The sequence below is a fragment of the Streptococcus sp. Marseille-Q5619 genome, assembly GCF_946901205.1.
GTDB lineage: Bacteria > Bacillota > Bacilli > Lactobacillales > Streptococcaceae > Streptococcus.
Map to the genome: position 1 here is coordinate 172382 of NZ_CAMPPO010000004.1, position 57671 is coordinate 230052.

A 57671-nucleotide genomic window follows, 5' to 3' on the forward strand; every position below is an offset into this window, starting at 1 on the left:
TATGAAATTAGCATAGATTTGCATAAGATTACCAACAAGGAAATTGCTGCCCGCATGCAAGTCTCTCCCCCTGCCGTAACTGAAATGATTAAACGGATGAAGAGCGAAAATCTCATCCTCAAGGACAAGGAATGTGGCTATCTACTGACTGACCTCGGCCTCAAATTGGTCTCTGAGCTCTATCGTAAACACCGCTTGATTGAAGTTTTTCTGGTTCATCATTTAAACTATACGAGTGACCAGATTCACGAGGAAGCTGAGGTATTGGAACATACTGTCTCTGACCTCTTCGTGGAAAGACTGGATAAATTGCTTGGATTTCCCAAGACCTGCCCTCACGGAGGAACCATTCCTGCCAAGGGAGAACTCCTAGTTGAAATCAATAACCTCCCACTAGCTGACATCAAGGAAGCTGGCTCCTACCGCCTGACTCGGGTGCATGATAGTTTTGACATTCTCCATTATCTGGACAAGCACTCACTTCACATCGGTGATCAGCTCCAAGTCAAGCAGTTTGATGGCTTCAGCAACACCTTCACTATCCTTAGTAAAGACGAGGACTTACAAGTAAGTATGGACATTGCAAAACAACTCTATGTCGAGAAAATCAACTAATTTCTCCAATCCCCTACCAACCCTGAAAGTTTGATTTTCAGGGTTTTATTTCTATCATTTGATTTTGCTTTCATTTAGTTGTAGAATGTTTGTAAAAAACAAGAAAGATAGTTTAACCTATGAAAAAATCACTAAAAATTTTTGCTACATCCAAATGGTTTGACCTCTTTGGAGTTGCTCTGGTCGTTGGGAGCGCGATTGCATCTGGTTACCTCAACTCACGCCTCGATAAATTTGTAGACTGGGGACCATGGACAGCTCTTGTTCCCTTTGGATTGATTTCCGTAACCAATGTTGGGATTTCCATGTTGTCCACTCGTTTCACGGGAAAATTAAGCAAATGGGGAAATTACTTTGGTATTGTTAATACCATTTTGTCCGGTGCTATTGATTATATCCTTGGAAATAAGGCGGCTATTATCACCTATCCCGTCACCTTCCTCATTTATACCTTTGCTATTAAGAAATGGGAAGCTTCGCAAGAAGGCAGACCCAACCAAATGAGTCAGAAACAGCTAAAATTGGCGGCCATTATCATCTCCATCATCGCCTTCCTCTTTGCCTTTGTGACCAACTATATCGGCTATGGAGGAAAGATGAATCTCCTTGCCTACGTAACAACTATTGCCTTTGCACTGTCCCTCATTGCCAATGCTTTGAACGCATTGAAACTAACAACTCAGTGGGGCTTTTGGTTGATTTATAATTTCGTTCAGCTGACAAAGGCTGGCATTCAAGGAAACTTTGCCAATATCGGAAAATACATCTTTTATATCCTCAATGCAATCGGAGCTTTATTTGTCTGGAATGATGAAGAGGTGGAACAATAAGAGGGAAATCAAATAAAGAAATCTAACAGAATCTCCTTACTAAAATTTTTTATCATTTTTCTTGTAACTTCCATTCTTTTGGAGTAGAATGAAGATAGATAAAAGAGGGAGGTCTTGTCATGAAAAAACTCTTTAGAATCCATTTTACAGCAATTGCAGTCATCGATTTGCTACTACTTGCATTTTTTAGCACTAGACCCGAGACAGCTTTCGACTGGCTCTTGCTCACTGGTTTTATTTTCCTCCTTACTCAAGGACTCCTGTTATTTCGCTTGGTTGTCCGACTCAAACATCAATTCGCTGAGATTTATCCTCAAATCAATAAAAAGATTTGCTTCTACTATTTAGGGGTTCTCTCCATTGATTTTCTATTTTTTGTCCTTTTAGCCTTCGTTAGTTCTCATCGTTTTTCATCTCTTATGCCAATCATCACTGCTTGCCATTCTACTTTTTATTATAGGACGGCGGACTACCTAAGAGAAAACTATCCTGACTTTTACAACAAACATATCTCTTTGTGGGAATGTCTCTAAGGAAAAGGAGGTCTTATCATGAAAAAAATCATCTTCATCAAAACCACTCAACTCCTTGTCATTGATGGAATCATGCTGGCATTTTTGACATTTAAAGAGGGGCTCACTTGGGATTGGATTTTAATTTATAGCGGTTGGCTCATCTTCTTTCATCCTGTACTATTGACCTATCTGTCCAACCAGCTTTGTGACCACTTTAGTCAACTCTATTCCCAGATTAGACCGAAGTTCTGGCGTTTTGCCTTACAAATCCTCCTATGGGATAGTCTGATGATTCTCTCCTTGCTGTTTTTAAGGGGTATCCCACTTTTACTTCAGGGCACTCTCCTCATACTAGGACATCTCATTCCTTCCTATCGCATAAGCCAAAGCCTGAAAAGAGATTTCCCCAAGGCCTATCAGAAACAGATTTCATTTTGGAGTATTTTATGATAGATGAGAAAGACCAAGCCATCTGGGCTTGGTCTTTCTTATCTATTTTTAGTATCTAGGATAATGGTGACTGGCCCGTCATTGATCAGCTCAACCTGCATATCCGCTCCAAAGATGCCTGTCTGAACGGATACTTCTTGCGCTAATTTTTGATTGAAAGCGTCATAGAAGTCTGATGCCATATCAGGCTTGGCTGCACCTGTAAAGGCTGGACGATTGCCTTTCTTAGTATCCGCAAAGAGGGTAAACTGAGAAATAGAGAGGATTTCTCCTTCAATATCTTTGACAGACAGGTTCATCTTGCCTTCTGCGTCTGAAAAAATCCGCATGTTGACAAGCTTTCTCACAGCATAGTCCAAATCTTCCTCTTGGTCCTCTGGTCCAACTCCAACCAGCAATAAGAGCCCCTGATTGATTTTCCCCTGAACCTGACCTTCGATACTGACTTGGGCTTTTTTAACCCGTTGAATAATGATTTTCATAATAGCCTTTCTAGTAAGAGCTAGGACAATTAGCCATTGGTCCGTTTGACAGAGTAAACTTCTGGCACACTCTTAATCTTGTCCACAACCGTGGTCAATGTAGAGAGATTGGCAATACCGAAGGACACATGGATATTAGCAAACTTCATATCCTTGGTTGGTTGAGCGTTGACTGTTGAAATATTCTTGGTTGTATTTGAAAGAACTTGCAGTACATCGTTCAACAGTCCTGTACGATTGAGGCCATAAATATCGATATGGGCCATATACTCCTTATTTGAGCTAGAGTACTGGTCTTCCCATTCTACATCAAGGAGACGTTGCTCGTAGTTTTCTTGGGCACGCAGGTTCATACAGTCCACACGGTGAATAGCCACACCACGACCCTTGGTAATGTAGCCGACAATATCGTCACCAGGAACAGGATTACAACACTTGGCAATCCGCACTAGGAGACCTGAGGCACCTTCAATGACCACTCCACCCTCATGCTTGACCTTGAGGGTTTCTTTGTTTTCAACCTTGACCTCGCCACCTTTGACAAGTTCTTCTGCTTCCGCCTTAGCCTTGGCACGTTCTTCCTCACGGCGTTCCTTTTCAGTCAGACGGTTAAAGACAGAAATAGCACCGATTTCGCCAAAACCAATAGCCGCAAAGAGGGATTCTTCGGTCTTGTAGCTGGTCTTTTGCAGAACTTGGTCCATATGACGCTTGTCCATAAATTTATTGGCCACATAGCCATTTTCTTGGAACTGGGCCATCAACATCTCACGACCCTTGTTGACAGACAATTCCTTATCTTGGTTTTTAAAGAACTGGCGAATCTTGTTGCGCGCCTTGCTGGTCTTGACCATATTGAGCCAGTCACGGCTAGGTCCAAAGGAGTTCGGGTTGGTGACAATTTCAACCTGATCTCCTGTCTTGAGCTTGGTTGTCAGTGGAACCATTCGACCATTGACCTTGGCACCAGTTGCTTTTTCTCCGACTTTTGTATGGATTTCGTAGGCAAAATCAATCGGTCCTGAATCTTTTGGAAGGGAACGGACAGCTCCATCTGGGGTAAAGACGTAAATCTCCTCAGCCAGATAGTTTTCCTTAACTGAATCAACAAATTCCTTAGCATCATCAGCCTGGTCTTGGAGCTCCATCATTTCCTTGATCCAGTTCATTCCAATGGCTGATTCCTTGCTGTTGACCTGCCCCTTAACGCCTTTCTTATAAGCCCAGTGAGCCGCAACCCCGTACTCAGCCACCTCGTGCATGGCTTTAGTTCGAATCTGGAATTCGATCGGCCCCTTTGGCCCATAAACTGTCGTATGAATAGACTGGTAACCATTGGCCTTGCGGTTGGCGATATAGTCTTTGAAACGACCAGGCATCGGTTTCCAAAGTTCATGCACATAACCCAACATGGCGTAAACATCACTTTGGGTGTCTAAAATACAACGAATGGCAATCAGGTCATAGATTTCCTCAAACCGTTTTCTCTTGTCCTGCATTTTGCGGAAAATCGAGTAAATATGCTTGGGACGACCGTAAATCTTCCCTTTTAGGTGACGATCTGTCGTATATTCCTCTAATTTTGTGACCACCTCATCCACCAAGGCTTCACGCTCCCTGCGCTTTTCCTTCATCATATGGGTAATCTTGTAAAACTCCGTTGGATTGAGATAACGGAAAGACAGGTCTTCCAATTCCCATTTGACACTGGAAATCCCCAGACGGTGGGCAAGTGGGGCATAGATTTCCATGGTTTCTTTGGAAATGCGCTCCTGCTTGTCTTTTCGAAGGTGCTTTAGGGTCCGCATATTGTGCAAACGGTCAGACAGTTTAACCAAGATAACACGGATGTCCTCAGACATGGCCATGAGCATCTTACGATGATTTTCCGCTAATTGCTCCTCGATTGATTTGTACTCGACCTTACCAAGCTTGGTAACCCCATCTACGATTACCCGCACATCAGGACCAAACTCTCTTTCCAAATCGTCCAAGGTCGCATCAGTATCTTCCACCACATCATGCAAGAAACCACAAGCTACTGTTACAGCATCCAGCTTGAGCTTGGCTAAAATACCTGCCACTTGGATAGGGTGAATAATGTAAGGTTCGCCAGATTTCCGATACTGGCCACTGTGGCATTCCACCGCATAGACCAAGGCCTTATGGACAAAGTGGACATCCTCTTCTGTTAAATATTCTTTGGTTAAAGCGACAACTTCTTCGCCTGTTAAATTCACTTCTTTTGGCATCTCTACTCTCCAATTCTTCCTACCATTTTATCACTTTTTTAAGAATATGAAAACTAGATTGGAACAGAATAGGAAAAAAATATTTCAGAATTGCTTGACAATTCTGAAATATTTTTTTATAATACATTGTACAGTTAGATTTTCTATTTAGGTGATAGAAGGAGAGATAGAAGAACGGAAACCATATTGTAACCTAAATATAATTTAACTCCCTATCCTTATCACCTTTTCATTCAAGTCAATATAGTTGAATGACGTCGTTTTACAAAGGAGTATTCTATGAAAAAAACTGTACTAACACTATTAGGAGCTACTGCTCTATCTATTACCGTTCCAATCACTGCTGCTGAAACTAGTACAACAAATAACTTTGAAGGTCCTCGTTATGAGCGTATATATTCTCATCGTTATAGTAAAACAGTAACAAAATACTATAACGATGATGGTTACATCCCACCAACTATCTACTATTCAGAATATAATGATAGTTTCCATTCAACCTTCAAAGGAACACTTGAAATAGACAGTGTACGAAGATCAAACGGTGGGACTCGTGTCACATACACTGGTACCTTGACTGGATTTTGGAATTAAAAATCCTCAAGATGCTTTCTTTTATCCTTTAGTTTATAAGGAGAACGCCTATGAAAAAAACTGCTATTTCTATCTTTTCTCTCCTAGTGTTAGGAGTTTGCTGCCTGTTCCTATTCAGCCAGCAAGGCTATAAAAAAACAGTCGTTCAATACTATGCTAACGACCAGAACCTGCCCAATAGAATAACTTATAGTGAATATAGTGACAAACGAGAAGCCAACTACGGTGGCACTCTAAACATCACATCTATCAAACAAGCTAATGACGGAGTTTATGCAACCTATGAAGGGCAATTGACACCTCTCCAATATTGATAAATTGATAACCAGCCTGTCTTCATCTAGTCATGCTGGTTTTTAAGTTCATCCTAAATCCTTACCTATTCTCCCTAACTGTGCTATACTTATTTAGTACATTCTTTGAGATTGGAGCTAATATGAAAATCCATAAAACCGTCAATCCTGTTGCCTATGAAAACACCTATTACCTGGAAGGCGAAAATCACCTTATCGTAGTAGATCCTGGTAGTCATTGGGAAGCCATTCGTCAGACAATCGAGAACCTCAACAAACCGATCTGCGCTATTCTCCTGACCCACGCCCATTATGACCATATCATGAGTCTGGACTTGGTTCGCGAGACTTTTGGCAATCCTCCTGTCTATATCGCAGAGAGCGAAGCCAGCTGGCTCTATACTCCTGTCGACAATCTCTCTGGACTTCCCCGCCACGATGATATGGCAGATGTGGTCGCAAAACCGGCTGAACGCACCTTTGTCTTTCACGAAGAATACCAACTGGAGGAATTTCGTTTCACTGTCTTGCCAACACCAGGTCACTCCATCGGCGGTGTTTCTATCGTCTTTCCTAATGCTCACCTAGTCTTGACAGGTGATGCTCTTTTCCGTGAAACAATCGGACGGACCGACCTTCCAACTGGTAGCATGGAACAACTCCTCCATAGTATCCAGACTCAACTCTTCACCCTACCAAACTACGATGTCTATCCAGGACATGGTCCAGCTACGACCATCGCCCATGAAAAGACCTTCAATCCCTTTTTCTAGTAAGATGGTGACAATGACTATCGCATTTTAAGTACATTATCCAGCAGTCTTTCCACTATAAAAGGCATCCTATCAAGGTTTTCACACCTGATTGGATGCCTTTTTTCTGATGACTAAATTTTTTGCCTTACCAAATAATCACGCGCGCTTCTGGTGAACGCCACATACCGTCTCCTTCTTTGACATCATAGGTTGTAAAGAAATCATCGAAGTTTGGTACTTGTACATTGACACGGAGTTTGGCTGGCGCGTGCACATCGACGCTAGCCAAAAGTTTCATAAATTCTGGACGACCTTTCATGCGCCAGATGCGACCGAAGTTGTAGAAGAATTCTTCTGCTGAGAAGTCTGGTTCTCTCTTAGCAGCTTCAAGCGCTGCAGCGATTCCTCCCAAGTCAGCCACATTTTCTGATACAGTCAATTTACCGTTGATGGTTGCTCCATAAGAATCCTGTCCATCAAACTGGTCAATAACTTTTTGTGTTTTCTCCTTGAAAGCAGCATAGTCGCTCTCTGTCCACCAATCCTTGAGGCTACCATTTTCATCAAAGGAAGCTCCGTTGGTATCAAAGGCGTGAGAAATTTCATGGGCAATAACTGCACCAATACCACCGTAGTTAGCAGAAGATGACTGATGCAAGTCATAGAAAGGCGCCTGTAAAATAGCCGCTGGGAAGACAATCAGATTCTTCTGTGGATTGTAATAGGCATTGACCATGTGAGCAGGCATGCCCCACTCCTTGTAGTCTACAGGCTGATTCCACTTACTCCAACTGTGCTTGATTTCCACACGCGCAAAGGCTAGAGCATTGTCAAAAAGACTAGCATTTTCATCCACTACCTTGTCCTTATAGCGTTCTGGTAATTCTTCTGGGTAACCGATATAAGGCTTGATGACATTGAGTTTGACGATGGCCTTGTCACGAGTTTCAGGAGTCAGCCAGTCATTTTTAGCCAAGCGTTCCTTATAGACATCAATCATGGTTGCCACTTTTTTCTCTACGTCTGCCTTGGCCTCTGGAGAGAATTTTTCATGGGCATACCAGAGACCCAAGGCTTGTTTGAAAGGACCTTGTGCTAGCTGGTAGGCTGCCTTGACCTTGTCTTTAGCTTCTGGAACTCCTGAAAGCGCACGGCTATAGGCACCTGACAAGACACGGATTTCTTCTGTTAAATAGCTGGTTGAGAGATTGACAACACTTAAAATCAAGGTTGCCTTGAGGAGAGGCCAAGCTTCTTCACTATAGAATTGCTCTGCTGCTTGCCAAAAACGTTCCTCGTCTACGATAACCTTGTCTGGTATTTGTCCAAGAACAGCTTGGAAGAAGTCATCCAGGGGTAAGGCAGGCGCAAATTTCTTGAAATCTTCATAAGAATATGGATGGTAGAGTTTAGCATACTCTGAACTTTCTTCATTAGAGAGCACTACTGACGCAACTCGACGGTCCAATTCTAGTCTTTTCTCTAACAAGTCTTCAATTTCTTCATCAGAGAAATCATAAGCCTTGAGAAGATTTGCGCTGGTTTCTTTCCACAAAGTCAAGAGCTCCTCGCGCTGAGGATGGTCTTCAGCATAGTAGGTCGTATCTGGCAAAATCGTGCTTGGAGCGCTAGCCCACAAAACGTTGATTCTGGCATCCATAAAGTCTGGCGATACACCAAAAGGAAGGAAATTAGGTTTGCCAGCAAGCTCAAACTCTGCTAGTTTAGCTGTAAAATCCTCAAAAGTCTCCAATTCTTGGAATTCTTTAAGAAGTGGTAAGACAGGTGTGATACCATCAGCTTCTCTCTTGTCAAAATCACGAACTAGGCGGTGGTATTTGACAAAGTTTACCAAGATAGCATCCTCAGGCACCTCTTCTCCTGCCAACCACTTGTCTGTTGTCGCCAGCATCAGGTCTTCAATTTCCTGGTCTAAATCAACAAAACCTCCCGTTTGAGACTTATCTGCTGGGATTTCAGCTGTCTGTTGCCATTCTCCATTGATTGCATCATAAAAATCATCTTGATAACGTGTCATCTTGTTCTCGCTTTCATTTGTACTTGTTTTTAGCTTAACAAAAATTACCTAGGAATGCAATTAAAAATGAACGGATGTTTCCCATTATTTTTCAGTTATTATTTTAATTTTTTCAAAAATTAACTTGACTTAATTTTTTTTTTAATGTATATTAAGAGGCAGGAGGAATATAAGTTTATGATACGTATCGAAAACCTCAGTGTCTCCTACAAAGAAACGTTGGCACTTAAGGATATTTCACTAGCGCTCCACGGACCAACAATTACCGGTATCATTGGTCCAAACGGCGCTGGGAAATCAACACTATTAAAAGGGATGCTGGGAATTATCCCACATCAAGGTCAGGCATTTCTCGATGACAAGGAAGTTAAAAAATCCTTACACCGAATTGCCTATGTCGAACAAAAAATCAATATCGACTACAACTTTCCCATCAAGGTCAAGGAATGCGTCTCGCTAGGACTCTTTCCTTCTATCCCTCTCTTTCGCAGTTTAAAGGCTAAACATTGGAAGAAAGTGAAAGAAGCCCTTGAAATCGTCGGTCTAGCTGACTACGCTGAACGGCAAATCAGTCAACTGTCTGGAGGTCAATTCCAGCGGGTCTTGATTGCCAGATGTTTGGTACAGGAAGCCGATTATATCCTCTTGGATGAACCCTTTGTTGGGATTGACTCTGTCAGTGAGGAAATCATCATGAATACGCTGAGAGATCTGAAAAAAGCTGGGAAGACGGTTCTCATCGTCCACCACGACCTCAGCAAGGTTCCCCACTACTTCGATCAAGTCTTGCTTGTCAATCGAGAAGTGATTGCCTTTGGTCCAACCAAAGAAACCTTTACCGAAGCCAATCTCAAAGAAGCTTACGGTAATCGACTCTTTTTCAATGGAGGTGACCTATGATTGCAGAATTTATCGATGGATTGCAAAAATTCCATTTCTTACAAAATGCCTTGATAACAGCTATTGTCGTCGGGGTCGTAGCTGGAGCTGTAGGATGTTTCATCATTCTACGCGGGATGTCACTCATGGGAGATGCCATTTCACATGCTGTCTTACCAGGTGTAGCCCTCTCCTTCATCTTGGGCCTTGACTTCTTTATCGGAGCCATTGTCTTTGGATTGCTAGCTGCCATCATCATTACCTACATCAAGGGAAACTCGATTATCAAAAGCGATACCGCCATCGGCATTACCTTTTCTTCTTTCTTAGCCCTCGGTATCATCTTGATTAGTGTCGCTAAAAGTTCAACTGACCTTTTCCATATCCTTTTTGGTAATATCCTGGCCGTCCAAGATACGGATATGTTTATTACTATGGGTGTGGGAGCAGTCATTCTCTTGTTGATCTGGATTTTCTTCAAGCAACTCTTGATAACATCCTTTGATGAACTCTTGGCCAAAGCCATGGGAATGCCTGTCAATTTCTATCACTACCTTCTCATGGTACTCTTGACTCTCGTGTCTGTGACAGCCATGCAAAGTGTCGGAACTATCCTGATTGTAGCCATGCTGATTACCCCAGCTGCAACTGCTTATCTGTATGCTAATAGCCTGAAAAGTATGATTTTCCTTTCCTCAACTTTTGGAGCGACAGCTTCAGTTTTGGGACTCTTTATCGGCTATAGCTTTAACGTTGCGGCAGGTTCTAGTATCGTGCTTACAGCTGCTAGTTTCTTTCTCATTAGCTTCTTTATCGCTCCCAAACAACGATATTTGAAACTGAAAAATAAACATTTGTTAAAATAAGGGGCAAAACCCCAATAAATTGGAGGATCTAATGAAAAAATTAGGTACATTACTCGTTCTTTTTCTTTCTGTCATTGCTCTTGTAGCATGTGCTAGCGGAAAAAAAGATGCAGCTTCTGGTCAAAAACTAAAAGTTGTTGCTACAAACTCAATCATCGCTGATATTACTAAAAATATTGCTGGTGACAAGATTGATCTTCACAGTATCGTTCCGATTGGACAAGACCCACACGAATACGAACCACTTCCTGAAGATGTTAAGAAAACTTCTGAGGCAGACCTCATTTTCTATAACGGTATCAACCTTGAAACAGGTGGCAATGCTTGGTTTACAAAATTGGTAGAAAATGCTAAGAAAACTGAAAACAAAGACTACTTTGCAGTCAGTGAAGGTGTTGAAGTCATCTACCTTGAAGGAAAAAATGAAAAAGGTAAAGAAGACCCACACGCTTGGCTCAACCTTGAAAATGGAATTATCTTTGCTAAAAATATCGCTAAACAATTGAGCGCCAAAGACCCTAACAACAAAGAATTCTATGAAAAAAATCTCAAAGAATATACTGATAAGTTAGACAAACTTGATAAAGAAAGTAAGGATAAATTTAATAACATCCCTGCTGAAAAGAAACTCATTGTAACCAGCGAAGGAGCATTCAAATACTTCTCTAAAGCCTATGGTGTCCCAAGTGCCTACATCTGGGAAATCAATACTGAAGAAGAAGGAACACCTGAACAAATCAAGACCTTGGTTGAAAAACTTCGCCAAACAAAAGTTCCTTCACTCTTTGTAGAATCTAGTGTGGATGACCGTCCAATGAAGACTGTTTCTCAAGACACAAACATCCCAATCTACGCACAAATCTTTACTGACTCTATCGCAGAACAAGGTAAAGAAGGCGACAGTTACTACAGCATGATGAAATACAACCTTGACAAGATTGCTGAAGGATTGGCAAAATAATCCTATGAAAAACGTCATTCTCACATGAGCTGGCGTTTTTTCTATGCCCACATTTCCGGTCAAATCATTGGAAAATTTCGACCGTTTCAGCTAAAATGGAAGAAAAAAGATTGGAGTATCTTATGGTAACTTTTCTCGGAAATCCTGTGAGCTTTACAGGTAAACAACTACAAGTCGGCGACAAGGCACTTGATTTTTCACTCACTACAACAGACCTTTCTAAAAAATCTCTGGCTGATTTTGATGGAAAGAAAAAAGTCTTGAGTGTCGTGCCTTCTATCGATACAGGTATCTGCTCAACTCAAACGCGTCGTTTTAATGAAGAACTGGCTGGACTGGATAATACGGTTGTCTTGACTGTTTCAATGGACCTCCCTTTTGCACAAAAACGTTGGTGTGGGGCTGAAGGTATTGAAAATGCCATCATGCTCTCAGACTATTTCGACCATTCCTTTGGACGTGATTACGCTCTCTTAATCAATGAGTGGCACCTATTGGCACGCGCAGTCTTTGTCCTCGATACTGACAATACTATTCGCTACGTTGAATACGTTGACAATATCAACTCTGAACCAAACTTCGAAGCCGCAATTGCAGCTGCTAAAGCCCTATAGAAAAAATCCTCTGTCACAAAGAGTTTCCTGCTCTTTGAAACGGAGGATTTTTGTTTACGAGTAAATACAAGTTCAATCAGATAAGAACAACTACCTTATACTCTTCGAAAATCTCTTCAAACCACGTCAGCTTTATCTGCAACCTCAAAGCGGTGCTTTGAGCAACCTACGGCTTGCTTCCTAGTTTGCTCTTTGATTTTCATTGAGTATTACTCTACAGATTTCAGGGCTTCAAGCATATCAACCTTTCTCAGATGATGATTGACAAAGAAACCAAGTACGGTCAAAATGGTGCTTACTGCTACCACTGGGATTACATAGACTTCCCAGCCTACCTGCGGATAAAAGAGAATAGTCGCAGGCGAAATCATTTGAATCAAAAATTGGTGTAAATAGAAACCAGATACCAAACCAAGTACGATTCCCACAAGAGACAAGACAATCGTCTCACGGTAAATGTAGAGGGTGACCTCATTATTATGAAAGCCGAGAACCTTGATTGTGGAGAGTTCTCGGATTCTCTCAGCCACGTTGATATTGGTCAGATTGTAAAGGATAACAATAGCCAACAGAACCGATACGATGACCAAGATGGTCATGGTCTGATTGAGTGAGTTAGCGACGGAGTCAAAGAGGCGAATGGCTGAAGCATTTTGAACGACGCTGGACACCGCAACCTGATTCATAAGCAAACCTGCCTGCCTTTCAATACTAGTAGCACTAGAATCCTTTAGCGAGATCAGATAAGTGTTGGCTTGGGGTAGCTGTCCGTAAAGTTGCTCATAGTCAGTCTGACTCATATAAATAAAATGACCAACGTAGTTCTCAGCAATAGCAGCGACCTTTAGCTTCTTACCTTCAATTTCTAGAGTCTGTCCAACCTTGACACCTGCCAGCTGGGCGAGTTTAGCTGTAATAACGACGCCATCTTTTAATGTCAGCTCCTGCTGATGATTTTGCAGATGAATAAAGGGAATCAAATCCTCCTTCTCTGTCATCATAAGGGTAATTGTCTGAAGACCAGCCTTACCTTTGAAATCCTTGTCTAGCGTCTTAGAATAGATTTTCTGGTAGGCTTTGATGTTCTGCCCTTTCAACACTTCTTCTAGATTTGCCTTATCCTGATTGGTCGCACTAGGATTTTCAGAGACAATCATTTGATACTGTTGGATTTGTTGAAACTGTTTAGACGGAACTCCTGCTACAGAGGATTGGATTCCCAAACCTGCAAAGAGCAGAGCGACTGAACCTGCCACACCAAAAATCGTCATCAACATCCGCTGTTTATAACGGAAGATATTGCGGGCTGTTACCTTATGAGTAAAACTAAGACGGCGCCAGATAAAACCGATGCGCTCCAGTAAGATTTTAGCTCCTTTGACAGGTGGTTTAGGTAGTAAAAGCTGGGCTGCTTCGTCATGAAGTTCCCTACGAGCTACCAAGTAGGCTGGTAACACACTCGCCAACCAACTCAAGACAAGAGCCAGTAAACTATAAGTCCAATAGAACTGAATCTGGGTTTCTCCCACTACCATGCCTTTTGTAATGACACTTGAAATCACACTAGCTAGTAAATAATGGCCAAGTATACTACCTAGAGCTGTTCCGACAGTCCCAGCTACTAGACCATAGAGGAGAAATTTAGCGATAATATCCTTACTGCGATAACCCAAGGCCTTAAAGATACCTGCATGTGTTCGCTCTTCATCTACAAAGCGAGTCATGGTTGTAAAGGTCACCATGGCTGCTACGCCATAAAGCACTACAGGAAAGATATTGCCCACTGCACGAATACTGGCTGAAGCATTGCTATACATGAGGTAGCCTTGACCACCTGGCATGGTTTGCCGATTATAGACTTGATACCTTGGTTCCGCCAAATCATCCAAGACTTGCTGATGTTTTTCTAGTTTTTCCTTTTCTTGGGCTAGATTTTGTTCAGCCCGCTTTAGTTTGTCCTCTTCCTTGCTCAATTCCTGCTTGGCTTGGGTAAGTTGAGCACTAGCATGCTCTCTCTGAGCTTGAGGAAGCAAGGCTAGTTGACTTTCCTGAGCCTGTAAACGAGCTTGAGCAGCTGCCAGACGACGCTTGCCTTCCTGTAAATTAGTCTCAGCCTTGTCAAGGGTCTCTTGGCCTTTGTCTAGAGACTCTTGTCCTTCTTTTCTCAAGACTTGCAGACGTGCCTTGCCATTATCTGACAAAGCTTGTTCTAGGTCTTCCTGATGCTGTTTGGATTTTTCTTCATAAGCAGCTGAGAAAGCATTTAATCCTGCTAAATCTTGATATTTCAAACGAGCTATATTGTAGACTTTCTGATCAAACTGACTAGGTAAAATCACCCCATAGGCTGTCAGAGTCCCACTTCCACTCCCTGCGTAGCCCATATCTCGCTGGGAGAGGATTTCAGCCGAATCCACAAAACCAGTAATGGTATAAGTATGGTCTTTTAAAGAGGAATGACCCTCTTCTTTTTCTTTAAAACTAATCTCCTGTCCCACGCTGTATTGGCCTTGCAAATGAGTGGCCAAAGCGATTTCCTTGTCTGACTGAGGAAGTCGTCCCTCTCTTAGCTGAAAGGTTGAAATTCGCTCTGGTTTGGAATATAACCGAATAGCATCCTGCCCATTCTCCATAGTCACATCTGTCAAATAGCCAAACTCAACCTCTGCACCCTCTATCTGTTCTAATTCTTGTTGATCTGCTTGATCCAAACCATAGTTAGACATGACTGCCAAATCCAAAGTTTGAGCAGTTGTTAAATAAGCATTGGCAGTTGCCTCCATGTTGGGGCTGGTTACTTTGAGGCCTACTAGGGCTAAAGAACCCAACATCATCAAGGTTAAGATGGATAAAAAACGCCCCTTGGAGCCTGTGAAGGACTGAATTAAGTCCTTCCAATAAGTTTTTCGCTTGATCATGCTAGTACTCCAAACTGTCGATATCCTGAGGATGCTGGTTCATCACCACATCCTTGACACTGGCATCGTGCATATGAATCACGCGATCAGCAATGGGCGCCAAAGCTCCATTATGAGTCACGATGATAACAGTTGCTCCCTTTTGACGAGACATATCTTGGAGAATTTTCAAAACCTGTTTGCCCGTCTGATAATCCAAGGCTCCAGTCGGTTCATCACAAAGGAGAATTTTAGGATTTTTGGCTACCGCGCGTGCAATGGAGACTCGCTGTTGCTCCCCTCCAGAAAGCTGGGCTGGGAAATTATTGAGACGATGAGTCAGACCTACATCTGTCAAGACCTGCTCAGGATCCAAGGCATCTGTCACGATTTCTGAAGCCAACTCCACATTTTCCTTAGCGGTTAGATTGGAAACTAGATTATAAAACTGAAAAACAAAACCGACATCATTTCTACGATAATTGGTCCTCTGGTGGGAACTATAATCTGCAATATTGACCCCATCAATCCAAATCTCCCCTTCATCATTGGTATCCATGCCCCCAAGAAGATTAAGAATCGTTGACTTGCCTGCACCAGATGCACCTAAAATAATAACCAATTCACCCTTTTCAATCTCAAAATCCACATCGCGATTAGCCACAATCTCCGTGTCCCCAACCTGATAACGCTTGTAACAGTGTTTCATCTCAATATAAGCCATAAAACCCACCCTCTCTCAAACAAATTACTTCATATTACCATTATAACGCTTTTTCAACTAGTTGGAAACCAGAAGCAAAAACAAAAAATCCTAGGAATTTCTAGGATTTCTGTTTATAAATTATTTTCCAAGGTAGTATTCAGAAACGACGTTCAATTTTTCGTCGAATTCGAATACCAATGGTGGGAAGTTAGGGATTTCCACGTCCATGATTTCGTCATCTGACAAACCTTTGATGTGTTTTACAAGGGCACGGATTGAGTTACCATGAGCTCCTACGAATACGTTTTTACCATCTTTAAGAGCTGGAGCGATTTTATCTTCCCAGAATGGAAGGGCACGTTCCAAAGTCACTTTCAAGTTTTCAGCATCTGGGATAACTGAGTCGTCAAGTGAAGCGTAACGACGGTCTGTGTGAGCTGAGTGCTCATCATCACGGTCCATGTTTGGAGGCAATACATCGTATGAACGACGCCAGATGTGAACTTGCTCATCACCAAATTGTTCAGCAGCTTCAGCTTTGTTTTTACCAGTCAAACCACCGTAGTGACGTTCGTTCAAACGCCATGATTTTTCAACTGGAACCCACAATTGGTCAGAAGCTTCAAGAGCCAAGTTTGTTGTTTTGATAGCACGTTTCAATACTGAAGTGTATGCTTGGTCAAATTCGATACCAGCTTCTTTGATCAATTTACCAGCGTCAATCGCTTGTTGTGTACCTTTTTCAGACAAATCAACATCAGCCCAACCAGTGAAAAGGTTAGCTTTGTTCCATTCAGACTCACCGTGGCGAGCAAAAACCAATTTTACCATTAGATGGATTCTCCTTTAAATTTTCCGAGGTTTTCCCTCGTTTATCTATTCTATTTTACACAATTTTTCACAAAAAAGCTAGTCAAAACCAAAAAGGAACCGACTGTTTGGCAATCACATTGTTTTTGGTTGTTTCTATTCTATCTTCATTATTTAACCTTTAAAAAACACCCCAATTTCTAACATTTGGGGTGTAATTTAACCAATTATTCTCAATTACTACAAAAAAATTTCTATCTTACTGTAGTTGAGATGTCAAAGTTTTCAACTGTTTTTGCAAATTGTCTCTAAAGTCTTTCAATTGTTGAGACAATTTTGATTTATCATCTTCCTTGATCTCAGTTGACCCTAGCAAATCATATATTTTTTTCTGCGCATCGAATAATTTTTGAGTTGACTCTTTTAGTTTAGTAAACGACTCATTATTTTCCATAGCTGTGCCTTTGAAACTTTCCTCAGCTTTAGTAAAATAATCATCAAAAATCTTTTTATAAAGATCTATATAATCTGCATAAGTGCGCATTGATTCAATCGCATCGTCTGTTACAACTGGTGTATCGAAAGTGTTTGCTTCTTTTGAGCTATTAGATGTTGCTACTGTCTTCTCATCATTACTTGTTGAAGCAGTCTTTGAACTTTGTGCTCCACATGCAACGAGAAGAGAAACAGATAATAGAACTATTCCTAGACCGATAAACTTTTTTGTTCTTTTCATGCTAAAATACCTTTTATTCTTCTGATTTGAATTTCTTCAATGTTGCAAGGAATAGAGATCCTCCAATAATAGCAAGAATCCCCCCAACCCATCCTAAGAATGGAATGAGACTAACTCCACCAGAAACAATCATTAGTACAGACGGAGCTGCACCTACACGATTATCTCCTTTATAGTAAACAATAGCAATGATACCAAGAACAAGATTTGCAATCTTCAAGGCATTCAAGAGTAAGGCAACACCTGAAACAGCCCCTGCAGTAGCTCCTCCATTAAGAGTTGTAGCAGCTGTATTTACCGCTGTTCCCAACAAGACAAAAGGACCAATAAGAAGTAAAATTCCTCCCACAAGACCGACGATACCACTAATTAAAGCAAGTGTTTTTGATTTCATAATAAAATCTCCTTTTTATTTTTTTCAAATAAAATTGTATCATATTTGCTAAAAAAAAAAAAGCATTTTCTGATATTATAAAATAAAAATTTGCATAATATGAAATAAAATATCATACTGTTCAGAAATCAAAAACCACTATACAAATTTATTATTTTAAAAATGTGATACAATTTACCAACCTTATCCGCAATATCAAATTCGTATCTTATCTTACTACTGTTAGCTTGCTAAGTTTCTCTTTGATTCTTGTTGAGTATAAAAAGTCACACCTCGCAAATTTTCAAAATAAATAAAAAGGCATCATATCAGGTGTTCAAAAACGTGATACAATGCGTTTTATAAATTATAAAATTAGTTGTCTTTTCTTCTCAAATTGAGTTTTCCTTAGACTCTTTAACTTATTTCTCTTCAAATCCTTCTGCGACTGCGTCCGCAAAGTTTTCTTCTACGATGCTTGCACAGTGGTCACAGATAACTGCCTGGTAGCTGCGTTCTGCTGTTGTTGGGTCAATACGACGGCAACGGTCACAGACTTGGCCTGCAGCGCGTTCAACAGTGAAGGCTACATCTTCGAAGCTAACGGCAGCTTCTGGAGCTGGTCCTTCTGCGATGGTCAATTCAGACACAATCAAAAGTTGAGCTACATTGCTGTTTACTGCTTCGAGTAGAGTTTTCACAACTTCATTTGGATAAACTGTCAAGTGAGCTTCAAGTGATTTACCGATTACTTTTGCATTACGAGCTTCTTCCAAGGCTTTTTGAGCTTGTCCACGGAAGTCCATGAAGGCAGCCCATGTATCCAAGATTTCTTCTTGGTTAGCAAAAGTTTCCGCTTCTGGCAATTCTGACAATTGAACGAAGTCTTCAGCTTCAAACTCAAGATATGACCAGATTTCTTCCGCTGTGTGAGGAAGGATTGGTGTCAAGAGTTTGGTTATTTTGACAAGAATGTCATAGAAGACAGTCTGCATTTGACGGCGTTCCAGTGATTTGGCACCTTCGATGTAAACAACATCTTTGGCAAAATCAAGGTAGAAGGCTGACAAGTCAACGTTGATAAAGTTCACCAAGGCCTTATAGATTGTCAAGAATTCAAAGTCCGCATAGGCATCACGAATGGTCTTGACAAGCTGGTTAAAGCGAATCGTCATGTACTTATCAACTGAGCGAAGCTCTTCGTATGCTACTGCGTCTTGAGCTGGGTTAAAGTCAGATGTATTGGCAATCAAGAAACGAAGGGTGTTACGAATCTTACGGTAAGTTTCAGAGACTTGGCTCAAGATATCCATAGAGATACGCACGTCGTTGCTTGAATCCACACTTGTTACCCAGAGACGCAAGATTTCTGCACCAAATTGTTTTTCAACATCGCTTGGAGCAATGGTATTTCCAAGAGATTTAGACATCTTCTCACCTTTCCCATCAAGGGCAAAACCTTGTGACAAGATTTGTTTGTAAGGTGCTACACCATGGTTGGCAACAGATGTGATGAGTGAAGAGTTGAACCAACCACGGTACTGGTCAGAACCTTCTAGGTAAAGGTCTGCTGGGTAAGTCAACTCTGGACGGTTTACCACAACCCCATTCCATGATGAACCTGAGTCAAACCAAACGTCCATGATGTCTGTTTCTTTCTTGAACTCGCCATTTGGTGAACCTGGGTGGCTAAATCCTTCTGGCAAGAGGTCCTTAGCATCACGTTCCCACCAAATACTTGAACCATGTTCCTCAAAGAGTTGAGCCACGTGTTCAATCGTTTCAGCAGTCATAATTGCTGTACCGTCTTCAGCATAGAAGATAGGAAGTGGAACACCCCAAGCACGTTGACGAGAGATAACCCAGTCGCCACGGTCACGAATCATATTGTAAAGACGGACTTTACCCCATTCTGAGTGGAATTTCACTTTTTCAATTTCGTCCAAGATTTCTTGGCGGAATTTAGAAACTGAGGCAAACCATTGTGGAACTGCACGCCAGATGATTGGTTTCTTGGTACGCCAGTCAAATGGGTATGAGTGAGAGATTTCTTCTTGGGCAAGAAGGAGGTCACCAAGTTTTTCGATGACAGTTGGAACCACCTTGTCATAGAATTGACCTTCAAACTCAGCGCCAGCATTAGCCATCATGATACCACGTTCGTCAACAGTAACTGCGACTTCAAGACCATTAGCAATACCAACATTGTAGTCGTCCTCACCGAAACCTGGGGCTGTATGGACAATACCTGTACCAGAGTCAGTTGTAACGTGGTCACCAAGGATAACCAATTCATCTACAGCTATATCCCATGGGTGTTCTGTTACGATGTGGTTGAGTTCTTGACCACGGTAAGTTGCTAAAACTTGCACATCAGCCCAGTCAAATTTCTCAGACAAGCTAGTCAACAATTCTGCAGCAACCACAAACTTACGAGCTTCACCAGCAGGTTGAACCAAAACGTAATCAATATCTGCACCAACAGTCAAACCACGAGAAGCTGTGATGGTAAATGGAGTTGTTGTCCAGACTACGATGTAAGTATCTGTATCTAGAACACCTTTGCCATCTTTTACCTTGTTGGCATAGTAAAGAGAAGTTGAAACCAAATCATGGTATTCAATCTCCGCTTCAGCAAGGGCTGACTCAGATGACCAAGACCAGTAAACTGGTTTTGCACCACGGTAGATATAACCTTTATTAGCCATCTCACCAAATACACGAATTTGAGCTGCCTCATAGTCAGGAGTCAAAGTCACATATGGATTTTCCCAGTCACCAGAAACACCCAAACGTTTAAAGTCTTCACGTTGTTTATCTACTTGAGAAAGAGCGTATTCACGACAAAGTTTCAAGTACTCAACCAAGTCCATTTCTTTACGTTTGACACCTTGTTTTGCCAAAACTTGCTCGATTGGCAGACCATGAGTATCCCAACCTGGGATAAATGGTGCGTAAAAACCTGACATTGATTTTGAACGAACAATGATATCTTTTGAAATCTTGTTCATAGCGTGTCCAACGTGAATATTTCCGTTCGCGTATGGAGGGCCATCATGCAAGGTGAAATGAGGTTTTCCTTGGTTCAATTCTTGACGACGTTGGTAAAGTTTTGCATCTTCCCATTCCTTTTGCCAAACTGGCTCTTTAGTAGGAAGGCCTGCACGCATTGGGAAGGCTGTTTTCCCAAGGTTAAGGGTATCTTTGAGTTTCATGGTATCTCCTTTATAAATAATAACAAATTAAAAACCACGACTGCCAAAAAGGACGAAAATCGTGGTACCACCTTTATTCGAAAAAAGACTCAGCTTTTTTCCTCTTATCCCGTAACGTGGGGAACGTCAAATCTTACTAGCTTCAGACTTGAGTTTTCGAGAGGATAATCTTATCAATAGGGATTACAGGACTCACACCATCTCCTGCTCGCTGGAAATATAAGGATAAGATATTGTTCTCACATCGTTTCTTATAAAATTGTAACGGATTCTTGCGGTGCTTCAAATCCTGGTGCTGAATCAAACGTTTCTGTAGCTGGTGTTGGACCTGTCGGATGCACTGGAGCTACTTCTGGTTCTTCGTACATTGGACCAACTGGATGAGCAGGCTCTTCTTCAATTTGAGGACTCACTACAGGAGTTGGATTTTCCACTTCCTGTTTAGCCTGAGCTTCAAATTCAGCCAATTCTTTATTGGCTGCCTCAATACGAGCTTGTAACTCTGCCATTTCTGCTTGAGAGAACTGACGTGTCATATCAATTGGTTCTTCCTCAATTGGAGCTGGAATCGGTTCTCCAAGTACTTCGCTAACCACTTCTTTAAAAGCTTCATCACTGGTTTGAAGATAAGTCGCTGTTGGACGGAGAATATCTTCCCAATCTGAAGATTCAACAATAGCCAACTGGCTCTCAATTGTAGATTTAAGACGTTGGTGGAAGACACGGCTCTTGTTCTTCAATTCTTCTGTTTCAACGGCAACTTTCTTAGCATTGTCTGTTGCTTGACGAAGAATCTCGTTTGCCTTATATTTAGCTTCTTCCAACAAGCGTTGCGCATCTTGCTCTGCTTGGTGAACGATATTGTTTGAACGTTCATGTGCCGCTTGTTTCACTCGCTCAGCTGTGTCTTGGGCAATCAATACAGACTGGCTCAATGAATCTTTCATTTCGTCAAAGTAAGACAAACGCTCTTCTAAACTCTTAATACGTAAATCTTTATCATGATTCGCACGAACAAGATCTTCGTAATCACGAACCACAATATCTAAAAATTCATCGACTTCTTCTGGATCAAAACCTCTGAATCGAGTTCCAAAGGTCTTGTCCTTTATTTCTAATGATGTAATTGGCATTCTATTCCTCACTTACTTAATAATAACTGGACGGTTATTTTTTTCTTCTCTTTTTTTGTTTGTCCCTTATCTTGAAGCAATCTCAAGCGCCCAAATTTTCTCACACTAATCAAGTCTCCAACTTGAACAATATAATCTGATTTGTCTACCACATGATAATTTACTTGGACAAGTTTCTTTTCAATCAACTGGTTTGCCTGATTCCTAGATAGTTTCAAAACATTTGATAAAAGAACATCTAATCTAAAACTAGACACACATAAATCCAGCTCTCGATACTGTTCTAGCTTATCTATTTTCTCGGTGAAAGGACGTTCCTCCAGCGAAACGGGTATACGGCCAATTTTCTTTAATCCATCTTGAAATAGAAGAAGAAACTGCTGATTAATCATAATCTGCGCCCGTTCTTCATCTACTAGGATATCTCCAAAAAGTTTCCGTTCAATCCCTAATTGATTGATGACTGTCCCTAAAATCTTAGCATGCGTTAAGTGTTCAAATTTATTGGAATACACTATTTCCTGGAGAGATATTTCAAAATCTGAAAACTCTGGCTGGAAATAATCTGGGTATAATAAAACTCGAACATACTCACTCGAGACGAATTCCCCACTACTGCTACAAGCAAGACCATAGGTTTTGGCCAAAATCTTTAATAGCTTCTCCTGATGAGGATTGATAAAAGGAGTTAAAAAAGGAGCATAGCTATCTTCTACCTTCTTTATCCATTCCATTCCCTTATCCAGAAAAGGACGATCTTCTACGGAGAAATGCTGGTAAATCCCTTTATTCATCCTATCATCGTCAGAAAACGGACTAGGTTTTCTCCTAAAAATCGAATCAAAACAATCGCAACCCAAACAGATAAATCAAGACCTGCTATCTGTAAAGGCAGGCGTTGCAAAGGAGCAAGCACCGGTTTTACCAACGCTACAATCCAACGACCCAAACTTGATTCGTAGGCACCTGGAAACCAAGACATGACAGCAAAGGCTACCAAAATCAGGGAGTAAATATCCACTGCATTATAAATCATACGAATTAAAAAAATCATTATCGTACTCTATTTCGTCTCATATCAAAATCAAACTCACCATGTTGATCTTCATCTGGTAAACGAATATCTTCAATATTCACAATAACATTCACTGGTGTCAACAGATACATGGTAGAAGCTACCTTTTTCAAATTTCCAGCTAGAACGTGGCAAGCCCCATCTAGATAATCTAAACAACGACGAGCTTGCACTTCAGTCATATATTGAAAATCAATCAAAATACTTTCGTTTCCTGCTAATAAATCAACAATTTCTATCGCATCTTCATATTTTCTAGGATAACGAACATCAATTGTTACTTTTTCAGTAGAATGCTGATTTTGCTTTGCTAACTCTTGTTGACGTGCATGCAGTCTAGTAATATTATTTTCTTGTGTACTATTTGTGCGTGGTGGTTGATTCATTGAGAGAGCCTTTTCCTGTGTAGAATTTACTGGAGTTAAAATAGGCTCATCTCGTTTTTCATTAGGGAGACTTAGGTCCTCATCCTCCGTAAAATAATCTATAAATCTATCGAATCTATCTTTTAAAGACATGGTTCTCTCCTACTTAAAAAATGCTGTACCTATGCGAACAAAGGTGGAACCGAATTGAATCGCTTCTTTATAATCACGACTCATTCCCATACTTAACTCGGCCATAGGCATATTTGGAATTTGTTTTTCTTGGATTTCTTTTTGTAAATCTTGTGTCGCCTTGAAAATTTCTTTCAACTGCTCACTGCTAGCCTCAAAAGGTGCCATCGTCATTAAACCAACATATTCAATCTTATCTAGTCTGGCTAACTCTGGCAAGATTTCCAGCAGTTCCTCTCTCGAAAAACCGTGTTTGCTTTCTTCTTTAGAAATATTTACCTGAAGGAAACACTTGATGACTCGGTCACTTCTTTTTTGAATTTCCTCTGCTAGCTTGACTGAATCCAAGGCATGGAAATAATCAACGTATTGAATGACATCTTTCACCTTACGTCTTTGCAAGGTACCAATCAAATGCCAAGTCACATCTCGATCTTTTAAAGTTTGATATTTCTCTAGAAACTTATCTACACGATTTTCACCGATATGATGAACCCCTAGCGGAAGCAAGGCTTCCGCTGTCGGTACATCTACATACTTGGTAACTGCAATGACAGAGACTGAGCCACTCTCGCGATGAGCACTCAGACTTGCTTCTGCGACTTCTCGAAAAACACGTTCTGTATTTTCTTTTACATTCATTTACTTAACGATTTTTGAAAAATGGAGGTGTATCCAACTCATCTTCATCTTGTGAATTTGGAATTTCAAAACGTTCTACCGGTGACACTACTGAATCAGTCGGACGAACAATTGTCTCGCGACGTAAATCCCAATCACCAAAAGCAGAGCCTTGAGCTTGTTCCGAGCGACGTTGATTTTGTTTTGGCAATTCAGCTGTTTCTGCCATATCAAAATGACGATCAAAGCCATGTGAATGAGCTGATTTCACTGTCTCACGGTAGTTAGTAGTAGGTCTAGCTTGTGGAGCTACTACCTTTTCTACGCGGTCTTGACGAACACCCGTTGCAACAACTGTTACACGGATCTCATCACGCATACTTTCATCAATTGAAGTACCTAGCCAGATGTTTACTCCTTGTCCTGCTGCCTGGTTCACAATTTGTGAAGCCTCTTCTGCCTCAATCAAGGTTAAGTCAAGACCACCAGTTACGTTGACAATCACATCTTCTGCTCCATCAATTGTTGTTTCAAGAAGTGGAGAGTAAATTGCCTTACGTGCTGCTTCAACAACACGTTCTTCTCCACTACCGATACCAATACCCATGAGAGCATTCCCTTTATTTGCCATAACTGTTTTCACATCGGCAAAGTCAAGGTTAATCAAACCAGGATTTGTAATCAAATCGGTAATTCCTTGCACACCTTGGCGAAGTACGTTATCTGCCTCACTAAGAGCTTCAAGAAGTGGAGTTTTCTTATCAACAATTTCAAGCAAGTTGTTGTTTGAGATAATCAATAGAGTATCTACATGCTCACGAAGCTGATTGATTCCTTCTACAGCAAATTGTCCACGTTTGCTTCCTTCAAAACCAAAGGGACGTGTTACAACACCAACTGTAAGAGCACCCAAATCTTTGGCGATACGAGCAATAACAGGAGCAGCTCCAGTTCCAGAGCCTCCTCCCATACCAGCAGTGATGAAGACCATATCTGCGCCACTGATAGCTTCCGTCAGTGTTTCTTCGCTTTCTTCAGCAGCTTTACGACCAACCTCAGGTTGACCTCCTGCACCCAAACCACGAGTCAATTTAGGTCCCAACTGAATAACAGTCTCAGCTTTTGTACTACTCAATGCTTGTACATCTGTGTTTGCTGCGATAAATTCTACGCCTGTAACACCTTCGTCGACCATACGGTTGATGGCATTGCCACCGCCTCCACCGACACCAATTACTTTAATCACTGCACCTTGAGCAGCAGCTGTATCAAATGAAAATGTCATAATTTATTTTTCCTCTTTATTCGTCAAACATGCTTCCGATCAAGCCACGGAAACGATCTGCTAATTTCGGTTTATTTTGTGAAGTCTGTTGAAAATCTGCAATTTGTTCTGCAGGAGCTACAGGCTCTACTTCTGGAGCAGGAGCTGGTTGAACAGGCGTTGATTGTACAAACTGAGCTGTTTTCTGAATCATTCCCCCAAAACTAAGCGGTTGTTGAAATAATCCTTCATCACCCTTGACTGCTTTTTGAGCCAAAAGATTGACTTCTGTCAATTGTCCAGCAAATTCTGATAAACTAATCACATGCGCAAAGGCCGGATTGCGAATACCAACTTGGTTTGGAACATAGAGTTTGACACGAACGCCAAAGACTTCTTGAGCCAATTCTACCATACCCGGTAAAATAGCATTTCCACCGATCAAAACAATTCCACCAGGAAGATCCAATAAATGTCTTCTGTCTAAGTCTTGTTTGATTTGTTCAAAAATATGCTTAATTCGTGCAGAAATAATCTCTGACAAGTAATTTTCTGTTACTTCAACAGGTTCTACTTCCCCAATAACTTCTACTTGGAATGTTTCTTTACTTGCAAGAGGAGGGAAAGCCTCTCCATAGTTTAATTTCAATCCTTCAGCCAACTTCTGAGAAGTTTTCAAGACTTTAGAGATATCCTTAGTTACATAATCTCCGCCTTCTTGGAGAATATTGGTAAACTGGAGTTCTTGGTTACGGATTGTAGCAACAGTCGTCTGGCCTGCCCCCATATCAATCACTGTCGCACCAAATTCACGTTCACCTTCGTTCAAAACTGATTGAACCATTGCTAGTGGTGAAATAATAATATTTTCAACCTGAACACCTGCACGCTCAACCGTCTTACGCAAATTGTGCAAGATAGTACGAGGGCCTGTATAAAGCAAGCCACGCATTTCAAGGCGAACCCCCATCATGCCACGTGGATCACGAATCCCTTGGAAACCATCCACAATAAATTCCTCAGGGATGAATGTGATAACCTCACGATCAGGTGTCATACTCTTAGTCAAAGCTGATTTGACAACATTTTCAACATCTTGATCCGTAATTTCCTTGGTATCAGATGTTACTGGAATCATCCCTTGAGTTGGTTCTACCTGCAGAAGATTACCAGGTAAGCCGACATTCACTGATTTAATCGAAATGCCTGCCTTTTCTTCCGCTTGGGAAATAGCTGATTTGATAGCAGTTGCTGCTGCATCAATATCAACTATAATTCCATCCTTTACACCCTTACTTTTGGCATTACTTACACCAATTACATTAAGTTCACCATTTCTCTGCTCGGCTACAAGCACCTTGACAGAGCTTGTTCCAATATCTAGACCTGTAAAAAAGCCTTCTCTAGCCATTACATCGCATCCTCTCTCTTCCAAGTTTCAAACTTCTATTCAATATAGCTAAAATAGGGCATAGCTATTCACAGAATATTATAACACAAAAAATCCAATCGTGCTTAGTTTTTCCTAAATTTACTTACCATTTTTTCACATTCTTTCCTTAGATTTTTTTATTTTCCAAACAAGTTATAAAAAATCAGATTTATGAAAAAAAGAAAGCTCATTTCTAAGCTTTCTTTGCAATCATTTTTTCTGCTTCTTGTTCTAAAAATAGTTCCAAGATTTTCTTTGTTAACGTAATCGCTGCTGATAAGGCCAGGGAAACGATTAAATAATTAGCTACTAAGCCATGGTCTCCAACCAATGGTGGTTTTGTCAAGAATCCGTAATCTCCACCTGTTACTAAATTGACCACAAAAATCAAGGCATTTAGTGCAAAGGTCATGAGAAAAATTCCCTTCACATCCAACAATCGCGCGTTATACTGTCTCAATAGATAAACTAGAGAGTTCCCCAAGAGAGCTAAGTGGCCAAAGATAAAGGATAAAATCGCAATATGCGGGAATGGATAAGGATCTGGCACTGGATAAACAAAGGCAGCTAATGTCCCAAATGTTCCTAGTAATGCAAAATACTGCCTATATTTAGACTGACCAGGAAGCAAGAGCACCACAAACATAGCCATACGGCAATGGTAAAAGGGTAAACTTTCTGACAGTGGCATATGATTGACCCCATACCAACCATAAAGAAGGATTAACTGAACGGCCTGCAAGATTTGGAAAAATCGTTGGTAAACCTTCTTTTCACGATAACGATAGGCTGTATAAAAGGTCAAGGCCAAGAGTGTAAATATACTGACATACCAATAAAGATCAAACTTGGGTGGCTCTGTTGCTTGGGTCGTAAAGAAAATATCCCATAAATTCATCTAGTATTCCTCATGATTCAAAATTTTCCTGCATTTTATTATACCATGCTATTTGTCAAAAATGGATTTAGAAATACGATAATCATCTTCTTAATCAAGATATTGCTCCCTCTGACCTTGATAAACCTGCCAAAGAAGCTCTATTTGCTCCTTGGTAATGCGTTTTTCAGATAAGGCTGGCAGTTGGTCAATGGCAAAAAATTGAAGGTCAGCAATTTCTTGATTTTTTTGGAATTGTCCATCAAGAAGCTTACATTCAAAAACAAACTTTGCATATTGCTTGCTCTGTAGTTGGAAACGATTTGTATCAAAAACAGCTAGTAGTCTTTCTACTTTAGCTTCAAAACCGGTTTCTTCTTCAATTTCCTTGAGAATATTTTCTGTTGGAGAATAGCCGACTTCACCAAAACCACCTGGCAAAGCCCAATCATTCTCTCCTTGTCCCCTAACCAGACAAATTTTTTCATCCTCAACTATCCAAGCACGGACGTCCATTAACGGAGTCGCATAAGCGGAGGTCGGTTTCAAGAGTTCTGCCACTTCGTCTGCATCAAGGTCTGATACCTGATTCAACATTTCAGATAACAGACTTCGCAAGTCTTCGTAGCACTCACGGTCAACAGGATCCTTTGTAAAGGTTAGTCCAGTATCTGTAAGAGCAATCATTCTTTGAAGATACTTAGCAAAATCACTTGTCTTCATTTTCTAAACTTTCTACCAACTTAGCTAGATTCATAGAGTTAGAGCCTTTGAGCAAGATTTGGTCATTAGCTCCAAGGCTTTCCTTGACCTGCTTAACTAGGTCTTCAAATTGGTCCTGGTCTTCTGTTTTCTTGAAGTAGTAAACGTGGCCGATTGGGAACATTTGACTGGCAAGTTGGGCCAATTCAGCAATATCTTCCCCATAGAAAATAACTGTATCAAGCACATCTGGGGAAAGACTTAAAATCATCTGGTTATGGAGCTGAACAGACTGGTCACCGAGTTCCTTCATGTCTGCCAAGACAGCGATTTTTTTGCCACCTTCGTTGGCTGGAATGGCAGAGAAAGTCTCCAAAATTAACTTCATAGCAGTTGGATTGGCATTATACACATCCGATAGGATATCTGCTCCATTGGCTGCTTTCTTCCATTCGGTACGGTTACGCGTCAATTCAAGATTTTGGAAGGCCAAACGAATTTGCTCCTCTGACACTCCTTCTTGCAGGGCAACATAGGATGCAATCATAGCATTAGTGGCATTGTACTTACCAGTCACTGGCAAATCAAGGGCTTGTTCCAAGAAATTAGCCTTAAAGGTCAAACTATCCTTGCGCTCAATCAAGTCTGTAATTTCCAACTCTGCTCCTTGCCCAAAACGGACTACCTTTTTATCGGTTGGCAAGTAGTCCTCTACAATCGGGTCGGCTGGTGCCAAAAGCAAGGAACCTGAAGCCATACCATCTGCAATTTGCATTTTTCCTTTGGCAATTTCCGAGCGGTCTTTGAAAAATGCCAAATGAGCTTCCCCCACCAAGGTCACAATGGCTGTTTTTGGACGAGCCAATTCTGACAAGAGATGAATATCTCCCAAGTGATCCTGTCCCATCTCCAAGACCAACTTTTCTGTTCCTTCAGGCATATGGAGAACTGTGTAAGGAAGGCCAATCTCGTTATTGTAGTTTCCTTGTGTTTTGTAGGTTTTGTAGGTTATTGAAAGCAAGTGAGCTAACATATCCTTGGTCGTTGTCTTGCCATTTGAACCCGTAACCGCAAAGACATCAACAGCTGTTTTTTCAAGATAGTAGGCTGCTAGTTGCTGAAAGGCAGTTAGAACATCATCTACTAGAATGTAAGGATGATTTGCGACCTTTTTCTCAGACAAGGTTACTGCTGCACCATTTTCAAAGGCTGTTTCGATAAAGTCATGACCGTCACGCGCACCTTTGAGGGGGACAAATAAATTTCCTGCCGCAATCAAACGACTATCAAACTCAGCATTTTCCAACTGAGCATCCTCAAAGATGCTGATATCATTTTTAGCTCCTACAACTTGAGCCACTTCATAGATTGTTAATTTCATTTCTACTCCTTTAAAAAGGGTCGAAGCTCGAGAACTTTAGTCACCTTACAGTGATGGTTCTGGCTTCTACCCTCTCTTTCATTTTATAGCAAATGCGCTTCGCGCTTGTCAAAACTTTCCTTGGCAAGGTCAACCAAACGTTCTATTAAGTCTGGGTAGCTGATTCCCATATTTTCCCAAAGTAGTGGATACATTGACCACTGGGTGAAGCCTGGCATGGTATTGAGCTCGTTGAGGAAAATCTCTCCCTTGTCTGTATAGAAGAAATCGCAACGAGAGAGACCAAGACCACCAATGGCACGGAAGGCAGTTTCTGCATTTTGACGCATAACCGCTACCACGTCATCACTAATTTTGGCTGGAATGTCCATGGTAATCTTGTTATCAATATACTTGGCATCGTAGTCATAAAAGGCAACATCCTTGACTACTTCTCCTGGCAGCGTGCTCTTGACATCGTAGTTGCCCAAGAGACCAATCTCGATTTCACGGGCATTCACTCCTTGTTCTACCAAGACACGGCTATCATATTGGAAGGCAAGTTTCAAAGCTTGACGGAGTTCTTCTTGGTTTTCAGACTTAGAAATACCCACACTAGAACCCATGTTTGATGGTTTTGTGAAGACTGGATAAGTCAATTTTTCTTCCACTTCAGCGATTTTAGCAGTCACATCATCCCCTTCAACGATAGCCACATAAGGAACTTGGGCAATACCAGCAGATTCTAACACACGCTTGGTCGTGATTTTATCCATGGCAAGACTGGATGACAAGATATTACAGCCGACATAAGGCATTTTCAAAACTTCCAAGAATCCTTGAACAGAGCCATCTTCTCCCATCGGACCGTGAAGAACTGGGAATACCACTGCACCTTCTTCGTAGATAGCACTTGGTGCAACTTTCTTATCCCAATCAATGGTCGCATTGGTCATGAGACGGTCCTCTTGACCTGGAGTCTGACTAAATTCCTGCGTTTTGATAAAGTCTCCTGACTGACTGATAAAGAAAGTCTTAACTGTGAAACGGTCGTAATTGACCGCACGCATGACACTTTCCGCTGAAAGGACAGAGACTTCGCGTTCCGCACTCCGTCCACCATATAAAAGAATAATCGTTTGTTTCATATTATTTGTCCTAATTCTACTAGAATACTCGCTCTTTAGTATATCATATTTGCTTGTTTTTTTAAAACTTGAACCTGATCCTACTCATCACACTATACAAAAAGAGGCCGATAGGAACGATTTTCAGCCTCCTTGATTTTTTTATAAATGAATGGAGTTCGTAAATTTGTCTAGACTTACAACTCTGTTCGATTTTCAATAGCCCGTAAGAGTGTGACTTCGTCCGCATACTCGATATCTGCTCCCACAGCGAGGCCTCGTGCCAGACGAGTGACCTTGATCCCAGCTGGCTTGAGTAAGCGTGAAAGATACATGGAAGTCGCTTCCCCATCTGCTGTGGCATTGGTTGCTACGATTACTTCTGAAACCTCACTATCCATAAGACGAGTCATAAGACTCTTAAGGTTGATATCATCCGGACTAATTCCATTCATGGGTGAAATCAACCCATGCAATACATGGTATAACCCATGGTATTCCTGAATATTTTCCATAGCAGCAACATCTCGGCTATCCTCCAGAACCAGAATCGTAGACTGGTCACGGCTAGGATCGGTACAGATAGAGCACGGGTCTTCATCTGTTAATCGTCCACAAATAGAGCAATAGGTCAATTCTCGCTTAGCTGCAAGGAGATTTTTTGCAAATTCATTGACGTCGTCATCTGACATCCCAATGGTATAAAAGGCTAGACGGGTTGCTGTCTTAATCCCAATACCAGGAAGTTTGGAATAACTGTCAATCAACTTAGCAATAGGTGTTGGATAAAGCATGGCTTCCTTTCTAATTCATTGGATGGTGTTGGTTGTATAGATTGATAATGTCGCGAGCAATTGCTGGCCCAACATTTTTGGTTAAATTGGTATTATGAGGAAAGACTACTGCAACTGCAATTTGAGGATTTTCTGTTGGAGCATAGGCCACGGCATTGGTATTATTAGCTTCTTGACCACCAGCTACATAGCTTTCACCTGTACCGGTCTTACCACTGATAGAAACAGTGGCGCCATCTGAAAACGCCCGTCCTGTCGTAAGGGGACTAGTTCCATGCGATACTTGGTAAAATCCTTGGTGCAAGATTGCCATATCTGATTCAGAAATATTGACCTTGTTGATTTCCTTGGTATCTATTGCTTGGATTAATTCCCCAAGGCCACCCTTATCATTGTTGTCGTATATTCCCTCGACAATATGTGGAGCTAGACGAACACCATTGTTAGCAATAGTTGCAACGTACTGGGCTAATTGCATCGGTGTGTAGTTATCAAACTGGCCAAAAGCATTAGTAATGAAATTGGCAAAGTTATACTCTTTGGGAACCAATCCAGTAGATTCATCTGGTAGGTCAATCCCAGTCGCAGAACCCAAACCATATTCACCAAAGGTTGAACGCAATTTCCCCATAGCAGACTCTAGATTGCTGGTGCCGACAAACATATTGGGTTGATAGGTCTGGCCCATGATTCCAAGAGCGGTTTGAACCACGTAAGCATTGGATGAATACTCCAAGGCTTCCACAGCTGTAATAGGAAAAGATCCATATGCCAATTTATACCAAGAATAAATTGGAGCTGAACCTTGGAAAACAATAGGCTGATCTGTTAAGGTTTGGTTTCCTGATAAAACACCATTTTCCCAACCTGAGCTGATGGTAGCGGCCTTAACAACCGAACCTGGGACAAAGACATTGGTTACCGTTCCCAAGGAATCAGGAGTCAACTCTCCCGTTTTCAGGTCATGTTTGAGTCCTGACATAGACAAAACAGCACCTGTTTTGGGGTTAAGGGCGACTGCATACACACCCTCAGAATACTTGGCTCCACCATTTCCTAGCTCGGAATTGAAATAACTTTTCAGCAAAGCATCCACGCTATCTTGGAAGGCCAAATCAATGGTCAGCTTGATATTGTTTCCCTTACTACCTTCCTCAAGTGTATCCACGCTTTCCATGTTGCCATATTTGTCCAGATGGATTTCTTTTACCGAGCGTTTCCCTTGTAAGGTCTCTTCATATTGCTTTTCCAAATAGGAGGTTCCAACACGGTCATTTAGAGAATAGCCTTTTTTAAGATAGGCTTCTGCTTCTTCCGCTGGGAGACCAGCTTTTTCACTGGATACACTCCCTACTATAGAAGAAAGGGAAGTTTCCAAAATCTTTCGATCCCAAGAAGTAGAAATACTAATGCCAGGCATCTCCTTTGAAATAGAGGCAATAACAGCCACCTGAGAATCATTTAGAGGATCTGTCGCAATGGTTCCTGTCGCAAAGTTTCCAACAGCATTTAACTGACTAAAAAGATAGATTTCTTTCTTTTCATCCTCTGTATAGTTTAGTTGACTTGTTGGGACACTATCGACCGCATTGTTATACAGTTCTGATTCGGATAGGCGATTGCCATCTGAATCCAAGCGTTTCTCACTCGGAAGGGCTTCCACCGTCTTTTTATAGATTTCAGGATCAGCCAAATAATAATCAGCCAGCTGGCGTTCTGTCAAATTTGGCGAACTGATGCTCACATAAGTCAGTAACTTTTTAGCTATTTCTTTTAAGTCTGTAGCCGTCATTTTATTGCTACGCGTAAAGGAAACAACCTGTTTTAACGTATTTTCTACCAAAGGTTTTCCACTAGCATCATAGATTTCCCCACGGGCAGAACTGGTTGTGACCTTGGTCTGACTAGCTGAGGCTAGCTTTTTTTCATAAAAATCCTTGTTCAAAACCTGCATATACAACAAACGACCAATAATGGTCATAAAGAGTAAAATGACGATTGAAAACAATAAATTAAGCCGAATCGGAATCGAATGGCTGTTAAATTTTCTCATACAAATCAGTCTCATTTCTAACTTAAAATCTTACTCTTAATTGTACCATAATTTGAGCAGAAAATTATGGAAAAGAAAGAAGCTTTTTTCGTTTTTACAGTAAGATACGTTTTTATTTATCCATCCCTATATTATATGTTATAATGAATGTAAAAGTTCAATAATCTAGCCTTTTTCCAATACGACTCACTTAAAGGAGCCTTTCCCATGGACAAACCAGATATATCAACTGTCATTGATTTACATTTTGAAGAAATGACAGACCTAGAGCAAGAAATCGCTCATTATTTTTTACAAGCAGAAACAATTGCAGATGATTTATCTTCTCAACAGGTCACTCAAAAATTACATATCTCCCAGGCTGCTCTGACCCGCTTTGCTAAAAAGTGTGGCTTTACTGGCTACCGAGAATTTATTTTCCAATACCAACATCAGGCAGAGAAACAAGACACCCATTCTCACAAACATAGTCCTTTAACCAAACGAGTCCTCAGAAGCTATAGCAATATGAGGGAACAAACACAGGACTTGATTGACGAAGTCCAACTAGAACGAATTGCCCAGCTAATCGAAGATGCTGAGCGTGTCTACTTCTTTGGAACAGGGAGTTCTGGCCTTGTCGCCCGTGAAATGAAATTGCGCTTCATGCGTCTGGGTGTGGTCTGCGAGGCTTTGACAGACCAAGACGGCTTTGCTTGGACAACCAGCATTATGGATGAGAATTGTCTAGTACTCGGTTTCTCACTTTCTGGTACAACACCTTCTATTTTAGATAGTCTATTAGACGCTAAGGAGATGGGGGCAAAGACTGTACTCTTTACAAGTGTTCCCAATAAAGATAGTCTAGTCTATACAGAGACTGTTCTTGTAGCCACCCACAGCCAACCCTCCTACATCCAACGAATATCCGCTCAACTTCCTATGCTCTTCTTTATCGATTTGATTTATGCCTACTTTTTGGAAATCAATCGCGAAAGCAAGGAAAAAATCTTTAATAGCTACTGGGAAAATAAAAAACTCAACGGCTATCGTAGACAAAAACGTGTCAGAAAATCCTAGTTTGGCTCAGCCAAACTAGGATTTTTATTCATCACCAAACACACCTCTTCTAGACTATGAATTAGTCGTATCTTGACTTAGTCTTAAATAATTTCATGTAATCACTTTTTGAAGGAAGTAAATAAGCAAGTCTGACTGTATCCTCAACAATTGTATATAATACGATGTAATCCTTACTCAAGGTCAATCCTCGCGTTTGGTAGAGAGGATCTAATTTCTTACCAAATTTTTCATCGGCATCAAATCCAGCTTGGGGGAAAATTTCTAAACGATTAATATCTTTTCTGATACTCGCCACTTTTCGTCTCGCAGCATCTACAGAACCGATTTCCTCTGCTATATACTGATATATTTTATCCAGACTATCAATCACTCTAGGAGAATACAAAATCCTATATCTTTTATAATCCATAGCGTGTCACGACATCCTCATCTGTCAAGTAATTTCCAGCCTCAATCTTGGCATAACTTTCTTGAACTTCTGCTTGTAATTGTCTAAACAAATACTCCTTCTCTAATTCCTCTTCACTCAGTAAATCTACTTCATTTGTTACGGCAACATTCTTTAAAAATAATCTAAGTGCCGATGAAAGAGAGAGATTTTTTTCTTTTAACACTTCCATGGCATCATTTACCAATTCCCTATTAGCTTGGAAGGTCACAATTTTATTTGAATTTGCTATAGCCATTTTATATAGCTCCTTTATATATTTTCTTTATTATCTCACAATTATAAAGAAAGTCAAGGGAACTTGATTAGAAAATCCTAGTTTGGCTGGGCCAAACTAGGATTGTTTTGTCTTAAAATGATAGTAGGCACCCAACATACCTGCTGTATTTTGGTGATGGGCAAATTCTAATCGTGTTTTTTCAGCTAGGCTTGGTACCAAAGCATCTTTCAAAGCTTTTCGAATTTTAGGCTTGAGGATAGCCTCTTGCCCCATGATACCACCACCGAGAATGACTACTTCTGGATTGGCAACATAGCAAATATTTGCCAGACCTTTTCCTAGATAGTCTACCATGCGGTCAATACCAGCCATACAAATCTTGTTGCCTTCAGTGGCTTCCTTAAAGATGCGTCGGCCATTCCACTGATCAACTGGATCTCCATGACCTGCTGCTACATACTCCACCAATGCTGTCGTAGAAGCCAAATCTTGGAAATCTCCATCCTGCATATGCATATAACCGACTTCGCAGGCTGAATTGCTAAAACCATGGAAGACTTTCCCATCCATAATCAAGCAGCCACCAATGCCGGTTCCAATGGTCAAGCAAAGAGTGACACTCGCTCCTTTGCCTGAACCAGATACTGCCTCAGCCAGACCTGCACAGTTGACGTCATTCTCAATTTCACAAGGAATAGTAAAGCTAGTCTCGATTTCCTTCTTGAACTGGGTGCCTGCGTAGTTAGGGATTTGAGGCCCAGCATAGAAAATTTCACCCTTATCTGGATCCACCATCCCAGCAGAAGAAATAGCAACTCCTGCTACTGGGCCTTTTTCTAAATAGCTGGCTACGATATCTTTGGTCTTTTGTAAGATATGAGGTCCACCCTTATGCGCCTCTGTTGGCATTTCATGCGATTCAACAAGTTGGCCTTCTTGGTCAATCAAACCATATTTGATATTTGTTCCACCGATATCAATTGCAACATAGTGTGTCATAAATACCTCCTTATGGATTAGAGGAAGCGCTCCTTGGTTTCGCGAATCAAGGCTGCAGCTGCTTCTACAACTGGACGATCTTCTTCAGTAACTGGCGTCAATGGTGAACGAACAGACCCAATATTCAAGCCTTCATTGATCTTCAAGACTTCCTTAATCACACCGTACATATTTCCATGTGCAGCAGTGAGTTTACCAATGATAGCGTTGATAGCATACTGCAATTCACGCGCTGTTTCCAAGTCTTTATCCGCAATCAACTGATTGAGTTTCAAGAAGAGTTCTGGCATCGCACCATAAGTACCACCGATACCAGCTTTAGCACCCATGAGACGGCCACCTAAGAACTGTTCATCTGGACCATTGAAGACGATATGGTCTTCTCCACCGAGGCTGACAAAGGTTTGGATATCTTGAACTGGCATTGAAGAATTTTTAACACCAATAACACGAGGATTTTTCAACATTTCTGTGTAGAGACTTGGAGTCAAAGCAACACCTGCTAATTGAGGAATGTTGTAAATCACGTAGTCTGTGTTTGGAGCTGCAGAACTAATATCGTTCCAGTATTTGGCAACTGAGTATTCTGGTAAGCGGAAGTAAATTGGTGGAATCGTCGCAATGGCATCTACACCCAAGCTTTCTGCATGGCGAGCTAGTTCCATACTATCTTTGGTATTGTTGCAAGCAACGTGAGCGATAATAGTCAATTTACCTTTGGCAACTGCCATGACTTCTTCCAAGATTAATTTGCGGTCTTCAACGCTTTGGTAGATACATTCACCAGAAGAACCATTGACATAAAGACCTTGAACACCTTTATCAATGAAGTATTGAACCAAGGCACGTGTGCGCTCTGGACTTACTTCTCCTTGTTCATCGTAACATGCGTAGAAGGCTGGAATGACACCTTCGTATTTTTTTAAATCTGACATAGATTTTCTCCTGTTATTTTTATTTTCTGCTAAAGCAGATTCTTTCTTTACTTCTTTAGTATACACTTTGCCGAAAAGGCTTTCAATATTTTGTAAGCACTTAGATTTTAGTTTCTCTCTTATAGAATAGGTTTTGTAGCGTTTGAAAGTAGTTTCAGAAACGATTGCCATCCTTATTCATACTTAGCAAATAGCTTTTCCATCACTCCTACTTGTAAAAAAGCAAGAAGTCCAAAACCAAAGAGAATAAAAGCTGATCCTCCCAATAGAAGGGTAAAGGCTGATAGATATAGAATCATCAAAATCAAAAAGATAGTTGCGATCATCAAGATAAACCAAGGAGCGTTAAAACTAGCCAACATCAATCCTTTTTGAAGAATTTCTTTCCAAGATAGGTCATAACGTGCCGCGATAGGGTAACTAGCCAACATCACAATGGTAAGGAAAATCAGAATACCTAAACAAATAGCTTTCACTAATTGGAAGGGCAGAGCTGTTTGACCCCAGAAAAGATAGAGATCTGAAAGGGTAAGAAACACAATTCCTAACTCCATTAAACCAAGCTGAAGACCTAATTTCAGATTTTGCCTAAAAACTCTTAGATAGGTTCTAAAAACTGGAACACGTCTACTTTGCTTGACTTCAAACATCGTCTGATAGAGGCTTATTTTAGCCACCCCAATCGTTACGATTGGTAAACAAGTTACTACAAAGAGAAGATTGACTGTTACAATATCTAAAACCTTCTCACTAATTCGCATTAGAAAATTATCTGTATCAAATGCAGCCTTGATGAGACTTCTTCCTTTTTGTGACATGTTTGCTCCCCCTATAATTTAATTTATATCACTTGCTAAATCACTCCGATTTATCAATTGATAAGATTCAACTCTTAAACTCAATTTTCAAAAGTGTTCAATAGTACTCAATGAAAATCAAAGAGCAAACTAGAAAGCTAGCCGCGGGTTGCTCAAAGCACTGCTTTGAGGTTGTAGATAAGACTGACGAAGTCAGTCACATATATATTCCAAGGCGAAGCTGACGCGGTTTGAATTTGATTTTCGAAGAGTATAAGATAGTCATCAGATATCTCTGCTGATCATTCTAATCAATCAAAATTTTAAACAAATACTTGCGAACCTTCTCTTCCATACCTGCATAGCCATTTGGCTGATGTGGTTCTCCTGGGAAGAAAATCGCAAAATTGTGATAACCCAACAAGAGTGGGTAGTGTTCATGACAATGAACAAAGCCAATGTCACTCGCTTCGTCAAATGCTACTGCTTCATCTTTGATACGTGAACCGTAGCTCGAATATTCATGCCCTTCTACCAGCAAATGCAAATCTGCATAGTTCTTGTGATGTTCAAACTGGTCATTTTCAGCTTGATTGAGGACATTTTCCTGAACAACTAGAAAGACCTTGTCTCCATCAATCTCATACTTTCCTAACTCGAAAGAATCTTTACGATGTTGGTAGAGATAGTCGATAGCCTTATCTAAATTGGGATGAATCCCTTTGTAAAAGGTAATATTTTTCAAATCGTCAAAAATCATACTCTTTCCTTCGTTTCTGATAGTTAACTAAAAGCATTCTTAAGTTTATAAGTGTCTGACAAAATTTCATAAAGTAACTGCATACCCTCCATTTTGTAGACACTTATAACCTCTATATTCTCTAAATCTATAAAATATACTTCTATATCTTAATAGATTGATTTTCCTGTACTCAATGAAAATTGAAGAACAAACTAGGATGCTAACCGCAGGCAATACTTAAGTATGGCCAGGTGACGCTGACCTAGTTTGCATTCGATTTTCGCAGAGTATTATCCTTTGACCGCTCCCATAGTAATCCCTTGTGTGAAGGATTTTTGGAAGACTAGGAAGACTGTTACGATTGGAACAGCAGCAAGAGCAGCCCCTGCCATAATCAAACCATAGTTGGTTGCCATTTCAGCCTGCATGGTCGCAACCCCAAGTGAAATAGTCAAATTGTTACGTGAAGTCAACATTACCAACTGCATGAAGTAGTCGTTCCAAGTGTTGATGAAGGTGAAGATTGCAAGGGCTGCAAACCCTGGTTTCACAATCGGGAAGGCTACGCTCCAGAAGGTACGAATCTCACCACAACCGTCAATTTTAGCTGATTCAAGCAACTCTGTAGGGATATTTTCACTGAATTGTTTCATGAGGAAGACACCGAATGGCCATCCAATCAAAGGCAAGATAACTGCCCAAAGAGTGTCATGAATTCCCATGAAGTTGACGATACGTACCAATGGTACAAGGACAACTTGTTTTGGAAGCGCCATAGCAGCGATGAAGATAGCGAAGAGAATGCGTTGACCATAGAAACGTTTTTTAGCCAATACATAACCTGCTAGAGATGAGGTTGCACAAACTAAGAACATGGTTACCAATGAGATAAATACTGAGTTCCACATCCATTGCAAGGCAGGGTTCTGCACCATAAGTTGTTGGAAGTTTTCCATGGTTGGCATTTTAGGGAACCATTGTGGCGGAATCATAATGGTATCAGGTTGTGATTTGAATGCCCCTGTCAAAATCCAGTAGAATGGAAAGATGAACAGCACAGTCAACAAGAGCAAAATGATTGTTGAAATAACAGTAAAGGCTGTTAATGGTTTTTTTTCTGTAGATTGCATAGCTGTCTCCTTTCTTTAGTATTCTACGTCGTTTCCGAGCGCCTTAAATTGAACAAAGCTTACGATCGCAATCATGACTGCCAAGAAGACACCGATGGTGTTAGCATAACCGTATTCTGTCAATTGGAAGGCTTTTTCGTACAGGTAGTACATCAAGGTACTTGTAGAGTAGTTTGGCCCACCAGATGTCAACAATTGAATCAAGGCGAAAACTTGGAAGGAGTTGATGGTCGTGATGATTGCGATATAAAGAGTTGTTGGAAGAAGGCTTGGCCATTTAATCTTCCAGAAAACTTGAAATTCAGTTGCACCATCAACACGAGCTGCTTCAACCAATGAATTGTCAATATTCCCCATAGCTGCGATGTAGAGGATAATCGGTTGACCAACAGACGTTGTCAAGAGGATAATCATAATCGCCAGCAATGCCCAGTGCTTGTCGCCCAGCCATGAAATATTTTGTGTAATGATATGACTAGATTTCAAAACAAAGTTTAAGATACCTGATAGCGGATCATAAATCCATTTCCAAACAACTGTTACGGCAACACTACCTGTTACAACTGGAAGGAAGAAGACAAAACGGTAAAAGGATCTAGCAATAGCATTTTGATGGTAGGTCTGTGACGCTACAAAGAGCGAGAAGAGAACAACAATCGGTACAGAGCCAACAACCAAAATAACTGTGTTAATCAGAGATTTTGTAAAGACAGGATCTTTAAACATACGGACATAGTTATCTAAGCCCACAAATTCAAAACTAGTCATAGAGTAGTTAAAGAAACTTGTGATGAAGCCCATAATCATTGGTACTAAAACAAAGATAATAAAGAAGAACAACACTGGTGCTAGGAAAGCATAGGAAATCACTGTTTCCCTCATACGGATTTTATTGACTTTCACAGTCGGCACCTCTCTTTCAAATAGAATAATTTTTTGACTTTCTTGAACTGTTTTAAAATCAAAATGAAATTTTTTATGATTCGCTTATGTAAGAACTTCATTTTAATTTCGTGACAGTTCCTTACATTTTAAACAAAAGCCCCCCTTTTCTTACACTATCTGTGTAGAGGGAAAAGGGGGTATACACTCTTAGATTCTTTAAAAAACTACTTTTTATAGAATGACTAAGGACTATTGTTTCATAGCTTTTTTGATTGTTTCGTTCGCTTTTTCAGTGAAGGCTTTCAAAGCGTCCGCTGGTTTTTCGTCACCATTTGATACAGATTGCAACATTGGGAACCAAAGTGTTCTCATTTCAGCAAATCCATCAATAGTGTTGTAGTATGGTGAGTAGTATTGAGTCCAGCTGCTGATTGTTTCCATGCGTTTGTCTTCATAAAGTTTTCCAAATGAAGTACGGACTGGGAAAGCACCTGTACGAACTACGTCTTTTGGACCCCACTCTTTGTCATCTGCGATAAATTGAACAAATTTCTTAGATGCAGCGACTTTCTTGTCGTCTTTGTTGTTGAATACTGCAAATCCGTTTACAAGGTATTCAAGAGCTGGCTTACCTTCGTCTGATGGGAATGGTACTTCTACCACTTCTACCTTACTTGCTTCTAAAAGTTTAGCTTGGATACCATTTTGAGCTGGTGCCCAAAGGATTGTGTAAGATGTTTGACCGTTGGCAAAGTTTTGGATATCTGCCCCACCGTCAAATTGTGAACCATTATTGAGCAAATTGTCTTTAATCCAGCTAGTTGCTTTTTCAAGACCTTTGACGAATTTAGGATCATCAGTTGTATATTTGCTAACTTTTTCATCTGTTACAGAACCGCTATAAAGGTTAGAGATAAAGGCACGTGTTCCTTGGTCTCCCCCTTGACCAGAACTGAACAATGAACCTGGTGTGTAACCCTTGTCTTTGAGCGCTTTCAATACTTTTTCAAAATCATCAGTTGTCCAACCTTCTTTTACAAGGTTTGCAACTCCAGCATCTTCTAACATTTTCTTGTTCATTGCCATGTAGAATGGGGCAGAACTAATTGGATACATGTAAGCCTTGTCTCCAGCTTTACTTGCTTGTACGATGTTTTCATTGTTGACATCTTTAACAAATTCATCTGTGAAAAGGTCGTTCAACTCAGCCAATTTACCGTTTTTACCGTATTGGATGATACGTCCTGGTGCATCAAAGAGTACATCTGGAGCTGTTCCAGCTTCGATAGCTGTTGTGATTTTTTCAGGGCCTGACTTGAAGTCGATGGTTTCCAATTTCACTTTTACATCTGGATTTGCTTTTTCAAACGCTTCGATGATTGATTTTTCATAAGTTCCAACACCGTCACCAGTTTTTTCTTGGGTAAATACTGGGAATGCCCACCAAGTGATTTCTGTTTTGGCACCGTCACCACCTGATTTGCCAGCATCTTTACTTCCGCCAGAATTGCCACAAGCAGCAAGACCAAGAACCGCAGCACTCGCAAGTACTGTACAAGCTAATTTTCTAAATTTCATTTGTATTCTCCTATTTTATAAGCGTATCCAACTTGGATAATGAGTTCTTTATTTCTTGTATGCGATTTCATTTTATCCTACTCATCCACCACTCTCCTCTTTTTTCAGATTGTGTTATTTGAGACCAGCAACGAAGCGTTCTGTAATCTCTTTTGGTCTAGTAATAGCGCCACCAACAACGATGCCTCGCACTCCATATTCAAGGATTTGTTTGGCTTGTTCTGGTGTATGAATTTTCCCTTCTGCAATGACATCTACACCAGCATCGCAGAGTTTTTTGATGAGTTCAAAATCTGGACCGTCCACTTTTGGACTGTAGGATGTGTATCCTGACAAGGTTGTTCCGACAAAGTCAATTCCTGCTTCTACTGCTGCTAGTCCTTCTTCGAAAGTACTTGTATCAGCCATCAAGAGCTGGTTAGGATATTTCTCCTTAACCTGACGAATGAACTCTTGAATTTCCAAGCCATCGTAGCGTTCACGCTTGGTACAATCCAGAGCAATCACCTCGATGTCCAGTTCTGCCAATTCATCAACTTCTTTCATGGTAGCCGTGATGAAGGGTTCCTGAGGTGGATAATCTCGTTTGATTATCCCAATAATCGGAAGTTTGGTGACTTCCTTGATTTCCTTGATATCGCGAACACTATTGGCTCGGATACCGACTGCTCCACCTTGCTCAGCCGCTTTGACCAGCAAGGGAATCACCCCTCCCGCTTCTGTATAAAGCGGTTCATGAGGAAGGGCCTGACAAGAAACGATGATTCCATCTTTGATTTGCTCAATCAAGGCTTCTTTGCTAATCTGTGGCATCCTCTTTCCTCCTTTTCCTTTGTTTCTATGAGATTATTATACCTTAAAAATAAAACGCTTTCAAGAGTTTGTAGTAGAATAGATTTCAGTTTCAAAAACTAGCCAAGTCAAACAGCTCCTCTAAAAGTACTTTCAGAGGAGCAAGTCGACCTATAATAGGAGAATACCAAAATTTAGTTTACAATTTCTGACAATTTTACTTTGCGATCTTCAAACATAGACTGGGTACAAGCATCTGCAGTAGCAATTGCTTCTAGGGCAGCTTCACCTGTCAATAGTTTTGCAAATTCTTCTGATACTGGAGCTCCTTGCATAATCTCATGCAGATAGCGCATTTCTTTATCAATGACAGATGATAGCCATAATGGAGTACGTTTACCTGGTTTACCATAAGCAATTGCTCCATCCATCTCTGTACTATGATAGATACGAGTACGATCATCATCTTCTTCTTGTGATTCATGAATCAAGAAATAGCTTTCTTGCCCATCTAGCTTAAGAGTTCCTTTACAGTTGAATAAGTCTAAGCGGATAGCACCTTTGGTTCCTTGGATTAAGACATAATGTTCACCCCAACGATAAGCTGAACCCCATTCTAACAAGGCAAAACGCTTATTAGAAAATTCCATATTGACAAAAATCATATCATCTTCATCACCGAAATGTTCACCTTCATGGGCCACATTTCCACCTGTCATGGTTACAGTTTCAGGCATGCCACCCATAAGGAATTGAACACAATCCAACTCATGGATGTGGTGATACAAGTGACCACCTGATTTTTCACGAATTTTTTTCCATGATACTGACGGTTGTTGTTCTTCCCAACCATTACGAGCTGTGTGACAATATAGAACGTCTCCGATGACTCCTTGATTAATGAGTTCTTTTGCATGATGGACACCATTAAAGAAGTTCATAATATGTCCTGCCATAAAGGTTACATTGTTTTCTTTGCATGCATCTACCATCTCGCGGCAATCTTGATAAGAAAGCGCAATTGGTTTTTCACAGAAAACATTTTTACCATGTTGTGCAGCCTTAATAACCGGTTCCTTATGAAGATTATTTGGAGTTGCGACGATAACACAATCTACTTCATCGCTAGAAACCAACTCATCTAGGGAGCTTGCTACTTTTGCTCCCAATTCTTCTGCAACTGCCTCTGCATTATCTGGATCATAGAGAAGAGTAATCTCTGCTCCATCATTCTTTTGCATATAGCGAGCCAACTCAGCTCCAAAATACCCTGTTCCAACAACACCGTATTTAACCATGTTTTTTCTCCTTTATTATTGAATAAACTTTCTAATTTTAACTTATACTCTTCGAAAATCTCTTCAAACCGAGTCAACGTCGCTTCATCTACAGCCTCAAAAACATGTTTTGAGCTGACTTCATCAGCTTCATCTACAACCTCAAAAACGTGTTCTGAGCTGACTTCGTCAGTTTTATTTGCAACCTCAAAGCTGTACTTTGAGCAGCCTGCGGCTAGTTTGCTCTTTGATTTTCATTGAGTATTACTTCACAGATCCTTCTGACAATCCACTTGCAATCTTATTTTGGATGACAGAGAAGAAAATGATTGATGGAAGAACTACAATAACAGACGCTGCCATCATATCTCCCCAGTCTAGTATTTCTGAACCATTAAGTGAACGAAGGGCTACTGCTACTGTCATCTTTCCTGTATTGTTAATCAAAATCAAGGCATACAGGAATTCATTCCAAGCATTGATAAATGTATAAATAGCTGTTGCTACAATACCTGGTGCTACAATCGGTAGCACAACTTTATAAAACGTAACAAATTTATTTGCACCATCAATTCGAGCTGCTTCTTCAATTCCAATTGGAACTGTTTGGAAAAATCCAACTAAGAGCCAAACTGCATATGGAACACTAAAAGATAGATAAACCATCATCAAGCCAAATAAACTATTTGTTAACCCAACTTTAGCAATGGCAATTGAATAGGGAATTGCTAACAGAATTGGTGGGAAAATGTAGGTAATGACGAGTAATCTTGACATGATTGCTCCCAATTTAGGGAAGAATCGAACAATACCGTAGGCTGCCATAGCAGAAATAATAATCGCAATAAGGGTTGTAGCTAAGGCAATGATTAAACTATTTCGAATGTTATCAATAAAGTGCAAATCGTTGATAACATGTATAAAATAATCTAATGTAAACTGTTCAGGCCAAAATCGTGTTGGATACTGAGTCAATTCCCCTTTCCCCTTGACAGACGATATGATAATCCATACCAATGGGAAAATTGCAACAATAGTCGCACCAATCAAGAGTGCATGTGAGAGAATATCTAAATAAATACTGGATTTCTTCTTCATTATTTTCTACCCTCCTTTTCCCACTTACTGATGATAGCAAAGTAGATAAAGCAAATCGCCATCAAGAAGATAAAGAGCAACACTGTAACTGCTGAAGCACGACCCAACAATTTAGTGCCCCAACCCAGGTTGTAAGCAAAAATTGGAAGCGTCGTTGTAGCATTAGCCGGTCCACCACCCGTAATAAGGTAGATAATGTCAAAGTTATTAAAGATCCATACAGTTCTCAAAACAACTAGAAGCCCTACAACTACTTTAATATGTGGAAAGACGATAAACTTGAACACCTGCCAACTTGAAGCACCATCTATCTTAGCAGCCTCAAATTGTTCTTCTGGTACTGTTTGCAAAGCTGAAAGCACATTAACCATAATCATTGGTGCTCCAAACCAAATGTTGATAAACACCAAACATAGGAATGCCCATGTACTATCTGTCAAAAATGCAGGTGTATGTTCCATTAAACCTAATTTTACGATTAGATTAGGTAAGTAGCCATAAACCCCGTTTAGAATCCACTGCCAAGAGAAGGCAATAACGATGGTAGGAAATGCCCAAGGAACAATCAATAAGGTCCTATATAATTTCTTGAAGTGGCGTACTCTGTGAAGAGCTAAAGCCAATACAAACCCTACTAAAACTTGACCAACTAATGAGAAAATGGTCCACTTAATTGAATTAAAGAACGCATTAAAGAAGTTGGGATCTGATAGCACAGCTTTATAGTTAGCTAAACCAACAAATTTATAATTGGGCATAATCAAATGCTTATTGGTAAAGCTATAAAAAATACTCGAGAAAAACGGATAAACAAAGAGTAATCCTACGATAATCATAGCTGGCAAAACAAATATCCAGCGAGTTAAATTACGTTCTTTAACCATTCTCCTTCTCCCTTCTTTTACAAGATTGGGCTAGGGCTTTTCAGCTCACTAGCCCACCTATTTTCTAGTCTTTTACACCTACTGAACAGCCTCAAATAAATCGTTTAATTGTTTTTCTGCTTCTTTTGCAGCTTTCATAGGATCTGTTCCATTTGTAATGATATCTTGGAACATTTGTTCAATAATGTGTTGGTTAGTCAACATACCAGCTTGTACACTTGGTCCATTTTCATAACCAATAGCAGTACCTTTTTTAACAGCTTCAGTAATCACTTCTTCAGCATGTTTAAATTTCTTACGAGTTTCATTTTCTTTATAGGCTGCAGAATCGCTAATCCCCTTAATAGTTGGCAACATACCTACTGGAGTTGAATCAAGGAATTTAACGTAGTCTTCTTCATTATAAAGTGATTCTAAGAATGCTTTAGCAACTTCTGGATGTTTTGAATTTTTCCAAACAACCATTGGAATGTTTGAGGTCTCAATTCCTTGGTCTTTATCAGATTCTTTGATTTTTGGAATAGGATAAGCATCAATCGAATCAATCAATTGAGGACTGTTGGCATTGATTCCTCCGATATGGAAGCCAGAGTTAAAGTCAAATGCTGTTTTTCCTTGATAGAACAAGGTAGCTTGCTGAAGGACATTAAAGTTCAAAGAATCTTGAGGTGAGATTTCTTTATACAATTTAACCCAGTATTTAATACCATCTTGAGCAAGTTGACTTGTCAAGTCTGCTTTAAGATCTTTTGTTAAGAGGCTTCCTCCACCACTACGTACGTAGAAGTTCAAGAAACGTGTTGCCATTAAGTCATTTGTTCCAAACGGAACAGACAAGCCATAAACTCCAGCTTCTTTCAATTTTTTAGAAGCTTCATAGAGTTGATCCCAAGTTTTAGGAACCTCAATATTATGCTCTTTTAACAAATCTGTTCTAACCCACATGACTTGTGCATGTGAATAAAGAGGAACAGAGTAGTAATCATCTCCGATTTTTGCCTCATTTAAGGCAGTTTCGTTAAATTTATCCTGTCCAATACGCTTGATAGAATCGTTTAGCGGAACCAAAGCATCTGAGTTTACCATTTCCATTACTTGGTTAGGAAGAGCTGTACTGATATCTGGCACATTCCCATTTGCTAAACCTGTAGTCCATTTAGTATAGAAGTCATTCCAAGAGAATGTTTCAATCTTGATTTTCGTTTTTGGATGCTTTTGCATGAAAGCATCTGCTGATTTTTGAATACTTTCTAAACGCGGTCCTTGAGTAAAGGAGTGCCACATTGTAATCTCACCAGATAATTCTGTCGGTGGTTCAGTACTAGTTGTAGCTTCTTTCTTTCCTGAACAAGCTACCAAGGCAACAGCTGCTAGCGCAACTCCAGCTAGACATAAAAACTTTCTCATTTTTTTCATCGTTCTTCCCTTTCTACATTAAGAAATCGCAACTTTAAAGACAACTTTTTTCACAGGTTCATCATTTATACGAACCTTGGGTTGATGTAAATCTTCTGGAAAAGTGATGAGGCATTCGCCAGCTCTCAAATGAACCAACTGTTCCACTTTCCCTGTGTATAATTCAATATCTTTCTCTTCATCATATCCTTGGGTAACGCTTACATTTTCCGGCGACGTAACAGCCATGGCTTCTTCGTTTTCCAAAACTAAATGAATATCCAAATATTTTTGGTGGGTTTCAAAGAAAGCCCCTGCTTGACCATCTGCTAGATAAGTAAAGCAATTCCCAAACAATCGATCACCATCGATAGCAATCGAACCTTCTGTTAAATTTTCTAGTCCTGTTTTTTCTAGAAAATCTATCAATGTTGCAAAATGTGGATTTACTCCCACATAAGTTCCTAAACGGCTAATTTTTGTAATAATCATCTCTTCTAACCTCCTTTCTCAATCTATTTCTCCTATCCAAGTTCCCCATTCTTCTGTCTAGCATTTTCTACTAGAAGGACATAAAAACACAACACTCTCTAGCCTATACTCTTTGAAAATCTCTTCAAACCACAGTCGCTTCACCTTGGATTATATAGGTCAGTCTTATCTACAACCTCAAAGCGGTGTTTTGGGCAATCTGCTACTAGCTTGCTAGTTTCTTCTTTGATTTTCATTCAGTATCTCCTCAATCTTCACAAGGAGGTCTGATTTTTCTAGCGACAAACAGAACAAATAACTTAGTTCAATGAACTACCTTCCTTATAGATGAAATTGATATTTATGAAGAAAGTCGCCCTTTATTTTTTGCAAAAGATACTAGTATGAATCTATTTGGGGAATTGAATTTATAAGCTGCTCACTTATACTCTTCGAAAATCAAATTCAAACTGCGTCAACGTCGCCTTGCCGTACTCAAGTACAGCCTGCGGCTAGTTTCCTAGTTTGCTCTTTGATTTTCATTGAGTATTAGTTTTTCTAAAATAATTCTAATCTATTATTCTAGCACTAATAGACTCTTTGGCTAAATCTCCTTTCTAAATATCGTTTCACCAAGAACTTTTTAAGAGAGAAATACTCTAAATTAGTTTTGTTACCGTTTTCAATTAGAGTATACTTTTTTTTTTTAGTATTTCAAGCCTTTTTCTAATTTGGAATTTAGTTTCAAATCTTTTTAACTATATCAACTACATTAAAAGTACTTTCAAAAATAAGTAGGTCTCTTACAAGACCTGTTTCGAGTGGATAAGATAAGAAACAAGAAAGTCAATTTTAGGAGAAAACAAGCTTAATAGTCGCATGATATAATGCAATGATGTAAAAATCGAATAAATTGATTGGCAAATTCAAACCAATTTCTAATAATGATTTAAGAATTGTAGTGTCCTAATATAGATTCAATGCACTATAAAACGCATAGTATCAAGCTTGTTCAACACCTGATACTATGCGTGTTTGTGATTTTTAAGATTTTGTGCCTAGAGTTTTTTAATTCCAAGAATGCCATCTTAACCAGATGGTTTTCTTGTCTATTATTGCTGATCTTACAACAACGCCTCAAACTCAGATACTGACATACCCAACTGCTGACTGGCAACCTCGGAAGTCAGAAGTCCTTGGCGAACCATATCCAGAAAGGCAAAAAGTTTTCCACGTTCAAGTCCTTCTGCCCGACCTCTCTCCAACCCTTTTTCTTCAGCTTGTTCCAAGGCATAGTCCTGTGCTAACAATGCCTGTTCTTCGCGCATACGTAGTTGACTAAACATTTTCCTGTCCTCCTCGGACCAGCTCTTGTAGTCCAGCAGTTGGTCTGCTTGGCTGATGGCTCGCTCGGGTTCTTGGGTAAAGGGTTTGTTGCCGAAAAACTCCAACCACGGCTTGCGAACCTCGTCTTTGCTGGTTTCTCTGTATTTTTTTAATTCCAAGAATGCCATCTTGACCAGATGGTTTTCTTGTCCATTGTTTGTGATGGTTAAAACCTCACCTGTCGTATCCTCTCGCATGCTAAAGCTATGAAAAGCTAGGTCATCTGAGAAATAATTGCTGTCCACAATTGCAATGGCGTAAACAGGAGCGATATACTTGTAACTCTGGTGGGTGTCACCTTCACGTTGGCGAATTTTTTCGAGGTTTTGATTGAGCTGACTGCACAAATAAGCCCACAGGCGATTGATGAAAAAATTCTGATGATGTACCTGAATCTCAATGATTACTTGTGTCCCATTGTCTAACTCTGCCAATACGTCTATACTGGTATAGAAATCTTGGGCTGAATAAGGCATGGAAGGCAAGACGTGAATATTGCTTCCCTCTAAAATGGTCACATTTTTGGCTGGCAAGTCCAACATATCGCGAATAAATTGACAAGTGATTTCTGGATTGCTGAAGATTTTCTTAGCTACCAAGTCATTGGTTGGGCTGATACCCGGATGTCTGAGAATCATCCATTCCCTCCTTCTATTATACCATATTTTAAAATCTAATTTTGCTAGATTCTATGGTTCTATCTATTTATTCGGAAAAGAAGTGAGAAAGTTAAAAACTATTGACCCTAATCACTTGCAAAGAGATATATCTTGCTCGCATTATTTATTAAAAGCTATATTTTACAAAAAAGATTACAAAATCAACCATTTTAGAAAATCCTTACCACTTTCTAGACTATGAATTCTAGTGTTTTTATACTCCTAGCTTTCTCGTCAATATGCCATAAAGCAAGTTCAGTTGATCCATTCCCCGTACTCGTTCACTCTATAGCCGTCTGGTGTTAGCGATACGAAATTTTCCTAAACCTTTTAAATATAAAAAACATCTTTTTCCTCACTTTAGTTTCTAATACTTATTTATCCAGATATAATAGCTTACAATCTTTTAAAATCTTCAAATAAGTTATGATTGTTCCATACTCTTCAAACCATGTCATCTTCGTCTTGCCGTATGTATATGTTACTGACTTCGTCAGTTCTATCTGCAACCTCAAAACGGTATTTTGAGCTGACTTCGTCAGTCTCATCTACAACCTCAAAACGGTGTTTTGAGCAGGCTACGGCTAACTTCCTAATTTTCTCTTTGATTTTTTGAGTATAAGGACATGTTGGATTCTATGTGCTGTATTGTCAACAATACACTCTTCTTGTATATCTACCAACATGATCTACAGAATTTTATTTTACTATAATTTTACCTATATTCCAAGACAAGAAATAAAATAATCAAGAACAAAAACGCATATAACCAATAACTAGCTATATGCATTTTAACACTTAAAGCGAACTGTTAAGTTGCGACCATTAGTATCCAGTCAGAAATATACAGTTTATTTACGACTAGCAAGTCATTTACTCGGCAATAAGAGCTCATCTAAATTGATTTTTTCTTAGAGTAGAAATTTCTACTAAAACTATCTAAATAAACTTTTAATCTCTATGACGGACAAAACGTGTCTCAGTTATTCATCAACATCCAAGGTTCTAGTAGTTGACCCACTCCCCATTGGAGTTAACTTTATAACCATCCACTATGGTATTAACAGCTAATCTTCCGCTTTCATTGACATAGTACCATTTGTCTCCAACTTGGAACCATTGATTTACCTTCATTGCACCAGATGATTCCTGATAGTACCAATGGTCTCCATCTTTTATCCAACCAGTCGCCATTGAACCGTTAGAATGGAGATAGTACCACACACCACTGGATTCAACCCAGCCAGTAGACATTGCTCCACTCTCACTCAAATAATACCATTGGTTACCATCTTTCACCCAACCAGTTGCCATCGCACCAGTAGAACTCAAGTAGTACCATTTACCCGCTTCCTGATGCCAGCCTTTCACCACTTCACCAGCAGATGTATAAAAATACCACGCACCATTTTCTTGCTTCCAACCAGTCGTTACTGGAACTTTAGTCTCAGTTTTAAGAGGAGTTAAAGTAACATCTCCTACATAAGATTGGAGGTAACGAGGAGCAAAATAAGTAAGAGGAGAGTTTGCTACCATTCTGCCTGAAGGCTCCATAGACACTTGATTCTTCTCTGACTTCCTTTCTGTCATCTCCTCAGATACATCTTCTCTTACTGTATTCATGGTATCGACAGGATTTTCTTTCGCATCTTCAGGAATTCTACTACCAGCTAGTGTAACTGGTAAATCATGCATACTGTCAATTCTACCGACCAGTAGACCTGTAATTTCTTGACCTGCATCTTCTTTATTGAAGGTAAAAAGTAGAGTTTTTTGATCTGCCTGGGTCAAGAAGGTAGCTTTGTGTCCATTCGCTAAAGTCAAAGTCGGAATAGAATTCACTAGTACCTCAGAATCAAATTGTATCGCTAAGATACCTTGTTCTGCATCCTCTTCTTCTGTTTCCAATTTACGAACTTCCCTGATAGTTACACTTGTTGGATATACCGGATCTTTTGTTAAAAATTCCCAGTTAAATTTTCTAAATGATAGGGTATAGGCATTTTGTCCTTTTTCAGTATGTTCATACAAGATACCATACTCACCGTTTCCTAATTCTTGAAGCGAATTATAGGCAAACTCTCCTTTTTGAATTGATCTATGATGTAACCAAGTCAAGTCTCCGTTGTCCTCTACACGAGCCAAATGAGCCATTCCATTCGTCCGTTTAGGTCCTCCTGAATTGGTTAAAATGATGTATTCTTTTCCTTCGTGCATGGTGTGAATAGCAGCCATTTGGACATAAACATCTTTAACCTGATTGTATCTCTTGATTTCCTTGTCCCAAGTTTGCCCACCATCTTTACTTGTGGCAACCTGTAAATCACCCGTTAATCCTCTCATAAAGAGTTTCACATCACCATTATTTAACTGTACAGCAACTGACTCTGTATTTTGGGCAGGACTATTATTCATAGTTGAGGAATGAATTTTCCTTCTGCCTACTGTCCTATCATCATTAACAGCAGCTCCAGCCTGCCATGTTTCTCCATGGTCATCTGAATAAATCAAACGAGAAGACTGAGATCCGCTTAGATGGGAGATAGCGTTGGTGGTATAAGTAGGAACTAGGATACGACCCTTGTGCTCTCCTGTTCTAAGCACAATTCCTGTACCTGGACCTGTTCCTAAAAATTTCATCCAATCTTGGCGAATTGATGGTGTAATATCTCTTGGTTTCGACCAAGTTTTCCCATCATCATCACTATAGGAAAGCCACAAATAGCTCGTATAGGCTACACGAAATGGATTTTTAGCAGATTGAGCAAAGTAGATATTCCCAAGAAGCTCTTCTCCTTTATAGAGGTCACCCTTATCTCTGTAGGCTTCTTCTTTTGGATCCACTACAACGCGATAATCTGTTTTTTGATTATTTGCATCATATACTTCTCCGTTTTCTCGAACAGTATATGCTTGATTTTCCCCTTGTTTATATAGTAATTGATAGTGCTTGTCTCCAACTTGTTGATAAGCTTTTTGAGGTTTGTTTGGCATTCCAAAGACAGCTCGACCCTCTGGAAACATATCGTAGATTGAAAAAATTCTCTTTGTGGTATGATCTTGAACCAAGACCATATCGATATTAAGTGGAGATGGTGCCTGCGGATCTTTTGCTTCTGGATTGTCTCGCAGGTTGGTCAAGGTTAAGGTTGGCTGCCAAGTAGTTCCCCCATCCTCACTTCTCCTAACGACCATAGCAATATCTCCCCAATCAGAATGGTGGAGACGACGCTGATCTGCTCCTGCCAGTAATGTTCCTTTATCCGTACGTAGCAAAGCTGGAATCCGATAACTCTTAATTCCTTCACTATTTGGCTTATCATTGACACCACTCATAAACAACTCTTGCTTCTCTGTCAAGACTGCCCCTTCAGCAAGTGACGGCTCAATATCTGTTACATCAAATAACTGGCTACGTTTTTTGACTTCCTCTGGAGTTAGAGCACGATTGTATACAGTCAGATTACGAATAGAAAGATCTGAGCCCCACTTCAGTTCTCCTGCTCTATTAGTTGCACCTAACTGGAGTTTATCCACATCTGGCATGTCTGCCAGGAATTTTCCTGACTTTTTATTCGTACGAGATAATACACCATTCACATAAAGACGAACCTGACCATTTGGACTATCCTTTCTTGGTCTTTCAACAGTAAAAGTAACCGAATTATACTTGCCTGGTCTAATCTTCAAAGGCGCATCTGTATAACTTCCATAAAATTGACTACCATCAGCTCCACGTCCCTCTATCAAAGCTGTCCCATTATTGATTGCCATTGTAAAGTACTCATTTACTTTAGTTGTACTAGAAGCAGAAAAGAGATTGTAAAAACTAGGACCATCAGCAGCCGGTTTGAACTCCACATGAACAGTTGCATTTTGGAGTCCCTTTACTTTCTCCAACTCATCAGACAAGTCTACTCTTTTTTCGTTTGAATCATTCGTCTCTAAGTCATCTTTTTCTATCACTGTTTCGACATTTTCTAAATCTCGTGCATAGTAATCTCTTGGAATTTTTTCTTCTTGCTTGTCTTCATGTTCTTGCTCATTGCCAGAAAGTTCAGTCTCTGAAACAGACTCTACATGCTCTGCAGGAAGAGTTATATTTTCTCCTTCCTCAGAAGGCTGGCTCTTTTCTGTATCAGTTAGGGTTGAGCTCTCCGAAAGTTGAGTTTCATTTGCCAGAGGTTGCTCACTTGCCCCTTCTTGAGCTAAAACAGGAGACGTTCCAAATACCACTGCTCCTACAATCATAGAAACCGCTCCTACCGATAGTTTCCTAATGCTATAACGACACTTACGTTCTTGAACACTCCGATTCATACTGATCCTCTCTATATCTATATCCCGATTTCTGAAATAAGACATTTACTCCAGAAAATACACTTAGTTTGTCTTTTCTTAACTTTCTTTTACTACAGTTCATTTAAATGACAAAAATGAACTAAACAAACTATCTCAAATCGGTGTCAATTTTCCCCTCTCCTTTCTCCAATCAGACTCCTGCCAATCTAGTTTATCTATCAGGACACCGCTGCAATTAAACTAAAATATCTCTTTATAAGCAAATTATTGGACATCGGCTTATGCTATTTACACCATACTTTCTGCTCAATCCTTATCGAACACTTTTTCAAATAGCTTTTCATAAGCATAAATACTTGTAGAAATAATGGGAAATATAATCAAGCTCACAATCAGAATCTTATCCAGCTTAAAGGGGACAATCCCAAATAAGTGAAGAAATAAATCAATTAGAAAACTGTCGAAAAAAACTGTCAAAAGTAGTTCAACTTGTCTTTTTCTCTGCTTTTTTGTCTTGAATGCCTTAAATATCATATTATTCCCCTTTTCTAAGCTTCAATCCCTTCTCTCTATCTGTCATTTCGCATAGCTACTACTATTTTTACAGCAATCTATCTTTAAATATACATAAAGATAAGATTCTATCACTTTTTATAAGTGTTAGCAAATTTATTATACCTCATTTTTAAAACGCTTTCAATACAGTGTAGTATAATAGATTTTAGTTTCAAGAAACTCTTTTATATAATAATCTCCTTGAAAGTAGTTTCAGCTGAACATTTATAGTCCATAAAAAGAAAACAGAGATTCATCTGTTTTTATACTCAATGAAAATCAAAGACCAAACTAAGAAGCTAGCCGTAGCCTGCTCAAAACACCGTTTTGAGGCTGTATATGAAACTGACGAAGCCAGCTCAAAACACTGTTTTGAGGTTACAGATAGAACTGACGAAGTCAGTAACATATACATATGTCAAGCCGAAGATGGCCTGGTTTGAAGAGATTTTTGGAAAGTATTAACACCTACAGACAAGCCTGACGATAGCAAGAACTACCCTACTCGATAGGTATCGGCTTTTGCTTTCTGAAAAAAATTATTTTAAGCAATTTGACAAAGCTAGCAACAAAAAATTCTATAAATATTTCCACAATAAAACGCATAGTATCAAGCTTGTTCAACACCTGATACTATGCGTGTTTGTATTTTTTAAGATTTTGTGCTTAGAGTCGACTCCTTATTTTAGATATTTAAAAGAAATCTCACTTCCACAGAGCCAATTGTAGACTTGGTCGTTAACAAATACATTCATGGCTTCGTGAGCATACTCGGGCATGATGCGATAGGCCTTATCGCAAGTCAGACGGTTATAAATCGCAAACTGGGTAATAGGATAACAAACATCGTCGTCCAAGCCCGTAATCATCTTAACCTCACCCTTGATACGATGGGCAAGATTTTTCACATCGATATAGGCAAGGGTCGCCATGATTTCCTCCTCTGTTTCATGAAAAGGATCGTAGAACTTGAAATATCTAAAAAGTTCGTCATAGGCTTCGCTGGTATTGCCAATTTCAAGCACTCGTCTGAAGTCTGACAAGAAAGGATAGATGGCAACAGTTTTCTCAATTCTAGGATTGAGCGCTGCTGCAACCAAAGCTAGAGCACCACCTTGAGAGGCACCATAGCTGGAAAGACGCTTCTCATCTACCTCAGGCAGATTAGCAATAATTTCAACCAACTGGTAAATATCCAGATAAACATCCTTATAAAAGAGGTGATCCCGACCTTCCACAGCACCACGGATAATATGTCCCTTAACCGTATTTCCTAGAGGAGAACGCAAACCGTCTTGCGAATAACCTGACTGGCCCCGCACATCCATTGAAACAACACCGTAACCAGCTACGGTGAAAGCTAGCATGTCGGTCCAGTCCCAGCCACGTCCCATATAACCATGGAAATGGAAAATCATTGGAACTTTATCCTCACTTTTTGGAAGGACGACACGTGCATAGACCTTACCTTCATTGGTTCCTTCAAATGTCAACTCATAGCACTTGACTTGAGGTATGTGAAAATCTCTTTCCTCCAACTGGTAGGCTGGAAGCGTGGAAACTTTTTTCACTTCCGCATCCCAGAAAGCATCAAAGTCCTCTGGAACCTCATCCCTTCCTAGATAAGTCTTCATTTCTTCTAACAAAGTTGGATTTTTCATAGCATGCTCCTTTTATTTTGTAATCGTTACCACAACTGTAGCATATCTATGTAATCAATGCAAGAAAGAAGGATAATACTCTTCGAAAATCTCTTCAAACCACGTCAACGTCGCCTTGGATTATATATGTAACTGACTTCGTCAGTCTTATCTACAACCTCAAAGCAGTGCTTTGAGCAACCTACGGCTAGTTTCCTAGTTTGCTCTTTGATTTTCATTGAGTATAAATAGAAAGTGAATTTAGCTTTTCTTCCTTCAAGCCTATTGACTGAAAGTAGTTTTAGAAACGAAAAAAGAGCATTTCGCTCTCTCTTCTGTTTATACTAGTTTTTTGCTTCTTTCTTTTGGAAAGTGGTTTGGTAATTTACTTTAATCGTTACTCTCATGTGAGAGTCCTCGTTTCTTTTTGATGACTCTAGTATAAGGGGCAAACCTGAAAGCTAGCTTAAGTTTTCCTTAGAGAAAGCTTAATCTAAATGTTCTTTCTTCTCCAAATGAAGGGCAATCATGCGCCACTCC

Annotated in this window: 55 protein-coding genes and 1 pseudogene (2 of these 56 running past the window's edge); 14 read left to right on the forward strand and 42 right to left on the reverse strand. The window is 40.1% G+C overall.

Features of this window, described 5'->3' with window-relative positions; all coding sequences use genetic code 11:
• The 5 genes and pseudogenes from OC530_RS06265 to OC530_RS06285 all read left to right on the forward strand — a co-directional run.
• Positions 1–615 carry the 3' portion of a metal-dependent transcriptional regulator gene (locus OC530_RS06265; protein ID WP_054384446.1) on the forward strand. The gene continues 36 nt to the left of window position 1, outside the view, so only the last 615 of its 651 coding nucleotides appear in the window; its start codon lies beyond the left edge, outside the window; it ends in the stop codon at positions 613–615.
• Positions 596–778: pseudogene (locus OC530_RS06270) on the forward strand (hypothetical protein). Before OC530_RS06265 ends, OC530_RS06270 begins: the two are co-directional and overlap by 20 nt.
• Positions 735–1445, forward strand: coding sequence for a nicotinamide mononucleotide transporter family protein (locus OC530_RS06275; protein WP_262080605.1), 711 nt, complete (start codon positions 735–737; stop codon positions 1443–1445). Before OC530_RS06270 ends, OC530_RS06275 begins: the two are co-directional and overlap by 44 nt.
• Positions 1446–1564: 119 nt before the next feature.
• The gene (locus OC530_RS06280; RefSeq protein WP_262080607.1) at positions 1565–1978 is read left to right on the forward strand and encodes a hypothetical protein; all 414 of its coding nucleotides are present in this window, start codon (positions 1565–1567) and stop codon (positions 1976–1978) included.
• Positions 1979–1996: 18 nt separating this feature from the next.
• Positions 1997–2410 (forward strand): hypothetical protein, encoded by a 414-nt coding sequence (locus OC530_RS06285; protein WP_262080609.1) that lies wholly within the window; start codon positions 1997–1999, stop codon positions 2408–2410.
• Positions 2411–2448: 38 nt separating this feature from the next.
• On the opposite strand, the gene dtd is transcribed toward OC530_RS06285, so the two are convergent.
• Together dtd and OC530_RS06295 are read right to left on the reverse strand one after the other, a co-directional pair.
• Positions 2449–2892 (reverse strand): D-aminoacyl-tRNA deacylase, encoded by a 444-nt coding sequence (dtd, locus tag OC530_RS06290; protein WP_262080611.1) that lies wholly within the window; start codon positions 2890–2892, stop codon positions 2449–2451.
• Positions 2893–2921: 29 nt separating this feature from the next.
• Positions 2922–5144 (reverse strand): bifunctional (p)ppGpp synthetase/guanosine-3',5'-bis(diphosphate) 3'-pyrophosphohydrolase, encoded by a 2223-nt coding sequence (locus OC530_RS06295; protein ID WP_164226493.1) that lies wholly within the window; start codon positions 5142–5144, stop codon positions 2922–2924.
• Positions 5145–5423: 279 nt separating this feature from the next.
• On the opposite strand from OC530_RS06295, the gene OC530_RS06300 reads away from it, so the two are divergent.
• From OC530_RS06300 to OC530_RS06310, 3 genes are all read left to right on the forward strand, one after another.
• Positions 5424–5738 carry a hypothetical protein gene (locus OC530_RS06300; RefSeq protein ID WP_016397434.1) on the forward strand — a complete coding sequence of 105 codons (315 nt, stop codon included), beginning with the start codon at positions 5424–5426 and terminating at the stop codon, positions 5736–5738.
• An 86-nt stretch (positions 5739–5824) separates the two neighbouring features.
• Positions 5825–6052 (forward strand): hypothetical protein, encoded by a 228-nt coding sequence (locus tag OC530_RS06305; protein WP_316043872.1) that lies wholly within the window; start codon positions 5825–5827, stop codon positions 6050–6052.
• 122 nt (positions 6053–6174) lie between these two features.
• On the forward strand, positions 6175–6804 hold the full coding sequence (locus OC530_RS06310) for an MBL fold metallo-hydrolase (protein ID WP_173219873.1): 630 nt from the start codon (positions 6175–6177) through the stop codon (positions 6802–6804).
• 127 nt (positions 6805–6931) lie between these two features.
• Here OC530_RS06310 and pepO read toward each other — a convergent pair whose 3' ends face one another.
• Positions 6932–8824, reverse strand: coding sequence for an endopeptidase PepO (gene pepO, locus OC530_RS06315; protein WP_262080620.1), 1893 nt, complete (start codon positions 8822–8824; stop codon positions 6932–6934).
• A gap of 177 nt (positions 8825–9001) precedes the next feature.
• On the opposite strand from pepO, the gene OC530_RS06320 reads away from it, so the two are divergent.
• The 4 genes from OC530_RS06320 (at position 9002) to tpx (ending at position 12144) form a co-directional block, all read left to right on the forward strand.
• Positions 9002–9724 carry a metal ABC transporter ATP-binding protein gene (locus OC530_RS06320; protein ID WP_050256834.1) on the forward strand — a complete coding sequence of 241 codons (723 nt, stop codon included), beginning with the start codon at positions 9002–9004 and terminating at the stop codon, positions 9722–9724.
• On the forward strand, positions 9721–10569 hold the full coding sequence (locus tag OC530_RS06325) for a metal ABC transporter permease (protein ID WP_000559787.1): 849 nt from the start codon (positions 9721–9723) through the stop codon (positions 10567–10569). The genes OC530_RS06320 and OC530_RS06325 overlap by 4 nt, the downstream gene beginning before the upstream one ends.
• 31 nt (positions 10570–10600) lie before the next feature.
• Entirely contained in the window at positions 10601–11530 is a 930-nt protein-coding gene (psaA, locus tag OC530_RS06330) for a metal ABC transporter substrate-binding lipoprotein/adhesin PsaA (RefSeq protein WP_023933209.1), read from the forward strand.
• A 122-nt stretch (positions 11531–11652) separates the two neighbouring features.
• Positions 11653–12144: a thiol peroxidase gene (gene tpx / locus OC530_RS06335; RefSeq protein ID WP_000256026.1), complete on the forward strand. Its 492-nt coding sequence runs from the start codon at positions 11653–11655 to the stop codon at positions 12142–12144.
• A 209-nt stretch (positions 12145–12353) separates the two neighbouring features.
• Here tpx and OC530_RS06340 read toward each other — a convergent pair whose 3' ends face one another.
• The 19 genes from OC530_RS06340 to pbp2b all read right to left on the reverse strand — a co-directional run bounded on the left by OC530_RS06340 (position 12354) and on the right by pbp2b (position 33891).
• Complete coding sequence (locus OC530_RS06340) at positions 12354–15062, reverse strand: FtsX-like permease family protein (RefSeq protein ID WP_262080629.1); 2709 nt, start codon at positions 15060–15062, stop codon at positions 12354–12356.
• 1 nt (position 15063) lies between these two features.
• Positions 15064–15765, reverse strand: a complete 702-nt coding sequence (locus tag OC530_RS06345; protein ID WP_262080631.1) for an ABC transporter ATP-binding protein — start codon at positions 15763–15765, stop codon at positions 15064–15066.
• Positions 15766–15885: 120 nt separating this feature from the next.
• On the reverse strand, positions 15886–16578 hold the full coding sequence (locus tag OC530_RS06350) for a phosphoglycerate mutase (RefSeq protein WP_000240129.1): 693 nt from the start codon (positions 16576–16578) through the stop codon (positions 15886–15888).
• A gap of 238 nt (positions 16579–16816) precedes the next feature.
• Positions 16817–17293 carry a hypothetical protein gene (locus OC530_RS06355; protein ID WP_262080638.1) on the reverse strand — a complete coding sequence of 159 codons (477 nt, stop codon included), beginning with the start codon at positions 17291–17293 and terminating at the stop codon, positions 16817–16819.
• A 13-nt stretch (positions 17294–17306) separates the two neighbouring features.
• Positions 17307–17687, reverse strand: coding sequence for a hypothetical protein (locus OC530_RS06360; protein ID WP_000837844.1), 381 nt, complete (start codon positions 17685–17687; stop codon positions 17307–17309).
• 401 nt (positions 17688–18088) lie between these two features.
• A complete protein-coding gene (ileS, locus tag OC530_RS06365; protein ID WP_262080641.1) occupies positions 18089–20881 on the reverse strand; it encodes an isoleucine--tRNA ligase in 2793 nt (930 codons plus the stop codon).
• A 251-nt stretch (positions 20882–21132) separates the two neighbouring features.
• Positions 21133–22014 carry a DivIVA domain-containing protein gene (locus tag OC530_RS06370; RefSeq protein WP_316043871.1) on the reverse strand — a complete coding sequence of 294 codons (882 nt, stop codon included), beginning with the start codon at positions 22012–22014 and terminating at the stop codon, positions 21133–21135.
• 8 nt (positions 22015–22022) lie between these two features.
• Entirely contained in the window at positions 22023–22808 is a 786-nt protein-coding gene (locus tag OC530_RS06375; RefSeq protein WP_262080643.1) for an RNA-binding protein, read from the reverse strand.
• On the reverse strand, positions 22805–23068 hold the full coding sequence (locus OC530_RS06380) for a YggT family protein (RefSeq protein WP_262080645.1): 264 nt from the start codon (positions 23066–23068) through the stop codon (positions 22805–22807). The genes OC530_RS06375 and OC530_RS06380 overlap by 4 nt, the downstream gene beginning before the upstream one ends.
• Positions 23068–23607 (reverse strand): cell division protein SepF, encoded by a 540-nt coding sequence (locus tag OC530_RS06385; protein ID WP_262080647.1) that lies wholly within the window; start codon positions 23605–23607, stop codon positions 23068–23070. The genes OC530_RS06380 and OC530_RS06385 overlap by 1 nt, the downstream gene beginning before the upstream one ends.
• Before the next feature lie 9 nt (positions 23608–23616).
• Entirely contained in the window at positions 23617–24288 is a 672-nt protein-coding gene (locus OC530_RS06390; RefSeq protein ID WP_262080649.1) for a YggS family pyridoxal phosphate-dependent enzyme, read from the reverse strand.
• A 4-nt stretch (positions 24289–24292) separates the two neighbouring features.
• A complete protein-coding gene (gene ftsZ / locus OC530_RS06395; RefSeq protein WP_219566217.1) occupies positions 24293–25552 on the reverse strand; it encodes a cell division protein FtsZ in 1260 nt (419 codons plus the stop codon).
• 16 nt (positions 25553–25568) lie between these two features.
• Positions 25569–26942: a cell division protein FtsA gene (gene ftsA, locus OC530_RS06400; RefSeq protein WP_262080652.1), complete on the reverse strand. Its 1374-nt coding sequence runs from the start codon at positions 26940–26942 to the stop codon at positions 25569–25571.
• 214 nt (positions 26943–27156) lie between these two features.
• Complete coding sequence (locus OC530_RS06405; RefSeq protein WP_023946156.1) at positions 27157–27861, reverse strand: TIGR02206 family membrane protein; 705 nt, start codon at positions 27859–27861, stop codon at positions 27157–27159.
• Between the two features lie 90 nt (positions 27862–27951).
• Positions 27952–28563: an NUDIX hydrolase gene (locus OC530_RS06410; protein ID WP_262080656.1), complete on the reverse strand. Its 612-nt coding sequence runs from the start codon at positions 28561–28563 to the stop codon at positions 27952–27954.
• Positions 28550–29923: a UDP-N-acetylmuramoyl-tripeptide--D-alanyl-D-alanine ligase gene (gene murF, locus OC530_RS06415; RefSeq protein ID WP_262080658.1), complete on the reverse strand. Its 1374-nt coding sequence runs from the start codon at positions 29921–29923 to the stop codon at positions 28550–28552. The genes OC530_RS06410 and murF overlap by 14 nt, the downstream gene beginning before the upstream one ends.
• Positions 29924–30006: 83 nt before the next feature.
• On the reverse strand, positions 30007–31050 hold the full coding sequence (locus tag OC530_RS06420; RefSeq protein WP_262080660.1) for a D-alanine--D-alanine ligase: 1044 nt from the start codon (positions 31048–31050) through the stop codon (positions 30007–30009).
• 176 nt (positions 31051–31226) lie between these two features.
• Entirely contained in the window at positions 31227–31823 is a 597-nt protein-coding gene (gene recR, locus OC530_RS06425) for a recombination mediator RecR (protein WP_084667701.1), read from the reverse strand.
• A 10-nt stretch (positions 31824–31833) separates the two neighbouring features.
• Positions 31834–33891: a penicillin-binding protein PBP2B gene (pbp2b, locus tag OC530_RS06430; RefSeq protein WP_262080667.1), complete on the reverse strand. Its 2058-nt coding sequence runs from the start codon at positions 33889–33891 to the stop codon at positions 31834–31836.
• Positions 33892–34083: 192 nt separating this feature from the next.
• Between pbp2b and OC530_RS06435 the strand changes: the two genes are divergently transcribed.
• A complete protein-coding gene (locus tag OC530_RS06435; RefSeq protein WP_262080669.1) occupies positions 34084–34935 on the forward strand; it encodes a MurR/RpiR family transcriptional regulator in 852 nt (283 codons plus the stop codon).
• A 61-nt stretch (positions 34936–34996) separates the two neighbouring features.
• Here OC530_RS06435 and OC530_RS06440 read toward each other — a convergent pair whose 3' ends face one another.
• The 18 genes from OC530_RS06440 to OC530_RS06525 all read right to left on the reverse strand — a co-directional run bounded on the left by OC530_RS06440 (position 34997) and on the right by OC530_RS06525 (position 55470).
• On the reverse strand, positions 34997–35347 hold the full coding sequence (locus tag OC530_RS06440) for a type II toxin-antitoxin system RelE/ParE family toxin (protein ID WP_262080671.1): 351 nt from the start codon (positions 35345–35347) through the stop codon (positions 34997–34999).
• Entirely contained in the window at positions 35337–35624 is a 288-nt protein-coding gene (locus tag OC530_RS06445) for a hypothetical protein (RefSeq protein WP_247952699.1), read from the reverse strand. The genes OC530_RS06440 and OC530_RS06445 overlap by 11 nt, the downstream gene beginning before the upstream one ends.
• Before the next feature lie 96 nt (positions 35625–35720).
• Positions 35721–36605 (reverse strand): ROK family protein, encoded by an 885-nt coding sequence (locus OC530_RS06450; protein WP_262080674.1) that lies wholly within the window; start codon positions 36603–36605, stop codon positions 35721–35723.
• Between the two features lie 17 nt (positions 36606–36622).
• On the reverse strand, positions 36623–37540 hold the full coding sequence (locus tag OC530_RS06455; RefSeq protein WP_001281522.1) for a dihydrodipicolinate synthase family protein: 918 nt from the start codon (positions 37538–37540) through the stop codon (positions 36623–36625).
• A gap of 173 nt (positions 37541–37713) precedes the next feature.
• Positions 37714–38358 (reverse strand): YesL family protein, encoded by a 645-nt coding sequence (locus OC530_RS06460; RefSeq protein WP_262080676.1) that lies wholly within the window; start codon positions 38356–38358, stop codon positions 37714–37716.
• 286 nt (positions 38359–38644) lie between these two features.
• Positions 38645–39097 carry a YhcH/YjgK/YiaL family protein gene (locus tag OC530_RS06465; RefSeq protein WP_000575448.1) on the reverse strand — a complete coding sequence of 151 codons (453 nt, stop codon included), beginning with the start codon at positions 39095–39097 and terminating at the stop codon, positions 38645–38647.
• Positions 39098–39369: 272 nt separating this feature from the next.
• Positions 39370–40209: a carbohydrate ABC transporter permease gene (locus tag OC530_RS06470; protein ID WP_001192006.1), complete on the reverse strand. Its 840-nt coding sequence runs from the start codon at positions 40207–40209 to the stop codon at positions 39370–39372.
• Positions 40210–40224: 15 nt separating this feature from the next.
• A complete protein-coding gene (locus OC530_RS06475; RefSeq protein ID WP_162278974.1) occupies positions 40225–41091 on the reverse strand; it encodes a carbohydrate ABC transporter permease in 867 nt (288 codons plus the stop codon).
• A 252-nt stretch (positions 41092–41343) separates the two neighbouring features.
• Positions 41344–42672, reverse strand: a complete 1329-nt coding sequence (locus OC530_RS06480) for an ABC transporter substrate-binding protein (RefSeq protein WP_173249590.1) — start codon at positions 42670–42672, stop codon at positions 41344–41346.
• A 114-nt stretch (positions 42673–42786) separates the two neighbouring features.
• Positions 42787–43485 carry an N-acetylmannosamine-6-phosphate 2-epimerase gene (locus tag OC530_RS06485; RefSeq protein ID WP_001135655.1) on the reverse strand — a complete coding sequence of 233 codons (699 nt, stop codon included), beginning with the start codon at positions 43483–43485 and terminating at the stop codon, positions 42787–42789.
• 173 nt (positions 43486–43658) lie between these two features.
• Positions 43659–44762, reverse strand: a complete 1104-nt coding sequence (locus OC530_RS06490; RefSeq protein WP_050261684.1) for a Gfo/Idh/MocA family protein — start codon at positions 44760–44762, stop codon at positions 43659–43661.
• A gap of 243 nt (positions 44763–45005) precedes the next feature.
• Positions 45006–45839: a carbohydrate ABC transporter permease gene (locus OC530_RS06495; RefSeq protein ID WP_023935698.1), complete on the reverse strand. Its 834-nt coding sequence runs from the start codon at positions 45837–45839 to the stop codon at positions 45006–45008.
• On the reverse strand, positions 45839–46723 hold the full coding sequence (locus OC530_RS06500) for a carbohydrate ABC transporter permease (RefSeq protein ID WP_000237984.1): 885 nt from the start codon (positions 46721–46723) through the stop codon (positions 45839–45841). The genes OC530_RS06495 and OC530_RS06500 overlap by 1 nt, the downstream gene beginning before the upstream one ends.
• A gap of 78 nt (positions 46724–46801) precedes the next feature.
• A complete protein-coding gene (locus OC530_RS06505; RefSeq protein WP_196311814.1) occupies positions 46802–48139 on the reverse strand; it encodes a sugar ABC transporter substrate-binding protein in 1338 nt (445 codons plus the stop codon).
• Between the two features lie 18 nt (positions 48140–48157).
• Positions 48158–48610: a YhcH/YjgK/YiaL family protein gene (locus tag OC530_RS06510; protein WP_262080685.1), complete on the reverse strand. Its 453-nt coding sequence runs from the start codon at positions 48608–48610 to the stop codon at positions 48158–48160.
• A 1103-nt stretch (positions 48611–49713) separates the two neighbouring features.
• Positions 49714–50613, reverse strand: a complete 900-nt coding sequence (locus OC530_RS06515; RefSeq protein ID WP_262080687.1) for an Rpn family recombination-promoting nuclease/putative transposase — start codon at positions 50611–50613, stop codon at positions 49714–49716.
• 1026 nt (positions 50614–51639) lie between these two features.
• Entirely contained in the window at positions 51640–54954 is a 3315-nt protein-coding gene (locus OC530_RS06520; protein WP_262080689.1) for a sialidase domain-containing protein, read from the reverse strand.
• A 288-nt stretch (positions 54955–55242) separates the two neighbouring features.
• Entirely contained in the window at positions 55243–55470 is a 228-nt protein-coding gene (locus tag OC530_RS06525) for a hypothetical protein (RefSeq protein WP_000576349.1), read from the reverse strand.
• A 293-nt stretch (positions 55471–55763) separates the two neighbouring features.
• On the opposite strand from OC530_RS06525, the gene OC530_RS06530 reads away from it, so the two are divergent.
• On the forward strand, positions 55764–55934 hold the full coding sequence (locus OC530_RS06530) for a hypothetical protein (protein ID WP_218756972.1): 171 nt from the start codon (positions 55764–55766) through the stop codon (positions 55932–55934).
• A 237-nt stretch (positions 55935–56171) separates the two neighbouring features.
• Here the strand turns inward: OC530_RS06530 and OC530_RS06535 are convergent, their stop codons facing one another.
• Positions 56172–57152 (reverse strand): acetylxylan esterase, encoded by a 981-nt coding sequence (locus OC530_RS06535; protein WP_262080697.1) that lies wholly within the window; start codon positions 57150–57152, stop codon positions 56172–56174.
• A 467-nt stretch (positions 57153–57619) separates the two neighbouring features.
• Positions 57620–57671: the final stretch of an ATP-dependent DNA helicase RecG gene (gene recG / locus OC530_RS06540; RefSeq protein ID WP_262080699.1), read on the reverse strand. Its footprint extends 1964 nt past the window's final position; only the last 52 of its 2016 coding nucleotides appear in the window; its start codon lies off the right edge, out of view; it ends in the stop codon at positions 57620–57622.

Excerpts from the sequence above, each read along its gene's own strand:
- OC530_RS06495 (WP_023935698.1), bottom strand. The coding sequence starts at position 45,839 with ATGAAGAAGAAATCCAGTATTTATTTAGATATTCTCTCACATGCACTC.
- OC530_RS06355 (WP_262080638.1), bottom strand. The coding sequence starts at position 17,293 with ATGAAAAGAACAAAAAAGTTTATCGGTCTAGGAATAGTTCTATTATCT.
- OC530_RS06380 (WP_262080645.1), bottom strand. The coding sequence starts at position 23,068 with ATGATTTTTTTAATTCGTATGATTTATAATGCAGTGGATATTTACTCC.
- psaA (WP_023933209.1), top strand. The coding sequence starts at position 10,601 with ATGAAAAAATTAGGTACATTACTCGTTCTTTTTCTTTCTGTCATTGCT.
- OC530_RS06405 (WP_023946156.1), bottom strand. The coding sequence starts at position 27,861 with ATGAATTTATGGGATATTTTCTTTACGACCCAAGCAACAGAGCCACCC.
- OC530_RS06345 (WP_262080631.1), bottom strand. The coding sequence starts at position 15,765 with ATGGCTTATATTGAGATGAAACACTGTTACAAGCGTTATCAGGTTGGG.
- murF (WP_262080658.1), bottom strand. The coding sequence starts at position 29,923 with ATGAAATTAACAATCTATGAAGTGGCTCAAGTTGTAGGAGCTAAAAAT.
- ileS (WP_262080641.1), bottom strand. The coding sequence starts at position 20,881 with ATGAAACTCAAAGATACCCTTAACCTTGGGAAAACAGCCTTCCCAATG.
- OC530_RS06450 (WP_262080674.1), bottom strand. The coding sequence starts at position 36,605 with ATGACACACTATGTTGCAATTGATATCGGTGGAACAAATATCAAATAT.
- OC530_RS06505 (WP_196311814.1), bottom strand. The coding sequence starts at position 48,139 with ATGAAAAAAATGAGAAAGTTTTTATGTCTAGCTGGAGTTGCGCTAGCA.
- OC530_RS06435 (WP_262080669.1), top strand. The coding sequence starts at position 34,084 with ATGGACAAACCAGATATATCAACTGTCATTGATTTACATTTTGAAGAA.
- OC530_RS06350 (WP_000240129.1), bottom strand. The coding sequence starts at position 16,578 with ATGGTAAAATTGGTTTTTGCTCGCCACGGTGAGTCTGAATGGAACAAA.
- OC530_RS06390 (WP_262080649.1), bottom strand. The coding sequence starts at position 24,288 with ATGAATGTAAAAGAAAATACAGAACGTGTTTTTCGAGAAGTCGCAGAA.
- OC530_RS06440 (WP_262080671.1), bottom strand. The coding sequence starts at position 35,347 with ATGGATTATAAAAGATATAGGATTTTGTATTCTCCTAGAGTGATTGAT.
- OC530_RS06480 (WP_173249590.1), bottom strand. The coding sequence starts at position 42,672 with ATGAAATTTAGAAAATTAGCTTGTACAGTACTTGCGAGTGCTGCGGTT.
- OC530_RS06285 (WP_262080609.1), top strand. The coding sequence starts at position 1,997 with ATGAAAAAAATCATCTTCATCAAAACCACTCAACTCCTTGTCATTGAT.
- OC530_RS06510 (WP_262080685.1), bottom strand. The coding sequence starts at position 48,610 with ATGATTATTACAAAAATTAGCCGTTTAGGAACTTATGTGGGAGTAAAT.
- OC530_RS06525 (WP_000576349.1), bottom strand. The coding sequence starts at position 55,470 with ATGATATTTAAGGCATTCAAGACAAAAAAGCAGAGAAAAAGACAAGTT.
- OC530_RS06310 (WP_173219873.1), top strand. The coding sequence starts at position 6,175 with ATGAAAATCCATAAAACCGTCAATCCTGTTGCCTATGAAAACACCTAT.
- OC530_RS06385 (WP_262080647.1), bottom strand. The coding sequence starts at position 23,607 with ATGTCTTTAAAAGATAGATTCGATAGATTTATAGATTATTTTACGGAG.
- OC530_RS06280 (WP_262080607.1), top strand. The coding sequence starts at position 1,565 with ATGAAAAAACTCTTTAGAATCCATTTTACAGCAATTGCAGTCATCGAT.
- pepO (WP_262080620.1), bottom strand. The coding sequence starts at position 8,824 with ATGACACGTTATCAAGATGATTTTTATGATGCAATCAATGGAGAATGG.
- OC530_RS06470 (WP_001192006.1), bottom strand. The coding sequence starts at position 40,209 with ATGCAATCTACAGAAAAAAAACCATTAACAGCCTTTACTGTTATTTCA.
- OC530_RS06420 (WP_262080660.1), bottom strand. The coding sequence starts at position 31,050 with ATGAAACAAACGATTATTCTTTTATATGGTGGACGGAGTGCGGAACGC.
- OC530_RS06520 (WP_262080689.1), bottom strand. The coding sequence starts at position 54,954 with ATGAATCGGAGTGTTCAAGAACGTAAGTGTCGTTATAGCATTAGGAAA.
- OC530_RS06295 (WP_164226493.1), bottom strand. The coding sequence starts at position 5,144 with ATGCCAAAAGAAGTGAATTTAACAGGCGAAGAAGTTGTCGCTTTAACC.
- recR (WP_084667701.1), bottom strand. The coding sequence starts at position 31,823 with ATGCTTTATCCAACACCTATTGCTAAGTTGATTGACAGTTATTCCAAA.
- OC530_RS06490 (WP_050261684.1), bottom strand. The coding sequence starts at position 44,762 with ATGGTTAAATACGGTGTTGTTGGAACAGGGTATTTTGGAGCTGAGTTG.
- dtd (WP_262080611.1), bottom strand. The coding sequence starts at position 2,892 with ATGAAAATCATTATTCAACGGGTTAAAAAAGCCCAAGTCAGTATCGAA.
- tpx (WP_000256026.1), top strand. The coding sequence starts at position 11,653 with ATGGTAACTTTTCTCGGAAATCCTGTGAGCTTTACAGGTAAACAACTA.
- OC530_RS06500 (WP_000237984.1), bottom strand. The coding sequence starts at position 46,723 with ATGGTTAAAGAACGTAATTTAACTCGCTGGATATTTGTTTTGCCAGCT.
- OC530_RS06460 (WP_262080676.1), bottom strand. The coding sequence starts at position 38,358 with ATGTCACAAAAAGGAAGAAGTCTCATCAAGGCTGCATTTGATACAGAT.
- OC530_RS06340 (WP_262080629.1), bottom strand. The coding sequence starts at position 15,062 with ATGATCAAGCGAAAAACTTATTGGAAGGACTTAATTCAGTCCTTCACA.
- OC530_RS06530 (WP_218756972.1), top strand. The coding sequence starts at position 55,764 with ATGAAAATCAAAGACCAAACTAAGAAGCTAGCCGTAGCCTGCTCAAAA.
- pbp2b (WP_262080667.1), bottom strand. The coding sequence starts at position 33,891 with ATGAGACTGATTTGTATGAGAAAATTTAACAGCCATTCGATTCCGATT.
- OC530_RS06515 (WP_262080687.1), bottom strand. The coding sequence starts at position 50,613 with ATGATTCTCAGACATCCGGGTATCAGCCCAACCAATGACTTGGTAGCT.
- ftsA (WP_262080652.1), bottom strand. The coding sequence starts at position 26,942 with ATGGCTAGAGAAGGCTTTTTTACAGGTCTAGATATTGGAACAAGCTCT.
- OC530_RS06320 (WP_050256834.1), top strand. The coding sequence starts at position 9,002 with ATGATACGTATCGAAAACCTCAGTGTCTCCTACAAAGAAACGTTGGCA.
- OC530_RS06465 (WP_000575448.1), bottom strand. The coding sequence starts at position 39,097 with ATGATTTTTGACGATTTGAAAAATATTACCTTTTACAAAGGGATTCAT.
- OC530_RS06455 (WP_001281522.1), bottom strand. The coding sequence starts at position 37,540 with ATGTCAGATTTAAAAAAATACGAAGGTGTCATTCCAGCCTTCTACGCA.
- OC530_RS06410 (WP_262080656.1), bottom strand. The coding sequence starts at position 28,563 with ATGAAGACAAGTGATTTTGCTAAGTATCTTCAAAGAATGATTGCTCTT.
- OC530_RS06535 (WP_262080697.1), bottom strand. The coding sequence starts at position 57,152 with ATGAAAAATCCAACTTTGTTAGAAGAAATGAAGACTTATCTAGGAAGG.
- OC530_RS06325 (WP_000559787.1), top strand. The coding sequence starts at position 9,721 with ATGATTGCAGAATTTATCGATGGATTGCAAAAATTCCATTTCTTACAA.
- OC530_RS06300 (WP_016397434.1), top strand. The coding sequence starts at position 5,424 with ATGAAAAAAACTGTACTAACACTATTAGGAGCTACTGCTCTATCTATT.
- OC530_RS06445 (WP_247952699.1), bottom strand. The coding sequence starts at position 35,624 with ATGGCTATAGCAAATTCAAATAAAATTGTGACCTTCCAAGCTAATAGG.
- OC530_RS06485 (WP_001135655.1), bottom strand. The coding sequence starts at position 43,485 with ATGCCACAGATTAGCAAAGAAGCCTTGATTGAGCAAATCAAAGATGGA.
- OC530_RS06475 (WP_162278974.1), bottom strand. The coding sequence starts at position 41,091 with ATGAGGGAAACAGTGATTTCCTATGCTTTCCTAGCACCAGTGTTGTTC.
- OC530_RS06275 (WP_262080605.1), top strand. The coding sequence starts at position 735 with ATGAAAAAATCACTAAAAATTTTTGCTACATCCAAATGGTTTGACCTC.
- OC530_RS06375 (WP_262080643.1), bottom strand. The coding sequence starts at position 22,808 with ATGAATAAAGGGATTTACCAGCATTTCTCCGTAGAAGATCGTCCTTTT.
- ftsZ (WP_219566217.1), bottom strand. The coding sequence starts at position 25,552 with ATGACATTTTCATTTGATACAGCTGCTGCTCAAGGTGCAGTGATTAAA.
- OC530_RS06360 (WP_000837844.1), bottom strand. The coding sequence starts at position 17,687 with ATGAAATCAAAAACACTTGCTTTAATTAGTGGTATCGTCGGTCTTGTG.
- OC530_RS06370 (WP_316043871.1), bottom strand. The coding sequence starts at position 22,014 with ATGCCAATTACATCATTAGAAATAAAGGACAAGACCTTTGGAACTCGA.